Origin of the sequence: Cronobacter turicensis, assembly GCF_041222865.1 — a bacterium.
Lineage (GTDB): Bacteria > Pseudomonadota > Gammaproteobacteria > Enterobacterales > Enterobacteriaceae > Cronobacter > Cronobacter turicensis.
Genome location: NZ_CP165997.1, coordinates 115344 through 171979, shown reverse-complemented (window position 1 = coordinate 171979; position 56636 = coordinate 115344). Strand labels below are relative to the sequence as shown.

Sequence of the window (56636 nt, the reverse complement as noted above, 5' to 3'; positions counted from 1 at the left end):
ATCGACGTGGTCGAAATCGATATTAAAAGAGAGGCGCAACAGGTTATCCGGCGAGGCGTCAATCACCAGCACCGTTTCGCCCAGCTGATGCAGCGCCCAACCGAGCGCCGCCGTTAAGGAGGTGGTCCCCACGCCGCCACGTACGCCCTGTAATGCCAGAACGGTCATCCTTGCGCTCCTGCGTCACGACGCGCTAATTCCGCCAGCAGCGGCCAGCGTGCAATTGCCGTCGCGAGTTGTTCACGTTGCGATATATCGGTGTAGTCAAGATCTGGAAGTGAAAACACCCGGCTGAGCGCTTCAAAATCATTCTGGAAGGTATAGCCACGATCGGGCTGGCGTGCGGCCTTAGCGTCATTCTCAGGCATATATTCTATTTTTCCTTAGAGCAATATCACTAAAGCCAGCAAACGAAAACAGTGAACCTGCGCAATCCCGGTTTGCATGCTAATGATCATGTTCTTTAATTTCAATGTTAGGTTTATTTCCTGGCTTTCGCTAGTAAACTGACAGTCATACTCTTTATATATTGAGGGCGCCATGGCTCTTGTTTTTTCAATTGGCATTGATTCGCTCTGGGATGAACTGCGCCATATTTCGGCAGGCGGAACAGGCTGGATAAATTGCGACCGCCACAGCGATGCTATTACGTTCGTCAATCAAACGCTTCTTGCGCAAACCCCTGAGACAAAAGTGGCTGTCATTACCATGGACGCCGCGCCAGAAACCGTGATTGCGCCGCTTCCGGCCGCGCCGCAAGGCCCGAATGAAGTGCGCCTGTTTACCATGCCGAAAAGCCAGAATGCCTTTCATCGTCTGCATCACGATTTGCTTTGCAGTTTTGAACCTGAACATTATTTCATTGTGCTGCTGTGTGCGGAAAACGCCTGGCAAGGCGTAGCGCCCGCTCATATTAAAGCCTGGATAAGAAAAAGCCAAAGCTGGGCGCAGGAACATCAATGCACATTGCTGATTATTAACTCCGGCGCGCAGGCTGACCAGCAAACGTCGATGCTGATGACCGAATATCAGCAGCTCTCCGGGCTTGCCACCTTACGCTATCAGGGCGACGCCTGGCTGTATGACGTGGCGTTCTGGTTTAACGATAAAGGCGTCAGCGCGCGCCAGCAGTTGCCGGTGACATTAATTAACGATCGTCTTTCGCTGGCGCCGCGCCAGGAAGTGTCGTTACAGGCGCGCAGCGACGAACGCCGTGTGCTGAGCCATATCGCCGTGCTCGAAGGCGCGCCGCCGCTTTCCGAAAACTGGACGCTCTTTGAAAGTAACGACGCGCTGTTTAACGAGGCGCGCCAGGCGCAGGCCGCGACGGTGATTTTCTCGCTTTCGCAAAACAGTCAGATAGAGGGGCTGGCGCGTCACGTGCACGCGCTGCGCCGCCAGCGCGGCAGCGCGCTGAAAATCATCGTGCGCGAAAACAAAGCCAGCGTGCGCGCTACCGACGAACGGCTGCTGCTGGGCTGCGGCGCGAATATGGTGATCCCATGGAACGCCCCGCTCTCCCGCTGCCTGACGCTGATTGAAAGCGTGCAGAACCAGCAGTTCACCCGCTTTGTGCCGGAAGATGTGAACATGCTGCTGGAGGCGATGCAGCCGCTGAAAATGCGCGGCTATCAGCCGTGGGATATGTTCTGCAACGCCGTCGGCGCGCTGATGAACAACGTGCTTATCCCGCAGGATAATAAAGGAATTCTGGTGGCGCTGCGCCCGGTGCCGGGCATTCGCGTCGAACAGGCGCTGACGCTCTGCCGTCCGGGCCGCATGGGCGATATCGTGACGCTTGGCGAAAACCGGCTGGTGCTGTTTTTATCGTTCTGCCGTATCACCGATCTCGACACCGCGCTGAGCCATATTTTCCCGCTGCCGATAAGCGAGCTGTTTTCCAACCGTATGGTGTGGCATGAAGATAAACAGATAGCGGCAGAGATCCTGCAAATGAGCGCGATGCGCCCGGAACAGTGGGCCGCGCCGCTTGAGATGACCCGCAAGGCCCGCGAGACGGCCGCGCTGCTCGCCGACGCGCCGAAAACGCGCGCGCGCCAGGTGCCGACGCCCATTACGCTGCTTAACGACACCGCACAGGAGCGCGCGTTATGATGTCGATTAGCGATATTCTTCAGCTTATCGCCCTGTGCGCGCTGATTTTTATCCCGCTGGGATACGCGCTGTGCGTGGGCAAGCGTCGCATGATGAAAGCGCTGCGCCCGCTGCTGTTTCGCCCCCGATTTGTTAAACCCGCTGGTACGCTGCGCCGCCGCTCTACCGTCAAGGCAAATGTAAAACATGACTAATCACGTTCATTCCGCTCCCCTTGCCCGCTCGGGCTGGCAAAACTGGCGCGGTCTTTCCGGCTGGAACTACTATTTTTTGCTGAAATTCGGTCTGCTCTGGACGGGCTATCTGAATTTCCACCCGCTCGCCAACCTGGTGTTTATGGCGTTTCTGCTGTTCCCCATTCCGAACCTGCGCCTGCATCGCCTGCGCCACTGGATAGCGATTCCTGTCGGCATCGGTCTGTTCTGGCATGACACCTGGCTGCCTGGCCCTGAAAGCATTATGAGTCAGGGCTCGCAGGTGGCGGGCTTCAGCACCGATTATGTGCTGGATCTCGTGACGCGCTTTATTAACTGGCAGATGATTGGTGCCGCTTTTGTGCTGCTGGTCGCCTGGATGTTTCTCTCCCAGTGGGTGCGGGTGACGGTGTTTGTGGTGGCGATTATGGTCTGGCTCAATGTGCTGACCGTGACCGGCCCGGTCGTCTCGCTGTGGCCTGCCGGCAATACCACGGCGGCGACGGTCACCACAACCGGCGGCACCGCGGCGCCGACCGTCGCGAACGCCGCCGGTACGGTGGTGGCGGGCGATATTCCGCTGCAAACCGCGCCTGCGAACAACCAGAGCATTAACGACTGGCTGAACAGCTTCTATACCAGCGAATCCAAACGCCAGACGCCTTTCCCGGCGAGCCTGCCGGCGGATGCGCAGCCGTTCGATCTGCTGGTGATTAACATCTGTTCGCTGGCCTGGTCTGATGTAGACGCCACCGGCCTGATGTCGCACCCGCTGTGGTCGCATTTCGACATCGTGTTTAAGAACTTTAATTCCGGCACATCGTACAGCGGCCCGGCGGCAATTCGCCTGCTGCGCGCAAGCTGCGGTCAGCCGTCGCATAAAAACCTGTACCAGCCTGCCGGTGAACAGTGCTATCTGTTCGATAACCTGGCGAAGCTCGGCTTTAAGCGCCACCTGATGATGGACCATAACGGCGAGTTCGGTAACTTCCTCAAAGAAGTGCGCGAAAACGGCAATATGCAGGAGCCGCTGATGGATCAGTCCGGGCTGCCAGTGAATCTGTTGTCGTTTGACGGCTCGCCGGTATATGACGATACGGCGGTGCTCAATCGCTGGCAGCAGACCGTGAAGAGCGAGGGCAGCGATCGCAGCGCCACGTTCTTTAACCTGCTGCCGCTGCATGACGGCAACCACTATCCGGGCAACAGTAAAACCGCCGATTACAAAGCGCGCGCGCAGAAGCTGTTTGACGAGCTGGATGCGTTCCTGACGCAGCTTGAGAAAGAGAACCGCAGAGTGATGGTGGTGATGGTGCCGGAACATGGCGCGGCGCTGCAGGGCGACAGGATGCAGGTATCCGGCCTGCGCGATATCCCAAGCCCGTCCATCACCCATGTGCCGGTCGGCATTAAGTTTATCGGTATGAAAGCGCCGCATCAGGGCGCGGCTATCGATATCGACCAGCCGAGCAGCTTCCTGGCGATTTCCGAGCTGGTGGTGCGGATGCTGGATGGTAAGAACTTTGTGGCCGATAACGTGGACTGGCAGGGGCTGACCAGTAACCTGCCGCAGAGCGCGCCGGTCTCCGAAAACGCCAACGCCGTGGTAGTGCAGTACCAGGGCAAACCATGGGTGCGCTTAAGCGGCGGCGACTGGGTGCCTTACCCGCAATAAGTAGTCAGGCCGCGATAAAAAAGCCGATGCGTAAGCGTCGGCTTTTTCTTTTTCGCGCGGCGGGTGCGCAGGCTTACCCGCCCGACACAAACCTCATCCACCACCGGCCACCCGGCGGGTGCGCAGGATTGCCCGCTCTACACACCCCCTATCCCAGGGTGGATAAGCGCAGCGCATCCACCGCATTGCATCGTTACGCCCATAAAAAAGCCGACGCATGGCGTCGGCTTTTTACGTGGCGCGCGCGTTAAGGAATGCGCGGCTCGCCGGTTTCATCCTGATCGACGGCGAAACAGGCGACCAGCTGGCCGTTATATTCCTTAAGCTGCGGCTGGATCTGCGTACACGGGCCGAAGCGGCGACGGCAGCGGGCGCTAAAGGCGCACCCCGGCGGCGGATTCAGCGGGCTCGGCAGCTCGCCGGTGAGCTTAATACGCTCGCGGCGGTCGTCCGGGTTCAGGCGCGGCGTCGCGGAGAGCAGCGCCTGGGTATACGGATGACGCGGATTCGAGAAAATCTGGTCTTTCGTGCCTTTCTCCACGCAGCGGCCGAGATACATCACCATCACTTCATCGGCGATGTGCTCCACCACCGACAAGTCGTGGGAGATAAACACATACGAAAGCCCCATATCCTGCTGCAGATCCATCATCAAATTCAGCACCTGCGCGCGCACCGACACGTCCAGCGCGGAGACCGGTTCATCGGCGATCACCACGTCCGGGTCAAGCATCAGCCCGCGCGCGATGGCGATACGCTGGCGCTGGCCGCCAGAGAACATATGCGGGTAACGGTCGTAGTGCTCGGTTTTCAGCCCCACTTTCGCCATCATCGCCAGCGCTTTCTCGCGGCGCGCCTCTTTGTTGAGCGAGCTGTTAATCAGCAGCGGCTCCTCAAGGATTTGCCCCACTTTTTTGCGCGGGTTCAGCGAGCCATACGGGTTTTGAAACACAATCTGGATTTTCTGACGGCGCAGTTTCTCCGCCGTTTCATCCGGTTTCAGCAGATCCTGGCCCTGGTAGTAAAGCTCGCCGCCGGTCGGCGTTTCTATCATGGTGAGCAGGCGGCCCAGCGTGGATTTTCCACAGCCCGATTCGCCCACCACCGCCAGCGTTTTGCCGCGCTCCAGCGTAAACGAGACGCCGTCCAGCGCTTTCACCAGACGTTCCGGCGCGAAGAAGCCCTTCTTCACCGGGTAATGTTTTTTCAGGTCGATAGCCTGTAACAGCGGTTGCTGCGTGGCGGCCTCATGCGTGCTCATAATTGGTTGGCCTCCCGGCATCATCGAGGGGGTAATGGCATTTTGACTGGCGGCCGTTGTCCACCAGATTTAACGCCGGTTCTTCTGCGCGACAGCGCTCGGTCGCATAGGGGCAGCGCGGGTTGAGCAGACAGCCCGTCGGGCGGTCATATTTCCCCGGCACCACGCCCGGCAGCGACGCCAGACGGGCCTTATCCTGCGCGAATTCCGGCAGGGCGCGCAGCAGCGCCTGCGTATAAGGGTGACGCGGCGCGCGGAAGATATCCCGCGCTTCGCCGGTTTCCACCACCTGGCCTGCGTACATTACGATGATTTTGTGCGCCGCTTCGGCCACCAGCGCGAGGTCATGGGTGATAAGGATCAGCGCCATGTTCTCTTTTTGCTGAAGCTCCAGCAGCAGTTCAATAATTTGCGCCTGGATGGTGACATCGAGCGCAGTCGTCGGTTCATCGGCAATCAGCAGCTTCGGACGACAGGCGATGGCCATCGCGATCATCACGCGCTGGCTCATCCCGCCGGAGAGCTGATGCGGGTAGACATCGAGACGCGACGCCGGATCCGGAATACCCACCAGATTGAGCAGGTCAATCGCGCGCTGGCGGCGGGTCTTTTTATTGCCGCCCTGGTGCACTTTGATAGCCTCCATAATCTGGAACCCCACGGTGTAGCAGGGGTTCAGACTGGTCATCGGATCCTGGAAGATCATCGCCACTTCGGCGCCCACCAGATTACGGCGATCTTTTTCCGAAATACGCTGTAAATCCTGGCCGTTGAATTCCAGTTTGTCCGCCATCACGCGGCCCGGGTAATCGATAAGGCCCATAATCGCCAGCGAGCTGACCGATTTACCGGAACCTGATTCACCCACGATGCCGACCACTTCGCCCTGATTCACGCTGTAGCTCACGCGGTCTACGGCGCGGAACGGGGTGCCTTCGTCGCCGAAGTGCACCGATAATTTATCTACATTCAGTAACGCCATCTCGTGCCTCTTTACTGCTTGAGTTTGGGGTCGAGCGCGTCACGCAGGCCGTCACCCATCAGGTTAAATGCCAGCACCGTCAGCAGGATAGCGAGACCAGGGAAGGTCACGACCCACCAGGCACTTTGCGCGAACTGCAACACGTCGGAGAGCATGGTGCCCCACTCCGGTGTTGGCGGCTGCGCGCCCATGCCGAGAAAGCCCAGTGCGGCCATATCGAGAATGGCATTCGAGAAACCAAGCGACGCCTGGACTATCAGCGGCGCAAGGCAGTTAGGGAAAATGTTCACGAACATCTGGCGCATCGCGCCGGCGCCCGCCACGCGGGAGGCGGTGACGTAATCGCGGCTCACTTCCACCAGCACCGCCGCGCGGGTTAAGCGCACATAGTGCGGCAGCGCCACAAAGGTGAGCGCCAGCGAGGCGTTAATGATAGACGGGCCGAAAATCGCCACCAGCACCAGCGCCAGCAGCAGGCTCGGCAGCGCCAGCATGATATCGACGACACGCATGATGATGGTATCGACGATACCGCCGAAATAGCCCGCCACCAGGCCGAGCACAATGCCCATCACCAGCGACAGCACCACCACCAGACAGCCGACCAGCAGCGACAGGCGCGCGCCGTACATCAGGCGCGACATCACATCGCGGCCCACGTCATCAGTGCCGAGAATGTGCGCCCAGCTACCGCCATCCTGCCAGACCGGCGGGGCCAGCAGCGCATCACGGAACTGCTCCGCCGGGTTATGCGGCGCGACGACATTCGCGAAGACCGCAATCAGGATCATGATGACGACATACACCAGCCCGACGACCGCGCCTTTGTTACGTTTGAAGTAGTGCCAGAACTCCTGCAGCGGCGTCATCGGCACCGGTGCGGCCACCACTTTGTTTTCAGTCATTTGCGTCATGATGGCCCCTTATTTCTTATGACGAATACGCGGGTTCACCACGCCATAGAGCAGATCGACCAGCAGGTTGACGAGAATAATCATCGTCGCCACCAGCAGCACGCCGCCCTGCACGACCGGATAATCGCGGCGCTGCAGCGCGTCGATGAGCCAGCGGCCCAGGCCCGGCCAGGAGAAGATGGTTTCCGTCAGGATGGCGCCCGCCAGCAGCGTGCCCACCTGAAGACCAATCACCGTCACGACCGGCAGCATGGCGTTACGCAGCGCGTGAACAATGATGACGCGCATACGGGTCAGGCCCTTGGCGCGCGCGGTACGGATGTAATCTTCGCCGAGCACTTCCAGCATCGCCGAGCGAGTCATACGCACAATGACCGCCAGCGGGATGGTGCCGAGCACTACGGCGGGCAGGATCATATGCGCCAGCGCATCGATAAAGTTGCCCTCTTCGCCCCAGATGGCGGTGTCGATAAGCATAAAGCCGGTGAGCGGATTGGTATCGTCGAGGAACACCATATCGCTGACGCGCCCGGACACCGGCGTCAGGTTCCACTGCACCGACACCAGCATGATCAGCATCATGCCCCACCAGAAGATAGGCATGGAGTAGCCGGTCAGCGCCAGGCCTACCGCCGTGTGATCGAAGACAGAGCCGCGCTTTACAGCAGCCAGCACGCCGACCGGAATGCCGACGGCGACCGCGAAAATCATCGCGCAGATGCCCAGTTCCAGCGTCGCTTTAAAGCGCGGCACGAACTCGTCCCAGACCGGGAGGCGGCTTTTGAGCGACAGGCCTAAATCGCCATGCAGGACACCCCAGATATAGTGGAGATACTGCTCCCACATTGGCTTATCGAGACCCAGCTCGGCCAGCAGCTGCGCGTGACGCTCAGGGGAAATACCACGTTCGCCCGCCATGATCATCACCGGGTCGCCGGGGATCATATGAACGAAGGCAAAAGTGAGAAGGGTGATACCGATAAACGTCGGGATAACAAGCCCCAGACGTCGGAGGATGAACTGCAACATAACCCGGATTCTCTGTAGTGACGCACAACCAGGGGATGTGGTCTGTATTGCTCACAAATCTCATTCCCTCCCCTTTCAGCGAGGGAATAAAGCACTGCTGCCGGGTGCGCTGCGCTTGCCCGGTCTGGAAGTGTAGACCGATATAAGCGCAGCGTCGCCGGACATGGGGCGCTCACACGCCCCTGACGGTTTTAATTATTCAACGGAGACGTTTTCGAAGTGGTGTTTGCCCAGCGGATCGACCACGTAGCCTTTGACTTCTTTACGCACCGGCTCATAGACGGTGGAGTGCGCGACGATAAGCGCTGGCGCCTGATCGTGCATCACGACCTGAGCCTGTTTGTAAAGCTCGATACGTTTGTTGTGGTCATCGGTCGCACGCGCCGGTTGGATCAGATCCTCAAACGGCTTGTAGCACCAGCGGGAGTAGTTGGAGCCATCTTTCGCGGCGTCGCAGCTAAACAGGGTAGCGAAGAAGTTATCCGGATCCCCGTTGTCGCCGGTCCAGCCCATCATTACCGCCTGGTGTTCGCCCGCTTTGGCGCGTTTCAGGTACTCGCCCCACTCGTAGGTCACGATTTTCGCCTGAACGCCGATTTTCTCCCAGTCAGCCTGGATCATCTCGGCCATGCGGCGCGCGTTCGGGTTATACGGACGCTGTACCGGCATCGCCCACAGCTCAACGGTGAAGCCTTTATCCTGACCCGCTTCTTTCAGCAGCGCTTTGGCTTTCTCGACGTCGTAGGTGTAATCCTTCACGTCGTCGTTATAGCCCCACATGGTCGGCGGGATCAGGTTTTTCGCGGCAACGCCGGCGCCCTGGTAAACCGCTTTGATAATGGCCTCTTTATTCACCGCGTAGGTCAGCGCCTGGCGCACTTTCACGTCGTCAAACGGCTTCTTCTCGGTGTTGAAAGAGAGGTAGCCCACGTTCAGGCCCGCCTGCTCCATCAGGTTGATGCTCTTGTCCTGCTTCATACGCGCGATGTCCGCCGGGTTCGGGTACGGCATCACCTGGCACTCGTTTTTCTGCAGTTTGGCATAACGAACGGACGCATCCGGCGTAATGGAGAAGACCAGACGGTCAATCTTCGGTTTAGTGCCCCAGAAGCCCGGGAACGCTTTATACAGAATGCGGGAATCTTTCTGGTATTGCTGAAGCTGGAACGGCCCGGTGCCGATCGGGTTCAGGTCGACTTTCTCCGGCGTGCCCGCTTTCAGCATGTTGTCGGCGTATTCTTTGGAAAGAATCGAGGCGAAGTCCATCGCCATATCCGCGAGGAACGGCGCTTCCGGGCGCGTCAGTACGAACTGCACGGTATGGTCGTCGACTTTTTTCACTTCGCTAATCAGCGTCGGCAGGCCCATGCCTTCAAAGTATTCGTAGCTGCCGCCAGAGACTTTATGGTACGGGTTTTGCGCATTTTTCTGACGATCAAACGAGAACACAACGTCATCGGCGTTAAATTCGCGCGTCGGTTTAAATTCTTTATTGTCCTGCCATTTCACGCCTTTACGCAGATGGAAAGTATAGGTTTTGCCATCGTCGCTGACGTCCCACTTCTCCGCGAGGCCTGGAATGATTTCCGTGGTGCCGATTTTAAATTCAACCAGGCGGTTGTAGATAGGCACAGAGCTTGCGTCATAAGTGGTGCCAGAGGTGAAGAGCTGCGGGTTAAAGCCTTCAGGCGAGCCTTCTGAACAGTAAACCAGGGTTTTGGCCTGTACGCTTGCGGCGCAGGTCATAGCCACCAGGCTCAGACCAAACTTCAGCATCCCTGACTTCTTCAAGGAAATACTCATTCTTCTGCTCCAATGTGATAGGTGTTGTGTTATTCCGTCAGACCTTTTTTATTTTTTGCCCGGTCCGATCGGTAAATGTGAGGCTGGGGATTCCTTTCGCAAGGGAGACTGAGTTGCAGTACAGATTGTCCGTAAAATGACCCTCACGCCCTACAATCTGTCAACAGAACACGCAAACGTCAATACAGCTATCCGGGATTTACAACCGGGGTGAGAAACGGCAAACAAAGATTAAAAAAACCTCATGGGCATGTTTTCAGCACGGAAATTTATGCTACGCCCCCAGTCGCAGAATAATCATCTTGATATTTTGTAACATCCAGCGCTTATGTTTTATCCGCTTAATGCAAAATTTCTGGGCTTGTGGCGAACTTATGAACGGTTTATGGCGCGATTTGTTAACCCTGCAGCAAAAAATGCTGAGGCGATATATAAGCAGAGCGGAAAGTATGCGGGATGTTTCATAACTATTTTCAATGAAATATGTCACAGAATCGCGTTCGCGCGAGAAAATCGAAGCTAAATAAGACTAACGAATTAAGCTGGTGAATACGTCCGTTCAGGTATTCCCTGGAACAGAGTCTGAATGTGGGGAGTGAGATGAGCCTGGTCGCGCAGCAGAGGTATTCCAGCGCATTATGATGGCTGCTCAGTTCGCACCTTATTTAAAACAGATTATGCATATTAAAACGTTGTTGTTCCGTTGCCTGTCCTGCCTGTTGCTCTCAACCAGCTACGCGTTTACCGCGTCTGTCATTGATGGAAAAGAAGTGATTACGTGCGCTAAGCAGGTGAACGATTATGCCGCCGGAACGCGATGTCTTGAGAGGCAGCGCAAGCAAACGGAGCAGGCGCTACAACAGACGCTGGCGGCGGCGCTGAAGCAGGTACAGTCGGAAGACTGGCTAGAGGCTAATGCGGATTACGAGGATGAAGATTCACAAATCGTTGTAGATACGGCAAATGCGCTGAAAAACGATCAGGCGGCATGGGAAAAACATAAGGCCCTGTTTTGTCAGGTGGCCAGTTCCCAGATCAGTGCTAAAACCCCCAACTATTGGGTTCTATCCACCCGGTGCGAAATCAATATGAATAAGGCGCGTATCGACGAGCTGAACGCATTAATAGCGCAGGTGCAACCTTAAAGCGCGGATGCCGGAAAGCAAAAAGCCCTGCTCGTTGAGCAGGGCTTTTTTGAATTTGGTCGGTGATAGAGGATTCGAACCTCCGACCCCTTCGTCCCGAACGAAGTGCGCTACCAGGCTGCGCCAATCACCGAATGCGGGGCGCATATTACTGCGCACCCTAATCCTCGTCAATCCCTTACTTTAAAAAAGCCTGTCGATCGGCTGAAAAGCCAGCGATATGGCTATTTTGCGGCAGAAGGAACATGACACCAGTTGTTATTCTGGTTAATACCGCCGTCCGGCGACTGATAACCGAGGCAGCCCATAATGGTATCGAACAGCTCAACGTGACGATGCGGGCGCTTTTGCTGCGCCTGCAGTTTAAGCTGCGCGAACGCCTGCGCGTGCTGCGGATCCGCCAGATAACTGTCGGACATCCAGACCATCATCGGCACGCGGAACTGCTCCGGCGGCGCGATATTGCGCGGCGTGCCGTGCAGATGCTCTTTCTCGTTGATCGATTCGCCATGATCCGCCGCATAGAACACAATCGCTTTCTTATTGCGCACCTGGTCAATCACATCGGAGATAAAGCTGTCGACGTACAGTACCGAGTTATCGTACGCGTTAATCAGTTCCTGACGGCTACAGTCTGAATCGACGCCCATGCACTCCGGCTGCCAGCGCGCATAGCTTCTCGGATAACGCTGCACATAGTTATAGTGCGAGCCTTTGGTATGCAGAATGATGAGATGCTTGCCCTTATCGTGCCCCGCCAGCGAGTTTTTCATCTCCTCCACCAGCAACATGTCATCCACCTGCTTGCCGCGGTTGCGCGGCTCGGCGCCAATCTGCTCGCGGTAGGCAATATTGTCCGCCATCGTGTTGCTGTAGAACCACATTTCGCTCTGCATCGCGTACAGGTCTGAGCTAAAGCCCAGCTGTTTAAGCACCGCGAAGACGTTCTGCTCTTTCAGAGTACGCTGCGGGTTATCGTCGGCACCGCCTTCGCGCACAAACATGCAGCGCAGCGAGAGTTTGGTCGCCGTATCGCACGACTCGCCGCGGAACGCGGCCAGGTTTTTCTCCTGCGCGAGTTTCGGGGTGGTGTTGCGGTCGTAGCCGAGCAGGCCCATATGGTCCCAGCGCGTGGTTTCGCCGATGATAAACACCACGTAAGTGTCATCAATGCCCTGCGGCGCCTGCCAGGTAAACTTCTTGGCCGGGTTCAGCAGCGATTTATTATCGCTCGACTCATCCACCTGCGCCCAGGCGTACAGCCCCAGCGCGGAGAGCCAGTTAGACGGCAGATAAGAGTTCGCCACCACGCCGCCGTAGCTTGGCATATCGACGCCGGAGGTGCGCTCTTCATTCTTCTGCTGCAAATCCAGCAGTCGGATCGGCGCCCAGACCAGCAGCCCCGCCACAATCACCACCGCCGCGCTTTTCAGGCGCTGATCGCGGGTGCGAAGCTGGCGCAGCAGCGTATCGCGGCAGCGGTTGCCCCAGATAAGCGTCAGCGGCACGATGCACACCAGCACCATCCATGAGATGAACTCCCAGCCCACCACTTCTTTGGAGAGATCGATATCGGTGGTCATCACCGACGCGATAATTCCGTAGCCGATCACCACGTTCATAAACGTCATGTAATAACTGGCCGCGGCGGAGAACACCACCACCAGCGATGCCAGCACGCGCCAGACGCGTCGTCCTAACAGCGACAGTACGCGAAACAGGAAGAATGTGACGAGAACCGTGGCCACCAGTTCGACAACCATCGATACAGCGTTGACCCAGGAGAGGTTCTGCGCGTATCCGTCAAAGCGACGATATAAAACCGCGCAGTTAAAAAAGAGGCCGATGTAGACCGCCAGCAGAACGCTCAGTTTCTGCTGCGTCATCGAGAGGATGTATTTCATGCAAGCCGCCCAGGCAAAACAAGGACTAAAACCCTTTACCCACAAAAATGAAAAAAGAGTATGTACGTAGCACTACGAGGGAATCAGGAGATTCTTAACTCAGACGCGGAGTAGTAGACCACACGGATAAGAAAAAGTGCGGGCTTTTAGGGCGGTCCGGCTCGTATTTACAAAAATATGAGGCCGGTACCGCATTTTACGAAGCGGGATAACCCGTTAGTCGGTGATAACGTTCAGCTTAACGTCAATGTTGCCGCGCGTGGCGTTGGAGTACGGGCAGACGATGTGCGCTTTCTGCACCAGTTCCTCGGCCTCTGCACGGTCCATGCCCGGCAGATGGATATCCAGCTGCGCTTCAATACCAAAACCGGTCGGCAGCGGCCCAATCCCCACCTGACCTTCGATAAAGGCCTCCTGCGGCACTTTCTTTTTCTCCTGAGAGGCGACATGTTTCAGCGCACCCAGGAAGCAGGCAGAGTAGCCCGCCGCGAAGAGCTGTTCCGGGTTGGTCACCTGACCGCCCTGGCCGCCCATCTCTTTCGGCACGCCAAGTTTCACGTCCAGCACGCCGTCATCGGAAGTCGCACGGCCATCACGGCCGCCAGTCGCTTTCGCTTTTGCGCGATAAACCACTTTTTCTAAGGACATCTTGTTCTCCTTTGTGTTGGCAATCACAGCTAGTAAGCATAGAACGTCTGAGCGAACTGGGGAGAAAGTGAGAACATTCGGGGGAAAAGCGCCGCCGCAGAAAGCGGCGGCGAAGCGACAATCCGGCATCAGGCGCTGGCGTGTTCCCAGGACTCGCGGCGCGGCTGGCGAATGGTGGTGGAGATAGCCAGCGAGACAATCAGCAGCGCGAAGATAACGCAGAAGGTGACGTAAAAGCCGCCGAACAGCGAGGCGATAATCGACCCGCAGATGCTGCCGATCCCAAAGCCCAGATAAATTACGCCATAGTTTTTCGCAAGATTGTTGAGGCCGAAGAAATCGCTGACCAGGGACGGATAGACCGTAATGGTGCCGCCGAAGTTAAACGCCACGCAGGCGATGGCGGCAAAGAAGGTCATTTCATTGAGCGGCGCGAAGAGCAGCGCGGCCATGCCGACCAGCGACACCACCTGCCCGAACGTAATCACGCGGATGCGCGGCATTTTATCGGAGAGAATGCCGAGCACCAGGCGGCCCGCCAGGTTCGCGATGGAAATCACGGTGACGGCGTTGGCGGCCGTGGCGGCGTCGAGGCGCACCATGCCCTGGGCGATATCTTTCGCCACGCCAATCACATACAAACCACTCATGCAGGCGGTCAGGAACATCAGCGCCAGCATCCAGTATTGCGGTTTACGCATCGATTCGGCGAGGCTGTAATCGCCTTCGCTGGCGCTATTGCCGGTACGCGCAGGCTGATTCGGCGCGTCTTTCATCAGCAGCGCGCCGCCGATGATCATCACCATCACCATGCCGCCCCAGATAATGAATGTGCGCTCAAGCCCGACGGACGCCAGCAGATGACTGTCGATAAATTTAAAACCGAGGCTGCCAAGACCATACGCGCCGATTGAAAACGCGGAGATAAGCCCTTTGCGCTCCGGGAACCACTTCACGCAGTTAGAGAGCGTCAGCAGATAACCGGCGCCGTCCGCAAGCCCCACCAGCAGGCCAGCGCTCAGCCAGAGCATCATCAGGTTGCTGGCGTGGGACGTTAACACCAGCCCTAACCCCAGCAGCACGCCAGAGGCGATCGTCACGCGTTTAACGCCGAAACGCTCCTGCAATTTCCCGGCGACCGATGATGACAGCGCCAGTCCCAGACTCAGCAGCCCGAAGGAAAACGCCACCTGGCTTACCGGCTCGTCGAGTTTCTGCGACAGGGCGCCGTTAAACAGGCTCCAGGTATACACCGAGCCCAGCGCGAACTGGGTAACAATGGTGCCCACGAGGGTGAGCCACCGGGTACGCTGTTGAATGGAGGTATTCATGGTTGTTGTCCCACTGATAAGAAGAAAGCTTCACTACCTGCAACGATAGCGAAGCCCCTACTTTTTCGGGGGAAAACGGCATGAGATGCCGCAGCCGCGGAATGAACTGCCGCTGCGAAGGCATGGATGGCCTTGAACGGGCGCGAATGACGCGCTCTAAAACGTCGCGCTGACGCCGAGGTTATACATTTGCGCGTCGTTTTCGCTAAGCCGCCCTTCCGCCTGGGAGAACGACGCCCACGCCGCGAGATGCTTGTTAATCGGCATATCCGCGCCGAACGAGACATCCATCCACGAGCCGTACTGGCTGCCGGGCAACAGCGGCTGCATACTCCACAGCGGATCGCCGTGCTGCTGGTTATAGCTCACCTGCGCCCACGGACGGACAGCGCCGAGGCGCGAATCAATCCGCCAGCCCAGCGAGCCGACGCTCGCATGCCAGTACGCCTCGTCCGCGCTGACGCCATTCTCCTGCAAAGGGAGGACGCTTGCTTCACGCCGCCAGCCCGCCACCGGGCGCGCGACCACGGGCACCGGCCATGACAGGCTCAGGCTTGCGGGCATTGCGGACTTCGCCGCCTCGTCGCGCTGCGTCTGCGCCACGCGCTCGGCCAGGATCTCGTCATAACTCGGTGTGCGATCGCTATCCCACGTATAACGTTCAGAGGTGTTACTTTGTGGGTCAACAGCGATATATTCCTGTTGCCAGGCGTGCGCCGCCTGCGTAAAAACCAGAGACCACAACAGCACCGCCGCGCGTCGCAACGCATGGCGTCCAGAGATAGTTATCATCATCAAGCGACTCCAGAAGAGAGCCGGTTCCGGCAGTTTTTATTGACGTTATTAGCGGATGGGTGAGTAACCCTGAATTAACTATTGTCTCTTTATTCGCAACGTCAAGCCGCTTCGGAAAATCGCTATGGTGTTTATTACAATGAGGGAATGCAGGATGGAACGTTGCGGATGGGTCACCCAGGACCCGCTTTATCTCGCCTACCATGACGAAGAGTGGGGCGAACCTCAGAAAGACAACCACAAGCTGTTTGAAATGATCTGTCTCGAAGGTCAGCAGGCGGGCCTGTCATGGATAACCGTACTCAAAAAACGCGCGCACTACCGCCGCTGTTTCCACGGGTTCGATCCCCATACCGTGGCGCAGATGGGGCCGGAAGAAATCGACGCGCTGGTGCTTGAGCCGGGCATTATTCGCCATCGCGGCAAAATCGAGGCGATTATCGCCAACGCGCGGGCGTATCTCGCTATGCAGGCGCAGGGCGAAGATTTTTCAGCGTTTGTCTGGTCGTTTGTGGACGGCGAGCCGAAAGTGAATTCCCCACAGACGCTCGCGCAGGTGCCGATCACGACGCCCGAGGCGCAGGCACTCTCAAAAGCGCTGAAAAAACGGGGCTTTAAGTTTGTCGGCCCGACGATTTGTTACTCCTTCATGCAGGCCTGCGGGCTGGTGAACGATCATCTCACCGGCTGCGGCTGCCACCCGGAGAATCGCCCGTGATCCGCGCGCAGCGGCCCTCTGACCGCAAGGCTATCCTGACGCTGTGGCTTGCCAGCACCACCGCCGGGCATCCGTTCATTCAGCCTGACTACTGGCGCGCCAGCCTGCCGATAGTGCGCGATGTCTATCTGCCCGGCGCCTGGACGTGGGTGGAGGAAAAGGACGGCGCGTTGCGCGGGTTTATCAGCGTGATGCATGAAAACTTTATCGGCGCGCTGTTCGTGGCGCCTGATTGCGAGGGACAAGGCATCGGCACCGCGCTGCTGACGCAGGTGCAGTCGCAGTACGATACCCTGAATCTTGAGGTCTATCAGAAAAACACCCGGGCGGTGAATTTCTATCACGCCCGGGGTTTCCGTATTGAAGAGAGCGCGTGGCAGGAAGAGACCGGCCACCCGACCTGGATTATGCGCTGGCAGGCGGATCAAACGCCGTAACGTCCGGCGCGGGCCCGCTGTACTTCTCCACACGCACCAGCGACGAGTTCGCCGCGCAGCCGTTGCCAAGTCGGGAAGTGGGGATATCGCGCGTCAGCACGTTCACCGCGCCGTTTTTGCAAAGCCCCTGCTGGTTCCAGTCGAAATCGGGCCATGCGCCCTGATGCAGGCAAATCACGCCCGGCTTAATGCCGTCCGTCACCACGGCGCCTGCCAGCACCTGGCCGCGCGCGTTCCACACCCGCACCAGATCGCCGTGGGCGATGCCGCGTTTACGGGCATCGTCCGGGTGCAGCGTCACCGGCTCGCGCCCGGCTACCGCGTAGCGCTCGCGAAGCGTGGAATAATTAAGCTGGCTGTGCAGACGGTGCGCCGGGTGCGACGAGAGCAGTTGCAGCTCGTCCGGCTGCGCGTTGCCGAGCCACTCGTCCGGCTCAAGCCAGGTCGGGTGCGGCGGGCAGTCGGCATAGCCGAAGCGGGCAATGCGCTCTGAGTAGATCTCGATTTTACCGCTCGGCGTGCTGAGCGGGTTTGCCGCCGGATCGTCGCGAAACGCGCCAAAGCGAACAAATTCGGCGTTTTTCGGGTTCTCCGGCATCTCGATTATCTCATTCGCCGCCCAGAAATCGGCGAAATCCGGCAGCGTCACCTGCTGCGCCGCGCCGCGCTCGCGGGCGATGTTGTAGAAAGTTTCCAGCCACTCCAGCTCGCTTTTGCCTTCGGTGAAACGCGACTGTCCGCCGGTTTCCCAGCGCTCTGACAGCTCAGCGAAAATATCGAAGTCATTACGCGCTTCATACTGCGGCGGCACGACCTGTTTCATCGGCACCATATGCTGGTTGCTGTAGTCGCCGGTCATGGTCATGTCATTGCGCTCAAATGACGTGGTCACCGGCAGCACGATATCGGCGTGCCTGGCCGCCGCCGTCCAGAAGCATTCCGAAATCACCACCAGCTCTGGCTTCTGCCACGCCTTAATCAGGCGGTGCGTCTCCTGATGATGCGTAAAGTTGGCGCCGCCCGCCCACCAGATAAAACGAATATCCGGGAAAATGCGCTGCTGACCATTGTGCGGGTATTCGCCGCCAGGGTTTTCCAGCGCTTCGACAATGCGCGCCACCGGGATTTTATCGACGGCCTCAATGCCGCCTTCCACACTGCCCTGCATCGAGGCCAGCACAGCCGCGCGGCGCGTCGGGTTGCCGCCGTTGGCGAAGTGATAAGAGAGCCCGAAGCCGCCGCCCGGCAGGCCAATCTGGCCGAGCATGGCCGCGAGCGTCACCAGCATCCAGTGTTTCTGCTCGCCATACTGCTGGCGCTGCATGCCCCAGCCCGCCATCAGTATGGTGCGGTTCTGGCTGAACAGGCGGGCCAGCTCGCGGATGGTCGTCGCGTCGACGCCGCAAATCGCTGCCGCCCAGTCGGCGTCTTTCGGCGTGCCGTCGCGCTCGCCGGTCAGGTAGGCCGCAAACTGCGCATAACCGTGCGTGCAGGCGGTGAGGAAGTCGTTATCCTGCCAGCCGTTTTCCACCAGCGTATGGGCGATGCCGAGCATCAGCGCCACGTCGGTGCCCATGTGCGGGGCTATCCATTCCATGCGCTCGCCAAAGAAATCGGCGGTTTCCGGGCGCATCGGGTTGATGCAGATAAGTTTTTTGCCGCTCTCTTTGAGCTTCTCGAAATAGCCGATGCCTTGTTCGTCAGAGGCGTTCCAGGCGATTTTCAGCGTATTGAGCGGGTTGGCGCTCCACAGCACCACCACGTCGCTGTGCTCCAGCACCAGCGGCCAGCTGGTCTGCTGCTGATAGACTTCGTTGCCGCCCACCACGTAGGGCATGATCACCTGCGCGGCGCCCGTGGAGTAATCGCCCAGATGGCCGGTGTAGCCGCCCGCGAGACTCATGTAGCGTTGCAGGAGCGTGGCGGCTTTATGCAGCACGCCGTTGGAGCGCCAGCCGTAGGAGCCGGCGAAAATCGACGACGGGCCGTAGCTTTCGCGAATGCGCCGGTGCTGCTGGTCAATCAGACGCAGCGCGTCATCCCAGCTGATACGCACGAACTCATCCTGCCCGCGCACGCCCTGCGGGCGGTCCGGCGAGGCGAGAAACCCCTTACGCGCCATCGGGTAGCGCACGCGCGCTTTGCTGTGCACCTGGTCCGGGACGGCGGTTTGCAGCGAGTTCGGGTGGCGCGTCGGCAACGCGCCCTGAGAGGACAAAACGGTTTCACCGTCGGTCTCGACAACCATTGGCCCCCAGTGGGCGGCGGTAACGATGCGTTTTAAAGCAGATGGGTTAGCCAAAACGGGCTCCTGACTGGCGTTTGCAGATGAGGCGGCGTGAGTATGGCTACTTTGTCGCCGCTCGATTCGTTATGGATAAAAAATCAGAACACTTCCCGGAATTTTCATCACATTCCCCCGTCATAATCAACCTCCGCCACTCCAGGCGAACCAGAATTAAATTGAATAAGGATATGCGATGAAAAAACGCATCATTTTTGTCGCCGCTATCGTCAGCGGCGCACTGGCCCTTTCAGGCTGCACCACGAATCCCTACACCGGCGAACGCGAAGCGGGTAAATCAGGCATTGGCGCGGGCATTGGCTCACTGGTCGGCGCGGGCGTCGGCGTACTCTCTTCCTCGAAAAAGGATCGCGGCAAAGGCGCGCTGATTGGCGCGGCGGCGGGCGCGGCGCTCGGCGGCGGCGTGGGTTACTACATGGACGTGCAGGAAGCGAAACTGCGCCAGAAAATGCAGGGCACCGGCGTCAGCGTCACCCGCAGCGGCGACAACATCATCCTGAATATGCCGAATAACGTGACCTTCGACAGCAGCCAGGCGAACCTGAAACCGGCGGGCGCCAACACCCTGACCGGCGTGGCGATGGTCCTGAAAGAGTACCCGAAAACCGCAGTGAACGTGGTGGGCTACACCGACAGCACCGGCGGACAGGCGCTGAATATGAAGCTGTCGCAGCAGCGCGCGGAAAGCGTCGCCAGCGCGCTCATCACCCAGGGCGTGGCCGCTAACCGCATCCGCACCAGCGGCATGGGCCCGGCGAACCCGGTCGCCAGCAACAGCACCGAAGAGGGTAAAGCGCAGAACCGTCGCGTGGAAATCACGCTGAGCCCGTTACAGTAACGGGCGATGGCCTCATCGGGCGCAATCCCGATGAGGCAGCATCAGGCTTTAGTGATGCAACATTTCATCCACCACCTGCGCTTTGCTTAACTGGTACGGATAGTAGGTCGGCCAGTTATCCATCTCTTTCAGCAGCGCCTCATGCGAGGTATTGCCCATAAAAATGTGGTAATGCGCGGACTTGCGCGGCGCGATAGTGTGATCGCTGAACTGCACGAATTTCGGCGCTTTTGACGCGCTGTCGGTGCACTCAAACAGGTAGCGCACGCCCTTCTTGCCGGAGGCGTACTGCAAAATCTTAAAGCCGTTATATTGATACGCGCAGGCATTCACAGTTTGCCCGATGTGAAACTCCATCACGTTGTTTTCAATGCCAATCATCTCAACATCCGTGGCGTACCCTTTTTGGTAGTAGGCGCGATACTCCTCCACGGTTTTACCGGCTGCTTTCGCTTTTTTCGCCAGCACTGGATCGAGATCGCCATTCAGAAGGTACGGATAAATCGACTGCCAGACGCCGTCCCAGTCGCTAAGCTCGCGGTCTTTGACGTCGCTGTCGTTAAATACCCCTTCGCTGGCCTGCCGCTCCGCCTCGGTCAACGGCTTGCCGTGATGATGCCCGTGCGCCGCGCTTTGAGCGCTTGCCAGCAGAAGCCCCATTCCCAGTAATAAGGCTAACTTCTTCATTTCTGTCACTCTCCTGTGTACGCGTTAGTCATGAATTGATACGTTATAACATAATTAAAAACAGCGCCACACCTTGAGACAGGGAAAAGATTACGGGCGACGATAATGCCCGTCAGGCAAACGCCTGCTTTACGACAGCCACCGAAATAATCTAATAATAAAAACAGTCACCTGCCCCACCGGCGTTTTAGCCTGAGAAGGAAGCCTCATGACCATCAAAGCGTCACGCCCGACCATCAGCGACGTCGCCCGCGCCGCGAAAACCGGTAAAACCAGCGTTTCCCGCTACCTGAACGGCGAAAAACACCTGCTTTCGGGGGATCTGCTGGCGCGTATTGAGCAGGCGATAGCCCAGCTCGATTACCGTCCTAACCAGATGGCGCGCGGCCTGAAGCGGGGGCGCACCCGGTTAATCGGCCTTATCATCGCCGATATCACCAATCCCTATTCGGTCAATGTATTAAGCGGCATAGAGGCGGCCTGTCGGGAGAAAGGCTTTACGCCGCTGGTCTGTAACACCAATAACGAGCTCGACCAGGAGCTGCATTATCTGGATCTCCTGCGCAGCTATCAGGTGGAAGGCATCGTGGTGAACGCGGTCGGCATGCGCGAAGAGGGGCTGAACCGGCTGCAACAGTCGGCGCTGCCGATGGTGCTCATCGACCGTAAAATCCCCGATTTCGCCTGCGACGTGGTGGGGCTCGATAACACCCAGGCGGCCACCACCGCCACGGAGCACCTCATCGAACAGGGTTTTGAGGCGCTGCTGTTTTTAAGCGAGCCACTCGGAACGGTCAACACCCGCCGCGAGCGCCTGACCGCCTTTCGCGCCACCGCCGCCCGCTATTCCGGCGTCGTCGCCGAAAACGCCGAAACGCCGTTGCATGAGGCCGATCATCTCGATAATACCCTGCGCCACTTCCACACCCGTTTTCGCGGAATGCGCAAGGCGGTGATCTCCGCCAACGGCGCGCTGACGCTCCAGGTGGCGCGCTCGCTCAAACGCATCGGGCTTAACTGGGGCGCCGATATCGGCCTGCTCGGCTTTGACGAGCTGGAGTGGGCGGAGCTGGCGGGGGTGGGCATTACGACGCTGAAACAGCCCACCTGGCAGATTGGCTACGCCGCGCTGGAGCAAGTGGTGAAGCGCATCGAAGGCCAGTCGCAGGCGGTGCGGGAGCAGGTTTTCTCCGGTGAACTGATCGTGCGCGGCTCGACGGCGCGCTGAACGACGGTTCGTGACCCCGATCATAAATTCGCCATCCTGGACTTCTCTTTGGAACCGGTTCCATCTAGCGTATTAACTATGTTATGCAGATGTAATCACTCCGGAGAAATCAATGGAGAGAGAAATTATCGTCGTCACCGCCGCTTACGGTAACGACAAAGTAAAAGCCCTCGGCGGCCAGCAGGCCGTGCTGCCGATCATCGCCGGCGCGGGCGCCGACGGCGTAGAGATCCGCCGCGAGCTGCTCGATCCGGCAGAGATCGACGCCCTGCCCGCGCTGGCGCAGGCCATTGCAGATAATCATTTGAAAGCCTGTTACTCCGCGCCCGAGCCGCTGTTTGAACACGACGGCAAAATCAACGCCCGCCTGCCTTCGCTGCTGGCCGAAGCCCATGAACTCAATGCCCGCTGGCTGAAACTCTCGCTCGGGCACTTCAGCCATCCGCACCAGGCGGAACCGCTCGCCGGGCTGCTGGCGCTTAGCGACGTCGCGCTGGTCGTGGAAAACGATCAGACCGACTGCGGGCGTCTTGAACCGATGCGCCGTTTCCTCGCCGCCAGCAAAACGCTCAATCTCCCCATTCGTCTGACCTTCGACATGGCCAACTGGCTGTGGGTGGACGATGCGCCGGAAGAGGCCGCCCGCGCGCTTCGCACAGGCGTCAGCTATATCCATGTCAAAGCCGCCACCACGCACCACTACCACTATCGCGCCATCGCACTGGATGACGCCGGGCCGCGCTGGCGCACGCTGCTGGAGATGCTGCCGCCGGACGCGCCGCGCGGCATTGAGTTTCCGCTGGAAGGGCGCGATTTGACCGCCGTGACCCGTCATTACGTCAACCTGCTGCGCGAGGAGTGAACATGGAACAGCCACTGGATGTGATTACCATCGGCGAAGCGATGGCGATGTTTGTCGCGACCGAGCCCGGCGACCTGGCGCAGGTAGAGCATTTTTTTAAACGCGTCGCAGGGGCGGAGCTGAATGTCGCCACCGGCCTGGCGCGCCTCGGTCTCAACGTAAGCTGGGTGAGCCGCGTCGGCAACGATTCGTTTGGCCGCTTCGTGCTGAGCCAGCTTGAAAAAGAAGGCATCGCTACGCGCGGCGTGACGATCGACGACCGTTATCCAACCGGTTTTCAGATGAAATCGAAGGTTGTGGATGGAACCGATCCCAGCGTGGAGTATTTCCGCAAAGGCTCCGCCGCGAGCCATCTGAGCGGCGAAGATTTTAACGCGCCGCTGTTTTACAGCGCCCGTCACCTGCATCTGAGCGGCGTGGCGGCGGCGCTTTCCGCAACGTCGTATGAACTGCTGGATCACGCCGCGCGCGCCATGAAAACCCAGGGCAAGACTATCTCCTTCGATCCGAACCTGCGCCCGGTGCTGTGGAAAAGCGAGGCGGAGATGACAGAGAAACTCAACCAGCTTGCCTGTATGGCCGACTGGGTGCTGCCGGGCCTGAAAGAGGGCCAGATCCTGACCGGCCAGCAGAGCCCGGAAGGGATTGCCGATTTCTACCTGACGCGCGGCGTGAAAGCAGTCGTTATCAAAACGGGTGCCGATGGCGCCTGGTATCAAAGCGCCAGCGGCGAGCAAGGTACGGTGGCGGCCGTGAAAGTCGAAAACGTGGTCGATACGGTGGGTGCGGGCGATGGGTTTGCGGTAGGCGTGATAAGCGCGCTGCTGGAAGGCAAAACGCTGCACCAGGCGGCGACCCGCGGCAACAAAATCGGCGCGCTGGCGATCCAGGTTCAGGGCGACAGCGAAGGGCTACCGACCCGCGAACAACTGGGCGAGTAGTCTACCTCGCCCCGATCCTTTCCTTAAGGAAAAGGCCTGTGGATTCGGGAGATTTATAACAAGACAAGTTTTTTACGCCTTTCCCCGCCGGGAAAAGCACAGGGTGAAGGGTAAAACCTGACCCCGAACAAACAGTATGAACAGCTTCCGTCGTCCCCTACACCGACGAGACGCATCCACCTCAACCATAGAGGGAATACGATGAAAAGTCCGACTAACGCTCCAAAACGCTGGTGGTACATCATGCCGGTCGTGTTTATCACGTACAGCCTGGCGTACCTCGATCGCGCAAACTTCAGTTTCGCCTCAGCGGCCGGCATCAATGACGATCTCGGCATTACCAAAGGCATCTCGTCGCTGCTCGGCGCCCTGTTCTTTCTCGGCTACTTCTTTTTCCAGATCCCCGGCGCCATTTATGCCGAGCGCCGCAGCGTGCGTAAGCTCATTTTCATCTGCCTTATTCTGTGGGGCGGCTGCGCCTCGCTGACCGGCGTGGTCAGCAATATCCCGATGCTGGCGGCGATCCGCTTTATCCTTGGCGTGGTGGAAGCCGCCGTGATGCCCGCCATGCTGATTTACATCAGTAACTGGTTTACGAAGTCGGAGCGCTCGCGCGCCAACACGTTCCTGATCCTTGGTAATCCGGCCACTGTGCTGTGGATGTCGGTGGTTTCCGGCTATCTCATCCAGGCGTTCGGCTGGCGTGAAATGTTCATCTTCGAAGGTATTCCGGCAGTTGTCTGGGCCTTCTGCTGGTGGGCCCTGGTGAAAGATAAACCGTCGCAGGTGAAGTGGCTGGCGGATGACGAAAAAGCGGCGCTCCAGGCGCAACTGAATAAAGAGCAGGAAGGTATCAAAGCGGTACGTAATTACGGCGAAGCCTTTCGCTCGCGCAACGTTATCCTGCTGTGCGCGCAATATTTCGCATGGAGCATCGGCGTTTATGGTTTTGTACTGTGGCTGCCGTCAATCATCCGCAGCGGCAGTGAAAATATGGGGATGGTGGAAGTGGGCTGGCTCTCTGCCGTACCGTACCTGGCTGCGACCATCGCCATGATTATCGTCTCCTGGGCTTCCGATAAAATGCAGAACCGCAAACTGTTCGTCTGGCCGCTGCTGCTGATTGGCGGGCTGGCGTTTATCGGCTCCTGGGCGCTCGGCGCGAACCACTTCTGGCTCTCTTACACCCTGCTGGTGATTGCCGGCGCGGCGATGTACGCCCCGTATGGCCCGTTCTTTGCGATTATCCCGGAGATGCTGCCGAAGAACGTGGCGGGCGGCGCGATGGCGCTTATCAACAGTATGGGCGCGCTCGGCTCGTTCGTCGGTTCGTGGGTGGTCGGCTATCTCAACGGCGCGACCGGCAACCCGTCCGCCTCGTACATTTTTATGGGGGTGGCGCTTTTCGCCTCCGTGTGGCTCACTTTGATAGTCAAACCAACCACCAACCAGCAACTGCCGGTGGGGGCGCGCCACGCATAACGCCCGGCGGGCGGCGTGATGCCGTCCGCTTGTCTATTCTTTCTCTTTTGTTCAACGCTGGAGACCTGCATGAAGCCGTCCATCATTCTCTACAAATCCCTGCCCGATGATTTGCTTGCCCGCCTGGAGAGCCACTTTAACGTGACCCGCGTGTCAGATCTGAGCCCGGAGACCGTCGAAGCTCACGCCAGCGCGTTTAGCGAGGCGCAAGGGCTGCTGGGTTCGAGTGAAAAAGTGGACGCCGCGCTGCTTGAGAAAATGCCCGCGCTTCGCGCCGCCTCGACGGTTTCCGTGGGGTATGACAATTTCGACGTGGACGCGCTGAGCGCGAAAAAGATAGCGCTGATGCACACGCCTACCGTGCTGACCGAAACGGTCGCTGATACGCTGATGACGCTGGTGCTGACGACCGCGCGCCGCGCGCTGGAAGTGGCCGAGCGGGTCAAAGCGGGCGAATGGACCGGCAGCATCGGCCCGGACTGGTTCGGCTGCGACGTACACCACAAAACGCTGGGCATCGTCGGCATGGGCCGCATTGGCCTGGCGCTGGCGCAGCGCGCGCATTTCGGCTTTAACATGCCGATTCTCTACAACGCGCGTCGCCATCACAGCGAAGCGGAAGCGCGCTTCAACGCGCGCTACTGCGATCTCGATACCCTGCTCGCCGAATCCGATTTCGTCTGCATCATTCTGCCGCTGACCGACGAGACGCACCATATGATTGGCGAAGAGCAGTTCCGCAAAATGAAGAAATCTGCGATTTTCATCAACGCGGGCCGCGGCCCGGTAGTGGACGAAAATGCGCTGATCGCCGCCCTGCAAAGCGGCGAGATCCACGCGGCAGGACTGGATGTGTTTGAACAGGAGCCGCTGGAGAAAGACTCTCCGCTGTTGACGCTGAAGAACGTGGTGGCGCTGCCGCATATCGGCTCCGCCACCCACGAGACGCGCTACAACATGGCCGCCTGCGCGGTGGATAACCTTATCAACGCGCTCAATGGCGACGTGTCGCAAAACTGTGTGAATCCGCAAGCGGTCAAATAAAAAACCACCTCTTCTGGAGGTGGTTCAGGGATGACAATAAAAAACGGCTCGTCAGAGCCGTTTTTTTTCACTGCATCGCGTTGGTCGCGGCGGTGTAAGCCTGGGTGAACGCCTTGTGTTGGTCGGCGAGCGGGCCTATCAGCGCGTTATACTGGCTGGCCTGCTGCGAGGTCGGGAACTGAATGCCGTTGGCCGCAAAGCCCACCTGCGTGCCCTGCTGCGCGATAAAATCGCCCACCTGCACCAGCTGCTGCGTGAACGTCTGCGCGGCCGGGATCAGCGGTTGCAGCGCATTGGCCGGGCCGGTCACCACTTTTTCATAGGCTTTATCAAATACCGGCTTCAGATCATCCGCCTGCTTCAGCGACGAGTGGGAACTGTCCGCCTGCATTTTCGCGTTCTGCAACTGCTGGCTCATCACACCCAGCGAGCCGTTGGCCTGGCGCAGCGCTTCACGCTGGGTCATGTAATCCTGCGGTACGCGAATGCTGTTTACGCTATCCACTACCGGGCGGATACCGGCGTCCATCGCCTGGTTCACCTGCTGAGAGTAGCTGTAAAGGATGGCATAGTCGGAAACAAACGGACCGAACTGTTTTTTCTGATCGGCGGTCAGCGTTGGCAGACGTTCGCCGCTACGCATCACCGTGTTTTGCAGAAAATCGACGAACGCTTTGCGCTGGTCGCCCTCTTTATCAAAACACCCGCTCAGGCTGAATACCATTAACAACGCCGCCAGCGGCGCGAACCAGCGAGAGCAGGACTTACCTGTCGCCATTTTTTTGCTCCTTTCACTCATCAACGCGCACACCACTGCCAGTGTGCTTCAAGGCCCACAAGGATAGTTCAGACGCGTCGCGCAGGATACCCTTTATTGCGCTGCAAAAGCGATTATGCGAAAGGCGATGCGCCGTACGTAAAAAAGGGCCGCCAGCCTGCGCTGACGACCCTTAATAAAGACGCTCGCAACCCTACCAACATGCAGCCTCGCCAGGCCTGAAAAGGCGGGGTTTCCCCCGCCCTCCAGACGCTACTTACCGGATTCGTAAGCCAGAAACGCAGCGGCCTCCCGATATCTGTCCTTATAACGAATTTCGCACAGCGATTTTCGTATAAGGAGCGTGAATATTAATAGTGTGATACAGACGATTAATACGCACCAGATAAGCACATTTCGCGGTAGTTTCATCAGCTTCTTTTCCTTGTCTTGCGACGGGTAAGAGGCTAATCTGCATATGTTTGGTATGGAGACAGCCTCGTTGGTTAATGAAAATTGACCTTCGGGGCTTTCTTCTTTCTGCCATCCGCCATAGCGGTAACACTGCCGGTTGCCGGAGGCAAAAAGCCTCAAGCGCCGGGGTCATTCTACGCCGCCTTTTTAATCTGCCAGAACGTGATTCGGTGCTTTTCAGAAACCGACATGGGCGCTTTCCCAGAAGCAGCCGGGCGCCGTGTAGGCGAGCGTCAGAACAGTGCTATGCGCGTTCTGGAATGCCTGGCACATCCCGTGATCCTTCACAGGCTAAAGGCTCGCGCCGGGATCTTTTACAAAACTATACCTTCCTAAGATTAATCTTAATATCAAAGCGTTATCACGCTATATTCCACCACCGAACGGTCAACACCGGCGCTCGCCAGTCAACAAGCGCAAAATCTTTGATTACGCTGCCCGCGGTTTGGTTTTTTCCGAACTATGATTAAGAAGCTTCTTAGACGTTCACGATCCCGCTGTGTGATTAGGAGTCCAAAATGGAATCTAAAGACCCTATGTTTGAGTTGCTCAGCAGCCTCGAACAAATTGTATTAAAAAAAGATGCCTCTGAAACGGTTACCCTGGCGCAGAAACCCAGCGTGTTTACAGAATTTGAACTGTTACGCAAAAGAACGGGCCTGAAAACTGATGATTTGGCTCGTGTGATGGGTGTCAGTGTCGCAATGGTTCAGGAGTGGGAATCCCGCCGAGTGAAACCCTCCAGCACCGAACTGAAGCTGATGCGCCTGATTCAGGCGAATCCCATGCTCAGTAAACAACTCATGGAATGAAACGCTAGCCAGCAGTACACTTTTTTTCGCAAACAAAACGCCCCCGCACATGCGGGGGCGTTGCTTTTCAGAATACATTTGGGTGCGTGCAGGCCAACCCGCCCTCCTGACCAGTGGGTGGGGGATCGCTCCCCCATCCAAAGGCTACTTCCCTGGTTCGTAAGCAAGGATTGCCCGTATTTCCCGGCTTCCCTCTTTAATAGTGAATTCACATAAGCGATCACGCATTATTAAGGCGAAACACAGCGCCGTAATACAAAGCGCTACTATGCTTAAAAAAGCATATCGGGATTTTATTGGCATAATTGCCTCCTTATAAGGAAGAGGCTACAATCAGGCTGTTGGGTTCTGATTGCAGCCTCCCCCGAGGTTAAATGGAATTAACTAAGGGGGGCATTCATCTGACCAGCCTTTGCATCATGCCCAAGCCAGCCAGCCTGAGCACCCGCGCGCTATATTATCCGCAACCTGAACATTAATAATTACGTGAATAAGTAATAAGCCCGTGCTTTTTGCTTTTCATTAATAAAATAAGAATTCAACGTAGCGAAATCCGCTATAAAAAAACCCGCCAGCGGCGGGTTTTTATTATTAACGGAACACGTTACTGGAGCAGGGAAATATCCGCGACTTGCAGGAACAGCTCACGTAATTTAGACAGCAGCGTCAGACGATTAATACGCACCTGCGCATCGTCCGCGTTAACCATGACTTTCTCGAAGAACTCATCCACCGGCTCGCGCAGTTGCGCCAGCTCGACCAGCGCTTCCTGGTAGCGGCCTTCCGCAAACAGCGGTTGCAGCTTGTCGCGCATCACGGCAACCTGCAGCGCCAGACGAATTTCCGGATCTTCTTTCAGCACCGATGCATGAACTTCATCGTTCAGCGGCTCGTTGGCCTTCGCAAGAATATTGGAAACGCGTTTGTTCGCCGCGGCCAGCGCTACTGCTTCATCCAGCGTACGGAAGTGCGATACCGCCTTCATGCGGGCATCGAAATCCGCCGGGCGGGTCGGACGATTCGCCAGTACCGCCTGAATGGTGTCGACGCTGTAACCTTCGTCCTGATACCAGGCGCGGAAGCGGCCCAGCATGAAGTCCACGACATCATCCACCACTTTGGCGTTGGTCAGCTTGCTGCCGTAGAGGCGCACAGCTTCTTCCGTCAGGGTTTGCAGATCGAGAGGCAGGTTTTTCTCAACGATAATACGCAGCGCGCCAAGCGCGGCACGGCGCAGCGCGAACGGGTCTTTATCGCCTTTCGGATGCTGACCGATGCCGAAAATCCCGGCAAGGGTATCCATCTTATCGGCAATCGCCACGGCGCAGGCCACCAGGCTTGATGGCAGCGCATCGCCCGCAAAACGCGGCATGTACTGCTCGTTCAGCGCAACCGCAACGTCTTCAGATTCGCCGTCATGACGCGCGTAGTGCATCCCCATGACGCCCTGGGTGTCGGTGAACTCAAACACCATGTTAGTCATCAGATCGCATTTGGAGAGCAGGCCCGCGCGCGTCGCGTGGTTCACATCCGCTCCGATCTGGTTCGCAATCCAGCCGGAGAGCGCCTGAATGCGGTCGGTTTTGTCGCGCAGCGTGCCGAGCTGCTGCTGGAACAGCACGGTTTCAAGACGCGGCAGATGATCTTCCAGACGTTTTTTACGGTCGGTGTTAAAGAAGAACTCCGCATCCGCCAGACGCGGTCGCACGACTTTTTCGTTACCGGAGATAATCTGGTGCGGATCTCTGGACTCGATATTCGCCACAAAGATAAAGTTCGGCAGCAGCTTGCCGTCGGTGCCGTAAACCGGGAAATATTTCTGGTCGCCTTTCATGGTGTAGACCAGCGCTTCTGCCGGCACCGCCAGGAATTTCTCTTCGAATTTCGCGGTCAATACCACCGGCCATTCCACCAGCGAGGTGACTTCTTCGAGCAGGCTGTCGCTCAGATCGGCGTTGCCGCCAATTTTAGCCGCTGCCGCTTCGGCGTCTTGCTGAATTTTGGCTTTACGCGCGTTGTAGTCAGCGATGACTTTGCCGCGCTCCAGCAGGATCTGCGGGTACTGATCGGCATGATCGATAGTGAATTCCGGCTCGCCCATAAAACGGTGGCCGCGGATCACGCGATCGGACTGGATGCCGAGAATGGTGGCCGGGAGCACTTCATCATCCAGCAGCAGCGTCACGGTATGAACCGGGCGCACAAACTGCACGTCAGACGCGCCCCAGCGCATCAGTTTCGGAATAGGCAATTTAGACAGCGCGGTGCTCACCATATTCGGCAGCAGCGCCTGCGCGCTTTCGCCTTTCACATGGGCGCGATACATCAGCCACTCGCCTTTATCAGTCACCAGACGCTCCGCCTGATCGACCGTAATGCCGCAGCCGCGCGCCCAGCCTTCCGCCGCTTTGCTCGGGTTGCCCTCGGCGTCAAACGCTGCAGAGACCGCCGGGCCGCGTTTTTCAACTTCGCGATCCGGCTGGGAAGCCGCGAGGCTCGCCACTTTCAGCGCCAGACGGCGCGGCGCCGCAAACCAGCTCACCACGCCGTGGGTCAGGCCCGCAGCGTCCAGTTCAGCGGTAAAGTTCGCAGCGAAGGATTCCGCCAGGCTGCGCAGGGCTTTTGGTGGCAGCTCTTCAGTGCCAATCTCCACCAGAAAAGTTTTCTCAGACATGGCAGCCTCTTATTTATTTCTGTTGCACATCGGGAAGCCCAGCGCCTCGCGGGAGGCGTAGTAGGCTTCGGCCACGGCTTTGGTCAGCGTGCGGATACGCAGAATGTAGCGCTGGCGCTCGGTTACCGAGATAGCCTTGCGCGCGTCCAGCAGGTTGAAGCTGTGGGCGGCCTTCAGAATACGTTCATAAGCAGGCAGCGGCAGCGGGTTTTCCAGCGCCAGCAGCTGTTGAGCTTCTTTTTCGTACTGCTCAAAGCAGGTAAACAGGAAATCCACATCGGCGTATTCGAAGTTATAGGTGGATTGCTCCACTTCGTTCTGGTGGAACACGTCGCCGTAAGTGGTTTTGCCAAGCGGGCCATCGCTCCAGACCAGGTCGTAAACGCTGTCCACGCCCTGAATGTACATGGCGAGACGCTCAAGACCGTAAGTGATTTCACCGGTCACCGGTTTGCACTCCAGGCCGCCGACCTGCTGGAAGTAAGTGAACTGCGTCACTTCCATGCCGTTCAGCCACACTTCCCAGCCGAGACCCCAGGCGCCGAGCGTCGGGTTTTCCCAGTTGTCTTCGACGAAGCGAATATCATGAATGGTCGGGTCCATACCCAGCTCTTTAAGCGACCCCAGGTACAGCTCCTGAATATTGTCCGGCGACGGCTTGATGATCACCTGGAACTGGTAATAGTGCTGTAAACGGTTGGGGTTTTCGCCGTAGCGGCCATCGGTCGGGCGGCGGGAAGGCTGAACATAGGCGGCCGCGATCGGCTCCGGGCCCAGCGCCCGCAGGCAAGTCATCGGGTGGGAGGTGCCGGCGCCGACTTCCATGTCCAGAGGTTGAACGATGGTGCAGCCCTGACGAGCCCAGTAATCCTGTAAGGTCAGGATCAGGCCCTGAAAGGTCCTGGTATCAAACTTTTGCATATGATTTCGCACGCGATACGAGTGGGTTTATTTGGAAGCGGTCAGTATACCCGTTGACCGCCAGATATACAGCCTCAATCCACGACCAAAAGCGGGCGGTTGACGCGTGGTTGCGCCATTAGCGCATTGAAAGGTGTAAAAATCGACCATCCGCGTCGAAAGAACAGGTAAAGCCTTCTTCGCGCGCCGTATAGCCGCGCATTTCATAACTTCCCTGAAACGCGTCGAAACTGTTGACGGTGATTTTCTGCGCGGCGGTATTGTAGCGGCGGGCGGCATTCTCTTTACAACGCTGCTCCATTTCCAGTGAATAGGGCGCGCTGACGCGGCCTTTTTGCGCATACTGCGGGTGCGTGTCTTCGTGACTGCAACCCGCGAGCGCGCCTGCGAAAAGCCCCAGCCAAAGCGTGTGCGGCAACAGCCTCGTCATAGTCTGTTATCTCCATGTTAAAATGACGACCAAAGCGCGGGTGACCGCCGCGGAAAACGGGCGTGCATTCTGCGAAACCATCCCCTGAATGACAACAGACCGCCCTGAAACTCAGATTGTTCCGTGGTGCAGGATCCAGAATCAGGAAGTCACACTGCTGAGAATTAAAGATGGTACAGAGGAACCGATGCAGCAAAAAATTCACTGGATAGACAATCTGCGCGCGATAGCCTGTCTGATGGTCATCATGATCCACACGACGACCTGGTACATTACCAACCCTTCGCTGGTCAGCCCGGTTAACTGGGAGTTGGCTAATCTGCTCAACTCCGCATCACGCGTCAGCGTGCCGCTGTTTTTTATGATTTCAGGGTATCTGTTTTTCGGCGAACGCAGCGCCGGACAGCGGCATTTCCTGCGCATCGCGCTCTGCCTCCTCTTTTACAGCGCCGTGGCGCTTGTCTACATCACGCTGCTGACGCCGATCAATGAGAAACTCTCGCTTAAGCTGTTGTTACAGAAGCCAGTTTTCTACCATTTATGGTTTTTCTTCGCCATTATCGTCATTTACCTGCTGTCGCCGTTAATTAGCGTTAAGCGCATCGATGGCCGGACGGCGCTGGCGCTCATCGTGCTGCTGGGCGTGGTGGCGAACCCCAATACCGTGGCGCAAAAATTTCACGGCGTGCAGTGGCTGCCGGTGAATCTCTATATTAACGGCGATACGTTTTATTACGTGTTGTACGGGCTGATGGGCCGCGCGATCGGAATGATGGAGACAGAGCAGCGCCCGGCGAGCCTGGTGGCGGGCATTGTGCTGGCGGTCAGCACCGTATCGATCGCGAGCGGCACCCACCAGGCGCTGGAGAGCCACGGCAACTTCGCTGATACCTTTTATCTTTACTGCGGCCCGCTGGTGCTGATTGCCGCCTTAAGCCTGCTGGTGCTGGCGAAAAACCTGCTCAACCGCAAGCTTGCGCCGCTCGCGTTTATTGCGCGTTATTCGCTCGGGATTTACGGCTTCCATGCGCTAATCATCCACTTTTTGCGCACGCGGCATCTGGAATTTACGGCATGGCCGGTGCTGGATATCGCCTGGATTTTCAGTATGACGCTGGCGGGCAGCCTGGCGCTGGCCGCGCTGTTGCAACGCGTCGACCGGCGTCGTCTGGTCAGTTAACGGCGCGCGTGCGGGCGCGCTGGAGCTGCCGGGCCGACGAAAACCCGGCGGCCAGCGCCGCCTGCTCCGCGCCCTGCCCCTGCAATAAACACTGGCTGGCGAACGCCACGCGTAGTTGTTCAAGATAATCGCGAACGCTTATTCCCAGGTGTTCCTTAAAAAGCCGCGTGAGATGGCGCGGGCTGACATGAACTCGCCCGGCAATCTCCGTCAGACTCCATGCCGCCTGTGGGTTGGCGGCCAGTAAATCCTGAGCGCGATGCACGGCGGGGTGTAAATGATTCCGGTAACGCAGCCAGGGCGAGAGCTGCGGATCGTCGCCGGAGCGACGAAACCAGACCACCATTTCGCGCGCCACGTCGAGCGCCACGCGCGGTCCGCAGAGACGATGGATCAGATACAGGCTTAAATCGATGCCGGAAGTAATGCCCGCGCTGGTCCAGATGCCGCGATCTTCCACAAAAATGCGGTTATCGCGTACCAGCGCGCCGGGGGCGGCGGCTTTAAGGCGGGCCAGCACATCATGGTGTGTAGTGCACTCAACGCCATGCAGCAGACCCGCTTTCGCCGCCAGTAGCGAGCCTGAACAGACGCAGATAAGCGTGAGTTGCTGGCTGTGGATCAGCGGCTGAAGCCGCATCAGCCAGTTGCGGGCGGCCAGCGCCTGTGGCGTATTAAACCAGCGGCTGGAATCCGCGACACCTGGCAGGACGAGCAGGCTGCCTGGCGGCAGTGTTTCCGGCAACGGCGCGATACCTGCCACCTGTAAGCCGGTCGACATCATGACACGCGCTTCAGGCCCGATATAGTTCAGGCTGAAGGCGTCGCCCGCGAGCGCGAACGTCTCCGCCGGGCCCGTTAAATCGAGCGCCATGACGCCAGGCAACACCACAAACCAGACAGGAATGGTCATCCCAAAGACTCCAGACATTGCGCCACGCTGCTAATCACCGCAAAACGCCCAGCCAGTACCGTTTCGGTACGGTGGCGCAACGCGTCCACATCCAGCGTCACGCCTTTCCAGGTCATCGGGAACGTCAGCGTCGCTTCACTGACAAACGTCACCCGATACCCCAGGTCAGAGGCGACCCGCGTTGTGGTTTCGCAGCACTGCTCGGTACGGATACCGCAGATAATGAGGTGGTTAATATCTCGTTGACGCAGCCATAAATCCAGCCCGGTATCGGTAAACGCGTTATGGACATGTTTGTGGAACGTGGCCGCAGCGCGATGGCGCAGGAAAGGCATCGGCGCCACAAAGCCGGACGCAAGCGTAAACATCTCGTCTTCATCGACATGAAAAACATCGACAATCGGGACGTTGCGCGCTTCGCAGCCAGCGATAAGCGTATTGATAGCCTCGCAAAACGCCGGAAAATCATCTTCACGCCAGTAGCTACGGTGAAAGAAGGATTGCTGAGTATCGATATTGATAAGGGCGGTACGCGTCATTTCAGGACACCTGTCTGAGTGGGGGTGAACCCTATTCTTACAGGCATGCGTGACGCCGGGCAGACCAGAAAAGGACAAAAACCGGGTGTTTCAGGACGGCTTTCTGATCACCCGGTTTTCTGGTTACGACATCAGCGGCAGCAACTGCTGGTAGAGCGTGCGGAAGGTTTTTCGCTGCTCGCTATAGCGTTCATTGCGCGCCGCATCCGGCTGGTGTTGCTGCTCCAGCGCCAGCGGCGGCAGTAAGTCATTAAGAGGGCGATCTGGCGCAAGCGCGATTTGCGCAAGCCTTGCCGCGCCAAGCGCCGGGCCAACGTCGCCGCCGGTGCGGTAATCCAGCGGCACGCCGCTGATATCCGCCAGCATCTGCCGCCAGTATGCGCTGCGCGCGCCGCCGCCAATCAGCGTAACGCTTTGCGGCGTCACGCCGCAGTCATGCACCACGTCCATACCGTCCGCCAGCGCATAACCCACGCCTTCCAGCACCGCGCGCGCCAGTTCGGCGGGCCCATGCTCGTGCGTCAGCCCAAAAAATACGCCTTTCGCCAGCGGATTGTTGTGGGGCGTGCGCTCACCGGAGAGATACGGCAAGAACCAGACAGTACCGGCGTCGTCACGCGCGCTTTCCGCAGCCGTAAGCAACGCTGGAACGCTTCCCGCGCCGGTAAGCCGCGCGGCCCAGTCAAGGCATGACGCGGCGCTCAGCATCACCGACATCAAATGCCAGCGCGCCGGTAAGGCATGGCAGAAGCTGTGCACCGCGCTTTCAGGCTTGGCCCGAAAGCCATCGCTGACGGCAAAGTAAACGCCGGACGTACCAAGCGACAGCATCGCCTGGCCCGGATCGGCAAGACCAACGCCCACGGCGCCCGCAGCATTATCGCCGCCGCCCGCCACCACCGGCACCGCATTCATACCCCATGCCCGCGCAACGTCATCTTTCAGCTCGCCCGTGATCTCGCTGCCTTCAAACAGCGCAGGCATATGCTCGCGTTGCAAGTGACAAGCCGCCAGCATTTTGTCGCTCCAGTCGCGCTGCGCCACGTCCAGCCACATCGTGCCTGCCGCATCGGACATATCACTGGCAAAAGCACCGGTCATGCGTAACCGCAGGTAATCTTTGGGCAGCAGCACTTTATCGGTTTGCTTAAAAATTTCCGGCTCGTGGCGTTCAACCCACAGCAGCTTCGGCGCGGTAAATCCGGGCATCATGAGATTGCCGGTAATCGCGCGCGAATCAGGGACGTTTTCTTCGAGGAGGGCGCACTCCTGCGCGCTTCGTCCGTCATTCCAGAGGATCGCGGGACGCAGCGCCCGCTGATGTTTGTCAAGGAGCGTGGCGCCATGCATCTGTCCGCTTAAGCCTATCGCTTTCACGTCTCGCAGGTTGTGCTGCGCGCCCAGCGCCTGCATGGCGCGGTCAGTCGCCTGCCACCAGCTTTCGGGATCTTGCTCCGACCACAACGGATGCGGACGGGAGACCTGCAACGCTTCGCTGTGCGAGGCCACAAGCGCGCCCTGCTCATCCAGCAGAATAACTTTTACCCCTGAAGTCCCAAGATCGATCCCAATGTACATAACCGCCGCTCCTGTGCAGAGCGCCGCCCACAGGCGGCGCAACGCATTTTACTTATCAAACAGATAATAATTAACCAGGTTTTCCAGCTGTTCCTGGTGTCCGCTCTGATGCTGCGGCGCCAGATTATGTTGCTCCGCGTACTGCGCCAGTTCGGCAAGCGTCATCTGGCCTTTGAGGATCTGCTGGCCAAGCTCGCCGTTCCAGCCGGCGTAACGGCGGGCGACGCGTTTATCCAGCTCGCCCTCTTCGAGCATTTTCGCCGCCACTTTCAGCGACAGCGCCATCGTATCCATCGCGCCGATATGGCCGTAGAACAGGTCATATTTATCGGTACTCTGACGGCGTACTTTGGCATCGAAATTAAGCCCGCCGGTGGTGAAACCGCCCGCTTTGAGAATCTCATACATCACCAGAGCATTCTCTTCGACGCTGTTCGGGAACTGGTCGGTATCCCAGCCGAGCTGTGGGTCGCCGCGGTTCGCATCCACCGAGCCGAACAGGCCGAGCGCGATAGCGCTGGCGATCTCATGGTGGAAAGAATGGCCCGCAAGCGTGGCGTGGTTCGCCTCGATATTAAGCTTAATCTCTTTCTCAAGGCCGAACTGTTTCAGGAAGCCATAGACGGTCGCGGCGTCGTAGTCGTACTGATGTTTGGTCGGTTCCTGCGGTTTCGGCTCAATGAGCAGCGTCCCGCGAAAGCCGGTTTTATGCTTATGCTCCACGACCATCTGCATAAAGCGGCCAAGCTGTTCACGCTCCTGGCGCAGATCGGTATTGAGCAGCGTTTCATAGCCTTCGCGTCCGCCCCATAGCACATAGTTTTCGCCGCCCAGCTGATGGGTCGCGTTCATGGCGGTGACCACCTGCGTGGCCGCCCAGGAGAAGACTTCCGGGTCAGGGTTGGTGGCGGCGCCTGCGCCATAGCGCGGGTGCGTAAAGCAGTTGGCGGTGCCCCACAGCAGCTTCACGCCGCTCTCCTGTTGCTTCTGCGCCAGCACCTCTACCATCTGGGCGAAGTTATTCAGGTACTCTTTCAGCGACGCGCCTTCCGGCGACACGTCGACATCATGGAAGCAGTAGTAAGGCACGTTGAGCTTATGGAAAAACTCGAATGCCACGTCGGCTTTGCGTTTCGCGAGGTTCAGCGCGTCGCCTGCCTGTTGCCACGGGCGTTCAAACGCGCCAACACCAAACATATCCGAGCCGTTCCAGCAGAACGTATGCCAGTAGCAGGCGGCGAAACGCAGATGATCTTCCATACGTTTACCGGCAACCAACTCGTCGGGATTGTAATGGCGGAATGCCAGGGGGTTGGTGGTTTTCGGGCCTTCATAACGCACACGTTCAAGTTGGTCGAAATAAGTCGGCATAATTGACTCCGTAATCAGGGCTGTTCCAGCGAGAATAAATTAATCCTGGAATTTCCTTTCCCTTTGCTCAATTACGTTATTTCACACTGCGATTAAGAGAATGCGCAAATGTGCGCTGGCTCGCAAAAAACAGGTTAGTTCCACTCAATATTGCATTGCGCGATAAATTCCATTTTATTTGTGAAACTTTTGGATTTAACATTAGAAATCCGATCGGCGTCATAAAATCAGAAATAAACAAAAAAACGTAATCCGAAGATTAAAATCTGTAATTGATCGCCAGCCTTTCCGCGCTAAAAATTCCTGCGTCCGTAAGTATGAATGTCCGTTTCGTCCCCGATGAATTAAGCCCATTCGTAACACTGGAACAGGTATAAAAATCATGAAAATAAAGCAGCTTATTCTTACCCTGTGCGCGTCGCTGGTGTTAACCAGCTTCAGCGGCATCGCAAAAGACGTCAAAATCGGCATGGCGATCGATGATCTGCGGCTTGAGCGCTGGCAGAAAGATCGCGACATTTTCGTCAGCAAAGCGGAATCACTGGGCGCCAAAGTCTTTGTGCAGTCGGCGAACGGCAATGAAGAAACGCAAATGTCGCAAATTGAAAACATGATCAACCGCGGCGTGGATGTGCTGGTGATTATTCCCTATAACGGGCAGGTATTAAGCAACGTCGTCGCCGAGGCAAAACGCGAAGGAATTAAAGTGCTGGCGTATGACCGTATGATCAATAACGCCGATATCGATTTCTATATTTCGTTCGATAACGAGAAAGTCGGTGAAATTCAGGCGCAAAGCCTGGTCGACAAGGTGCCGCAAGGGAATTATTTCCTGATGGGCGGTTCGCCAGTCGATAATAACGCGCGCCTGTTTCGCGATGGACAAATGAAAGTCCTGAAGCCCTTTGTCGATAGCGGGAAAATAAAAGTCGTCGGCGATCAGTGGGTGGATGGATGGCTGCCGGAAAATGCGTTGAAAATCATGGAAAACGCGCTGACCGCTAACAACAATAAAATCGACGCTGTCGTCGCCTCTAACGACGCGACCGCAGGCGGTGCCATTCAGGCGTTAAGCGCGCAGGGCCTCGCCGGTAAAGTCGCGATTTCTGGACAGGATGCGGACCTTGCCGGAATCAAGCGCATCATGGCTGGTACGCAGACCATGACGGTCTATAAACCGATCACTCAGCTTGCCAATACGGCCGCCGAAGTCGCGGTTGAGCTTGGCAATGACAAACAACCGAAATCTGACGCCACGCTCAATAACGGGCTGAAAGAAGTGCCCTCGCGCCTGTTAACCCCCATCAAGGTGGATAAATCCAACATTGAATCCACCGTCATTAAAGACGGCTTCCATAAGAAAAGCGATCTGTAATCCCACGGCGTTTGCGGCGCGCCGCAAACGCCAGTAACGCCCTCCGACCAGTGCAGGCGGAATTGTTATGCCTTATTTACTCGAAATGAAAAATATCACCAAAGCCTTCGGCGCCGTTAAAGCGGTCGATAACGTGTCGCTCGCGCTTGCGCCAGGCGAGGTGATGTCGCTGTGCGGTGAAAACGGCTCCGGCAAATCGACGCTGATGAAAGTGCTGTGTGGGATCTACCCCTGGGGCAGCTATGAAGGCGAAATCATGTTTGCCGGCGAGCCGCTCACGCCAGCCCATATCCGCGATACGGAGCGCAAAGGGATTGCGATCATTCACCAGGAACTGGCGCTGGTAAAAAACCTGACGGTGCTGGAAAACATCTTTCTCGGCGCGGAAATTACGCGCCATGGCGTGCTGGATTACGATGCCATGACGGTGCGCTGCGAAAAACTGCTGGCACAGGTGAGCCTGTTCGTTTCTCCGCATACCCGAACGGGCGATCTGGGCCTTGGGCAGCAGCAACTGGTGGAAATCGCCAAGGCGCTCAACAAACAGGTGCGCCTGCTGGTGCTTGATGAGCCCACGGCCTCGCTCACCGAACAGGAAACCGCGCTGTTGCTGGATATCATCCGTGATCTGCAACAGCACGGCATCGCCTGTATTTACATCTCCCACAAGCTGAACGAAGTAAAAGCGATATCCGACACCATTTGCGTGATCAGGGATGGCAAACCGGTTGGCACGCGGCCCGCCGCGCAAATGAGTGAAGAGGAGATCATCGCCATGATGGTTGGTCGTGAATTGACGGCCCTCTACCCGAGCGAGCCTCATACTCCCGGCGATGAAATTCTGCGTGTGGAAAACCTGACGGCCTGGCATCCGGTGAATCGCCATATTCAGCGCGTCAGCGATCTCTCGTTTTCGCTGCGCCGCGGTGAAATCCTCGGCATCGCCGGGCTGGTGGGCGCCGGGCGTACCGAGGCGATGCAATGTCTGTTCGGCGTCTGGCCGGGGCGCTGGCAGGGCAACGTTTTTATCGACGCTAAGCCGGTGACGCTGCGCAACTGTCAGCAGGCCATCGCCCACGGCATCGCCATGGTGCCGGAGGATCGCAAAAAGGATGGCATTGTGCCGGTGATGGCGGTTGGGCAGAACATTACGCTCGCCGCGCTGGATGAATTTAGCGGGCCGCTCAGCGCGCTTGATGCGGCGGCGGAACAGCAGTGCATTCTTGATTCGCTACAGCGCCTGAAAGTGAAAACCGCGTCGCCGATGCTGGCGATAGGCCGCCTGAGCGGCGGCAATCAACAAAAAGCGATTCTCGCGCGCTGCCTGCTGCTTAATCCACGCATTCTTATCCTCGATGAACCGACGCGCGGCATTGATATCGGTGCCAAATATGAAATCTACAAACTCATTCACCAGCTGGTGCAGCAAGGTATCGCCGTCATTGTTATTTCATCGGAACTGCCGGAAGTGCTCGGTCTGAGCGATCGGGTACTGGTGATGCATGAAGGCCGACTAAAAGCCAATCTCGTTAACCGCCATCTGACACAAGAACAGGTGATGGAAGCCGCCCTGAGGAGCGATCGCCATGTCGAAAAGCAACCCGTCTGAAATCAAGCTGACCGCGCCGTCGGCCTCTTCGCCGGTCTCGTTCGGCGTACTGAATAAAATCAACGTTCAGGTCTTTGTGATGATCGCGGCCATTGTGGTCATCATGCTGTTTTTCACTTTCATGACCGACGGCGCGTACCTGAGCGCCCGTAACATCTCTAACCTGCTGCGCCAGACCGCGATTACCGGCATTCTGGCGGTAGGGATGGTGTTCGTCATTATTTCGGCGGAGATCGATCTTTCCGTCGGCTCGATGATGGGGCTTTTGGGCGGCGCGGCGGCGATTTTCGACGTCTGGCTGGGCTGGCCGTTGCCGCTGACGATTGTCGTCACGCTGCTGCTCGGTTTGCTGCTGGGCGCATGGAACGGCTGGTGGGTCGCCTACCGGAAGGTCCCGTCGTTTATCGTCACCCTGGCGGGGATGCTGGCGTTTCGCGGCGTGCTGATAGGCATCACCAACGGCACGACGGTATCGCCCACCAGCCCTGCAATGTCGCAGATAGGCCAGAGCTACCTGCCGGGCGGCGTCGGTTTCGCTATCGGCGCGCTGGGGCTGGCGTTATTTGTTTTCTGGCAGTGGCGCGGGCGGATGCGTCGTCAGGCGCTCGGGCTGACCTCAACGCCTTCAAGCGCCGTTGCCGGCAAGCAGGCGCTGACAGCGGTGATTGTGCTGGGCGCCATCTGGCTGCTGAACGATTATCGCGGCGTGCCTACGCCAGTGCTGATCCTGACGTTCCTTCTGCTGGCAGGCATGTTTATGGCTCTGCATACCGCGTTTGGCCGCCGCATCTACGCCATCGGCGGGAATATCGACGCCGCGAGGCTTTCCGGCATTAACGTGGAACGCACTAAGCTTGCGGTATTTGCGATAAACGGCGTGATGGTGGCGATTGCCGGGCTGATTTTAAGCTCGCGCCTCGGGGCGGGCTCACCCTCCGCGGGTAATATCGCTGAGCTGGACGCCATCGCGGCCTGCGTTATCGGCGGCACCAGCCTTGCCGGCGGCGTCGGGAGCGTGGCGGGGGCGGTCATGGGCGCCTTTATTATGGCGTCGCTCGATAACGGCATGAGCATGATGGATGTGCCCACCTTCTGGCAATACATTGTCAAAGGCGCCATTTTGCTGCTGGCGGTCTGGATGGATTCCGCGACGCGCCGACGCGCCTGAACATAACCTGCAATGGATCACATTGCAGGCGCGCGGTTATCCCGCCTGGCGGGATATGTGTTATTCAAACAACAGGTTCAAGGCCGGATACTGACACTATGTTTGAAAAGCGTCATCGCATTACGCTGCTGTTCAATGCCAACAAAGCTTATGACCGTCAGGTGGTTGAAGGCGTTGGTGAGTACTTACAGGCTTCTCAGTCAGAGTGGGATATCTTCATGGAAGAGGACTTTCGCACTCGGATTGAGAACATTAAAGAGTGGCTTGGCGATGGGGTGATCGCCGATTTTGACGATCCGGAAATCGAGCAGCTTCTGAAAGATGTGCAGGTGCCGATTGTCGGCATCGGCGGCTCTTATCACCGGCCTGAGCACTACCCGCCGGTACATTACATTGCGACAGACAATTACGCGCTGGTCGAAAGCGCGTTTTTGCATCTGAAAGAGAAAGGCGTCCACCGCTTCGCCTTCTACGGGCTCCCTTCTTCCAGCGGTAAGCGCTGGGCTGCCGAGCGCGAGCACGCCTTTAGCGAACTGGTCGCGCGCGAAAAGTACCGCGGCGTGATCTATCAGGGGCTGGAGACCGCGCCGGAGAACTGGCAGCACGCCCAGAACCGGCTTTCTGACTGGCTTCAGACGTTGCCGCCGCAGACCGGCATTATTGCCGTGACGGATGCGCGCGCGCGGCACCTGCTCCAGGTGTGCGAGCATTTACATATTCCGGTGCCGGAGAAACTCTGCGTCATCGGCATTGATAACGAAGAGCTGACGCGCTATCTCTCTCGCGTGGCGCTCTCCTCGGTGGCGCAGGGCACGCGCCAGATGGGGTATCAGGCCGCGAAACTACTGCATCGCCTGCTGGCTAATGAAAACCTGCCGCTCCAGCGTGTGCTGGTGCCACCTGCGCGGGTAGTGGAAAGGCGCTCCACCGATTACCGCTCGCTGCACGATCCGGCCGTTATTCAGGCGATGCACTACATTCGCAATCACGCCTGCAAAGGGATCAAAGTAGAACAGGTGCTGGATGCCGTCGGGATTTCCCGCTCCAACCTGGAAAAGCGCTTTAAAGAAGAAGTCGGCGAAACCATTCACGCCGTAATTCATTCAGAAAAGCTGGAAAAAGCGCGCAGCCTGCTGATTTCTACCTCGCTAAGCATTAACGAGATTTCTCAGATGTGCGGCTATCCTTCACTGCAATATTTCTATTCAGTATTTAAGAAAGAGTACGACACCACGCCGAAGGAGTATCGCGACAGATTCAGCGAAGTGATGATATAGGACACAGACTCGAACCGATTAAAACGTTAAGCAGCGCTAATGCTGGCAGGCGTTAATAACATGCGCGCGTGGCGGAGCAAGAAACAATAAAAAAACGCCTTCCAAAGAAGACGTTTTTTGTATCCGGGCCAGGAGAGCCGCTAATTAATTAGTTGCCAGCAGGTGCTGATTATCCTGATACATGGCAAACAGATAATTGTTATAGCTTTTCCCTTTGGTGGAATAGCCCTGCAGCTTATGGATCATATTGCTGGCCGTCACTTCCTGATCCGCTTTACGCAGTTGCAGGCGGGATTTGCGGAAAGAAGCATAAGCCGGATGCGTATTGAGATTCACCGCATACGCATTAACGGATTCTTTAACAGAGTTAAAGTGAGAATATCCTTTCACTTTGCCTGGTTCGTTATTACAACGCTTGCTGGCGCATTTCATGCCGAACAAGTTGTTGTTATTACGGGCAAGTTTCGAGGTTCCCCAGCCGCTTTCCGCCGCTGCCATGGTCGCAACCATGCTGGCCGGAATAATATCGACACGTTCAAACAGCGTATTCCACGGTACGCGGCGCGTATTGCCGTTCCATTTTACCTTGTAACGCTTCGCGATATCTTTCAGGCGCGCGCGCTCGGACGGCGACCACTGGGCGTCGTACTGCTTTGAGATAAGCCAGTTACGCTCAGCCGAAATCGCTGCATTCTGGCTGGTAATGTAAGGCATGACGGTCCGGAGAAACGCTTTTTTCCGTGGTGTTCCGGAAGGGTATTTTCGCAAATCAGGCAGTGAACCACTTATTACACTATTGCGAGAATACTCTTTTTTACTGCTTGCCTTTTTAACGCTTGCCTTTTTAACGTGTACTGTGTGGCTCTTTTTGGTTGTGTGCTGCGTTGCCAGCACTTCACCCGAAAATGCCAGGGCGGCTAACATACACAGCGCCGCCCCTAATCGTCGAATTGAAGTCGATATCATCAGGTCTCCTGGTCGGATTTCAGCATTCCAACACCTTATTATTTAATTGGATTTAAGAAAGTAATCTTAAATCGTATCAAAAATACCGTTTTGGATCATCAAAAGAAATAAGTCGATTCTGAATTCGCGCCGCTTAACAGCAGTTTAACTCACTGAAAAAGAAGATTAAAAAACAGTATTTTTAGCATTTAATGCTGGCGATGAAGCGGTGCGGCTCATCCTCCCGTTTCCGCCCCGTTCACTGCCGCTTAAGGATGAGGAATTCCTTAGATTGCCATGCGACACTGAACAGAAATCGCACAGGATGCCTATAATGAACCTCTCCCCTCTCGCACTCTTATTGCTGCCGGGCATCGCGCTTGCGCAGTGGTCCGCTCCCGATCTGCCTGCGTTTCAGGAAAAGACACCCGGCGTGTTTGTCAGCCAGGGGCCGCTGGTTAAAGGCGTTCAGCCGTTGCGGCTGACGCAGGACAACGCCTGCTGGCAACCTGCCGGGCCTGTTAAACTCAACCAGATGCTCTCCCTGACGCCATGCGTTGACCCGGCGCCCGAGTGGCGACGCTTTCGCGATGGCAATTATCAGGTGCAGATAGACACACGATCCGGCACCCCGACGCTGATGCTGAGCATCGAGCAGGAAGCGCAAAAAGCGGTGGCGGAAGTCACACGCCAGTGTCCGAAGTGGGACGGTAAACCGCTTACGGTTTCCGTAAAAGAGACATTCCCGGAAGGCAGCGTGGTGCGCGATTTTTACAGCGGCAGTATCGCCACGGTCACGCAGGGGCAAATCACGCTGACGCCCGCGCCCGGCAGCAACGGGCTTCTGCTGCTGGAACGCGCTGAGTCCCCTGCCCAGGCCGCGTTCAACTGGCACAACGCCACCGTCTATTTCGTCCTGACCGATCGCTTTGTAAACGGTGACCCGACCAATGACAACAGCTATGGCCGCTATAAAGATGGCCTGCAGGAGATAGGCACTTTTCACGGCGGCGATCTCAAAGGGCTGACCAGCAAGCTGGATTATCTGCAAACGCTCGGCGTCAACGCGCTATGGATAAGCTCGCCGCTGGAACAGATCCACGGCTGGGTCGGCGGCGGCGCCAAAGGCGATTTTCCGCACTATGCCTACCACGGCTATTATCCGCAGGACTGGACGAAACTGGATGCCAACATAGGGACACCGGAGGATTTACGCCAGCTGGTCGATGAAGCGCACCGGCGCGGCATTCGGGTATTGTTCGACGTGGTCATGAACCACACGGGCTACGCAACGCTCGCCGATATGCAGCAGTTCCAGTTCGGCGCGCTCTACCTGAAAGGCGATGAACTGAAAAAGACGCTTGGCGAACACTGGACCGACTGGCGCCCTGGGCCGGGCCAGAACTGGCACAGCTTTAATGACTATATTAATTTCAGCGATAAAGCCGCCTGGGAAAAATGGTGGGGCAAAAAGTGGATCCGCACGGATATCGGCGACTACGACAGCCCTGGCTTTGACGATCTCACGCTGTCGCTCACCTTTTTACCGGATCTGAAAACGGAATCGACGCAGCCTTCCGGCCTGCCGAACTTTTACCAGCACAAACCGGATAGCGCGGCACAGCGTATCGACGGCGCCACGCCGCGCGATTACCTGACCCGCTGGCTCAGCCAGTGGGTGCGCGATTACGGTATCGATGGCTTCCGTGTAGATACGGCGAAACACGTTGAGCTGGCCGCCTGGCAGCAGCTGAAAAACGAAGCCAGCGCAGCGCTCGTCGAATGGAAAGCCAAAAACCCGGATAAAAAGCTTGATGACGCGCCGTTCTGGATGACCGGCGAGTCCTGGGGTCACGGCGTAATGCAGAGCGATTACTACCGTCACGGTTTCGACGCGATGATTAACTTCGATTACCAGGAACAGGCCGCGAAAGCCGCGGACTGTTTCGCGAATATCGATACGGTCTGGCAGCAGATGGCGGAAAAACTTCAGAGTTACAACGCGCTGAGCTACCTCTCCTCCCATGATACCCGGCTGTTCCGCGAAGGCGGGCCGCGGGCGGCAGAGCTGCTTTTGCTCACGCCCGGCGCGGTGCAGATTTTTTACGGCGACGAGAGTGAACGGCCTTTCGGGCCGACAGGCTCCGATCCGCTCCAGGGTACGCGATCGGATATGAACTGGCAGGCTCTTGACGGCAAAAGCGCGGCGACGCTGGCGCACTGGCAAAAGCTCGGGCAGTTCCGCGCGCGTCATCCGGCCATCGGCAGCGGCAAGCAGACGACGCTTTCATTGAAAGAGGGCTATGGGTTTGTCCGCCAGCAGGATGACGATACCGTTATGGTTATCTGGGCGGGCCAGCAGTAATCGCCAGGCGGCGCGCATTCCCTCGCGCCGCCCGGTTATCCAGCATTAAATGCTGCATGTTATGAATATAGAAACATTTTGCATCAGAAAAGCCCCCGCCCACGGATTTGCACCCGCCATCCTGTAGCGCTATGGTTAGCCTCTTTTTAAAAGAATGCGACAGACAGACCGCTATGACGTTTTCACTTTTCGGCGACAAATTTACCCGCCATGCAGGCATTACGCGCCTCATGGAGGATCTCAACGACGGATTACGCACCCCCGGGCTATTATGCTGGGCGGCGGAAACCCGGCGCAAATCCCGGCGATGAACCACTATTTTCAGGAGCTGCTGGCCTCAATGCTGGAAAGCGGCAAAGTGACTGATGCGCTTTGTAATTATGACGGTCCGCGCGGAAAAAGTGAGCTACTGGTAGCCCTGGCGGGCATGTTGCGAAAAGAGTTTGGCTGGGATGTCGAACCACAGAATATTGCACTGACAAACGGCAGTCAGAGCGCATTTTTCTACTTGTTTAACCTGTTTGCCGGTCGTCAGGCGGACGGGACGTCGAAAAAAGTGCTGTTCCCGCTGGCCCCCGAATACATCGGTTATGCGGATTCCGGGCTGGAGGAGGACTTGTTCGTCTCCGCGCGTCCGAACATCGAACTGCTGCCGGAAGGCCAGTTTAAATATCATGTCGATTTCGAGCATCTGCATATCGGCCCGGAAACCGGCATGATCTGCGTATCGCGACCGACTAACCCCACCGGCAACGTGATCACCGACAACGAGCTGATTAAGCTCGACGCGCTGGCCCATCAGCACAACATTCCGCTGGTGATTGATAACGCCTATGGTCTGCCGTTCCCGGGCATCATCTTCAGCGAGGCGCGCCCGCTCTGGAACCCGAATATCATTCTGTGCATGAGCCTCTCCAAGCTCGGCCTGCCAGGCAGCCGCTGCGGCATTATCATCGGCAATGAAAAAGTGATCTCGGCTATCAGCAACATGAACGGGATCATCAGCCTGGCGCCGGGCGGCATCGGGCCTGCGATGGCCTGCGAAATGATTAAGCGCAACGATCTGCTGCGTCTGTCGCAGGAGGTGATCAAGCCTTTCTACCAGCAGCGCGTTCAGGAGACGATCGCCACGCTTCGTCGTTATCTGTCACCGGAACGCTGCCTCATTCACAAGCCAGAAGGCGCGATTTTCCTGTGGCTGTGGTTTAAAGATTTGCCGATCACCACCGAGCTGCTCTACCAGCGCCTGAAAAAACGCGGCGTGCTGATGGTGCCGGGCGATTTCTTCTTCCCGGGGCTCGATAAGCCGTGGCCGCATACGCATCAGTGTATGCGCATGAACTATGTGCCGGAGCCGGAGAAAATCGAGGCGGGCGTGAAAATTCTGGCGGAAGAGATTGAGCGCGCCTGGCAGGAAGCGGGCCAGTAACGTCTCAGCCTCAGACAAACGCCGCCTGCGAGCGGCGTTTTTGTTCCTCAGAGCGTGATGATAAGCGCTCGCGCGCCGTGCTCTGGCGTCACCACGATGCCCCTTTCGTGGCCCGCGCTACTGCCGCCTTCAATGCCCGTCACCTGCTGAATGTTACGCAGGCAAAGTGTCCAGCCAGTCGCGTGGCCGCTCCCTTCGACCGTCAACCGCTCGCCCTCGCGCTTCACACACAGCGTAAATACCGTCTCGCCATTTGCCGCAGGCACCTCGCAGCGCGCTTCAGCGCCGTCCGCCAGGCTAAACAGCTGGAACGCCGTGCCCTCATGCCACGCGTAATCGGGCTTCTGATCGTTATTACCGAGCGCCAGCAACGTATTGTCGCGCACATAAACCGGCAGGCTCAGAAAATCGTGACGCTGCTTATGCCAGCGGCCGCCGTCCAGCTCATCGTTATGCCACAGATGCGTCCAGCGCCCTGGCGGCAGATAAAACGCCACGTCGCCCGCCTCGCTGAAGACCGGCGCGACCAGTACGCTGTCGCCGAGCATATACTGGCGGTCCAGGTAGTCGCAGGCCGGATCGTCTGGAAACTCCAGCATCATGGCGCGCATGACGGGCGTGCCGCGCTCATGCGCTAATGCCGACTGGCGATACAGATAAGGCATCAGGCGGCACTTCAGCTGTGTAAAGTGGCGCACCACATCGCAGGCTTCGTCGTCATACGCCCACGGCACGCGGTACGATTTGCTGCCATGCAGGCGGCTGTGGCTGGAGAGCAGCCCAAACGCGCACCAGCGTTTATAGACATGCGCGGGCGCGGTATTTTCAAAGCCGCCGATGTCGTGGCTCCAGAATCCAAAGCCGGAAAGGCCGATGGAAAGGCCGCCGCGCAGGCTTTCCGCCATCGATTCATAGTTGGCGTAACAGTCGCCGCCCCAGTGCACCGGGAACTGCTGCGCGCCGACAGACGCCGAGCGGGCGAACAGCACCGCCTCTTCCTCACCCACGGTGTCTTTCAGCACGTTCCAGACCAGCTCGTTATAAATGAACGCATAATGGTTGTGCATTTTTTGCGGATCAGAACCGTCATACCACACCACATCGGTGGGAATGCGCTCGCCGAAATCGGTTTTAAAGCAGTCGACGCCCATCCCGACCAGCCGTTTCAGGTGGCCTGAATACCAGTCGCACGCCGCCGGGTTGGTGAAATCAACAATTCCCTGCCCCGGCTGCCACTTATCCCACTGCCACACGGCGCCGTTTGGCCGCTTCAGTAAATAGCCCTTTTCCCTTCCTTCGCGGAACAGCGGTGATTTCTGGCCAATGTAAGGGTTAATCCAGACGCAGATCTTCAGGCCGCGCGCCTTCAGGCGTTTGAGCATGCCTTCCGGATCCGGGAAGGTCGCCGGATCCCACTCAAAATCGCACCACTGGAAGGCTTTCATCCAGAAGCAGTCGAAGTGAAAAACATGCAGCGGCAGTTGGCGCTCCGCCATGCCGTCGATAAACCGGTTTACGGTCTCTTCGTCATAGTTAGTGGTAAACGAGGTCGTGAGCCACAGCCCGAACGACCAGGCGGGCGGCAGCGCCGGACGCCCCGTAAAGCGGGTATAACGGTCCAGCACCGCTTTAGGCGTTGGCCCGTCGATAACGAAATACTCCAGATATTCGCCTGCCACGCTGAACTGCACTTTCGAGACTTTCTCTGAGGCGACTTCAAAAGAGACGCACTCCGGGTGGTTCACCAGCACGCCGTAACCGCGGTTGGTGAGATAAAAAGGAATATTTTTATAGGCCTGCTCCGTGCTGGTGCCGCCGTCGCGGTTCCAGGTCTCCACCGTCTGGCCGTTTTTCACCAGTGCGGTAAACCGCTCGCCAAGACCATAAACCGTTTCGCCGACGCCGAGATCTAATCGCTCAAACACGTAGCTGCCGCCGGTGTTGCTATCCTGCACATAGCCGTTGTTCTTCACCTGGCTGCCGGTAATACGCTCGCCATCGCGTAGAAAATCAAGCGCCCAGTTTTCGCCTTTGGTCACCCGCACGCTGAGCGCGCCGCTTTTCAGCTCGGCGTAGCGGTCCGTCTCGCGCAGCTCAACCGGCACATGCGCTTGCGCATTGAGCGGATAGTGCGGGCCGTGGTCTGGCACACCCTGAAAATGTTCGATACGTACGCCGACTATTCCCTCCTGCGGCGAGAAAAAGCGCAGGGTGAAAAGTGGAATATCGAGTTGTCCGGCGCGTTCGCGCACGTCGCGCGGCGCGGCATAAACCACCATTTCGCCGTCGCGCTGCTCAACATCGAATACCTGCACAGGATGCAGGAGGCTCAAACCCGGCTGGATCAGCCAGTTTCCGTCACTGATTTTCATGGCTTACCCCTTAGACTTCTGGAAGGTCTCACTGACCGGCAGCGTTTCAAATTCACGCTGGTTATGGCGCGCGCTCTGCGCCAGCTCCGCCAGAATGTTTTTCAAAAACGGCGTTTTCAGCGTGTAGTAACGCTTCGCGATAATGGCGCTCAGCACGTAACAGATACCCGGCGCCAGCGTGAAGAGCGAAATAATGATGGTGAGCGTGGCGCCGTTCTGGGTTTTCGCGGCGGCGTCATACCCGCCGCCTGCCAGCATCCAGCCGATCAGCGCGCCGCCCAGCGCCAGGCCGAGCTTCAGCACAAACAGCGTGCCCGCGAAGCTAATCCCGGTGAGACGTTTACCGTTGCGCCATTCGCCGTAATCGACCGTATCGGACATCATGACCCACTGAATAGGCGTCACCAGCTGGTGCAGCACGCCGATGACAAAGATAAAAATGAACATGACGACAGTAGCGCTCATCGGCACGAAGAACATCGCGACGCTCAGCACAGCCAGCGCGGCGTTGGTCCACCAGAAGACGCTGACTTTGCACTTCCAGTCCGTCAGCGGTTTGGCGAGCGCGCTGCCGAAGAGATTACCGACGCAGTAAAGGCCGAGGAACCAGGAGAACAGCGCGGCGTCGCCCATAATCCAGGTGACGTAATACATCATCGCCCCGCCACGTACGCAGACCGCGAGGATGTTGAGAATGGTCAGTACACCCACGACGCGCCACTGATCGTTTTGCAGGATGTCGCGCAGGTCTTCACGCATAGTGGAGGTATTCGGCGGCGCCTCGACACGTTCTTTCGTCGTGAAGAAGCAAAACGCGAGCATCAGACACGCCACAACGGCCAGCACCGCAATTCCTGCCTGAAAGCCAAACGCCTTATCCTCGCCGCCGAAAAAATTCACCAGCGGCATCATCAGTACCGTAGAGAGCATGCCGCCCGCCGTGGCCAGCACAAAGCGCCAGGACTGCAACGAAATACGCTGCTGCGGATCGCTGGTAATTACTCCGCCCAGCGCGCAATAAGGAATATTCACGACCGTATACATCAGCGTGAGCAGCGTATAGGTGACGGCGGCGTAAAGCATTTTGCCGCTAAGGCTGAGTTCCGGCGTGCTGTAGGCGAACACGCACACCACACCGAACGGCAGCGCGCCGAGCAGCACCCACGGGCGGAATTTGCCCCAGCGGCTGCGGGTGCGGTCGGCGATAAGCCCCATCGCCGGGTCAGAGATGGCGTCGAGCGCGCGGGCCAACAGGAACATCGTGCCGACAAACCCTGCGGGAATGCCAAAGATGTCGGTGTAAAAAAACATCATGTAAAGCATGACGTTATCAAAGACGATATGGCTTGCGGCATCTCCCATGCCGTAGCCAATCTTCTCCTTCACGGAAAGCACTTGCTCACTCATTCGGTGGTCCTCCGGCAATACGCGAAATTTCGCTTAAGTTTTTTAGCGCCGTTCAGAACCGCCAGATATTCTGTTTTCTGGTTATTTACTTATGATTCTTGATTTCTGTGATCGCGATAACTTGCTGATGCAACGAGTGAATAAATTTTATGACCGGTAATGGCGAAAAAACACTTAAGCAAAACCGGACAACGGGGGTCTGAAGGGCGAAAAAAGAGTGTGACGGGGGTATTGGTAAGCGTCTGAAACGCGCCTATAATGCGCCGGCCTCCATGTAGCAATGCAGGCGCGGAAGATCGTCGTCTCCGGTGAGGCGGCTGGACTTCAAATCCAGTTGGGGCCGCCAGCGGTCCCGGGCAGGTTCGACTCCTGTGATCTTCCGCCAAAATGCCTTCCCGCTTTGTGATTAGTCGCTTCTTAACTTCCTTCTGATGGCTTGTCTTTTATTTATGATTTTACCCGCCGCAGCAATAAGCGTCACTGAGACGATTAACGCCATAACCGTTGCTGAGCCGATAAAAAACAATCCCTCTAAAAAATCGATCTGACTTTCAATTTCTGTAAACCTTTCCGCGGAAGAATGATGGTTTACAAGGTACCAGGCCAGATACTCAGAATAATATCCAACATCAGAAAAAATAATTATAGCCAGAAAACAAGCATAATAAACTCCACCTCTGATGAGTTTACTCCAGGACCATAAACCCACTAGCCTTATCGTTACCCCCCACAAAAAAAGATTAAAGAAAAGCAGTGAAAGCGTTACAAAGAACGGAGGTAGTCCTCCACCATAGGCTCGTGCTCCCATAAAAATCATATTTACCGGGGGAATAAAAATTAATATCAATAATTGCAATATTTTTTTTAAAAAACATTTAAAACGTATTGGCATAAGGCATCCCTATAACGTTAATATCGCCATAGGCCTCAAGCCCGTTACAGTAAACAACATATTTCATTGTATTCAACAATGCGGCTCTCAAAATATAAAAATCAGTTCTGTTATAAAAAGTTATGCACCCATCAGAAACACCAGTCCCGTCCTTTCTTAAGGGATGAAGCCTAAAACTTTTACGGGACGTTCCTCCAACAACAGTTGTGTCGTCAAGGAACCCGTCTTGCCTAAATAACGCAAACCATTCATCGTAGATATTACCTGTGGATCTTTCTTTTTGCCATGTCCGAAATCTCGAATACGGCCCACCTCGTGGTCGATCGACTATCCAGTATTTTCCCAAGGGAATAGGCCCGTTACGTCTGTCAGAAAATTCAAGCACATTTTTGTAACTGCCCAGCCCAGAAAATACAGGGAAAACGCCTATACCAGCGCAACGCAATAACAGTTTACCGTCTGCGGTTTTCTCGTTGTAGTTAAGTTCACAATTGATCATAGCGCTATCCTAAGCATACATTTGGCTGTTCCATGCATCCGTGTATTGGATATTCCCGTTCAGGTATTTCCAGGTTATTTTGTTGTAAATCAACCCTACGGATTCCATCGGCGTGGAAAGCAATCCCTCCGGGTGTTTAAAATTTTGCATATTGGGATGAATGCCAGTAATTCTTACGTCTTCGAGTATCATCTGGAAAAACTCTTCTTCCATACCCGCATGGTTAATTCGATACCAGCGAATTATCGTGCGCTGTAGCTTTTCACTGGTAGCGACTGCGCGATAAAGATAAGGAGATGATTTATCAAATTCCTTTTCTATATTCATCAGATTATGAACACGTGTTGCTGTTAGTTTCCCGGTATTCCCGTCATAAGGTACAGACAAACCATGACCAAAGCTCTGAATCTCTATACTCCCCTCGCGGCCCGCCACCTCTGAGCCACCGCTAATTAACGCGCCCGAAGCGTCATAAAGCTATAAATGTGCCGGGACAGCCATAATGAACTCCTTTATTAAGTTATGTCGATAATATTAGCTTTTTCATTGCCTCATTGAACAGATCAAGTCAGCGATAACGGTTATTTACCGTTATACGACATAAGAAGTAAAAAGAAGTTGGAATTTAATCGCCTGCTTTTTGATAAAGATTAAAAAACGCAGTAAATATTGACAAGCATGATGTTATTTTTAATTTTATCTTATTTCATAATTAATGATTCCTGTTACCCTTTCAAATAATCCCCCAGCAGACGGGATAAATGCGTCTGGAATTGATCGGTATAGTCGTGCGGAATAAACCCTTCGAGAAACGATTTCGTCGGCCCGGTAATGACGCCCAGCGCCATATGGGCGGTAAATACCGGGTCGGGGAACGTATTGTTCGGCGCAGTGACAAGCGTTTGCGCAATATCATTCACCATTCGCTGGTACATCACGCCCATCAGTCGCGCGCCGTCGCGCTCTGCCGCGACGCCATACAACGCTTTTGATTCATCAGGATTGGCTAATTTCAGGCTCAGAAAAGCCTGCACCATCGCACAGGCCATTTCCCCGACGGGTTTGCCGCGCACGGAAATACAGGCGGCCTCAAGCGCGTCGGCGATTTTGGTTAAGTGCAATTCCAGCACGCCGGAAAGCAGCGCGTCGCGGTTAGGGTAATACTGATAAAGGCTACCGACCGACATTCCGGCGCGGCTGGCCACGCGCGTGGTGGTGCAGCGGCTGAGTCCTTCGGCCACTAAAACCTGAATGGTCGCCGTATGAAGCGCCTCCACCGTCGCCACGGAACGGCGTTGGATCGGGGCTTTACGCGGGCTGAGCGGTGCTGCGGTCGTCTTCATGGAATGCGAATTCTTAAACTGAAGGATGCTTCATATACTAATACTTCCTTCACACCGATACAGCAAGCAGGTCGTCATGAACAGTATTGAAAAAAGCGGTACCTATAAACTCGGCAGCCGTGAAGTCAGACGGTTTGGTTACGGCGCGATGCAGCTCGCAGGCCCCGGCGTATTTGGCCCGCCAAAAGATAAAAACGCGGCGCTCAGCGTATTACGTGCGGCCGTTGAGGCGGGCGTCAATCATATTGATACCAGCGATTTTTACGGGCCGCATATTACGAATCAACTGATTTGCGAAGCGTTATATCCTTACCGTGACGACCTGACTATTGTGACTAAAGTCGGCGCGACACGCGGGAATGATGCCTCGTGGAATCCGGCGCTTTCGGCTGATGAATTAACCCAGGCCGTACACGATAATTTGCGCAATCTGAAACTCGACGCGCTGGATGTAGTGAATTTGCGCGTGATGTTTGATGTTCATGGCCCGGCGGAAGGATCTATCGAAGCGCCGCTCATGGCGCTGGTGAAATTAAAAGAACAAGGGCTGGTTAAACATATCGGCCTGAGTAACGTCACGCAAAATCAGGTTACGCAAGCGCGGCAGATAACGCCGATAAGCTGCGTGCAAAACATGTATAACATCGTTCACCGGGGCGATGAGGCGTTAATTGATGAACTGGCCGCCGCCGGGATTGCTTATGTGCCGTTTTTCCCGCTAGGCGGATTCTCACCGTTACAGTCTTCAACGCTTGAGACTATCGCAACGCAATTATCAGCGACGCCGATGCAGGTAGCGCTCGCCTGGCTGTTAAACCGCTCGGCGAATATTTTGTTAATTCCGGGTACGTCGTCAGTCGCGCATTTCCATGAAAACAGCAAGGCCACGGAATTAACGCTCTCTCAGGAAACCCTGGACGCGTTAAATAACCTGGCGGCGTAAGAGAGAAACGCCGTCAGATTTTACGCATTTGACCGACATGTTCGTAAAGTCTGCACGGCGTTAATTGTGATGTGGTTCCGCCGCCAGTAAATCCGCAGGCACGTCGATATCCTGCACGATGCCCGCGTCGTTTAACGCAAGCGTCAATACGTCTGCGCGCGCCCGCGCCGCCCGCACAATGGCTTTGGCGCCCTCATCGCCAGAAAGCGCGGCAAGCGCGTCGAAATATTCACGCCGGAAGCCGACCGGGTGTCCGTGACGTTGCTGGTAGTGCGGCACCACGACGGGCTTTTCATTCAGCGCCGTAGCCACCTGTCGCAGCGACGCGGCCGTTATCAGCGGCAGATCCCCCGGCAGGATCAGCCAGCCTGCGGCGGCTGGCGTCGCTTTCACGCCGAGCGCGATAGAACCGCCCATGCCGTCAGTGCCGCCTTCCGGCCTGACCAGATGCCACGGCAGACCCGACGCCTGCGCCGCCGCCAGCACGTGTTGCAACACCGGTTTGCCCGCCAGCAGCGCCTCCAGCTTGTGCGTTGTCCCGCCACCCGCGCGAAAGCGCTCGCCCTTTCCGGCAGCGAGAATAATGATGACCGGCTGGGCTTCGGGCATCAGCCTGCGGCCTCACGGTTGAGGCGCGCCGCCGCAACATCGGCAAGAATCGACAGCGCCAGCGACTGCGCGTCGCGGGCTTGCGGGAAAATACCGATCGGCGCTTTGATGCGGGCGATGTCCTGCTCGCCAAAGCCCCGCTCGCGTAACGCCGTTGTGCGTGCGGCATGGGTGCGCTGGCTGCCGAGCGCGCCGATATAAAATGGCGCATCAGCAAGCGCCGCCTCAAGCACCGGTAACTCGCGGTCAGGATCGTGAAAAAGCACAATCACGGCGGTATCGCTGTCTATCTGCGCGCAGATTTCCTGCGGGTGAGTACCGTCATTCACCTGCACCTCGTAGCCTGCCGCCCGCGCGATACTGGCGGTGGCTTCCGCCTCCACGGAGCGGCCAAAAATGATGACCTGCGTGCAGGG

At 57.1% G+C, this 56636-nt stretch carries 52 protein-coding genes, 2 tRNA genes and 2 pseudogenes (2 of these 56 cut by a window edge); 22 read left to right on the top strand and 34 right to left on the bottom strand.

Annotated features, from left to right (window positions below):
• A protein-coding gene (gene bcsQ, locus AB8W27_RS00825) for a cellulose biosynthesis protein BcsQ (RefSeq protein WP_015742858.1) crosses the window boundary here: on the bottom strand, positions 1 to 168 show its beginning. Its footprint begins 561 nt before the window's first position; 168 of the gene's 729 nt are visible here — the first part of the coding sequence; its start codon is at positions 166 to 168; the stop codon falls past the left edge of the window.
• Entirely contained in the window at positions 165 to 368 is a 204-nt protein-coding gene (bcsR, locus tag AB8W27_RS00820) for a cellulose biosynthesis protein BcsR (protein WP_004387626.1), read from the bottom strand. Before bcsR ends, bcsQ begins: the two co-directional genes overlap by 4 nt.
• 172 nt (positions 369 to 540) lie before the next feature.
• Here bcsR and bcsE point away from each other — a divergent pair, with 172 nt between their 5' ends.
• Genes bcsE through bcsG form a run of 3 tightly spaced genes read left to right on the top strand, consistent with a single transcriptional unit; the run spans position 541 to position 3984 of the window.
• A complete protein-coding gene (gene bcsE / locus AB8W27_RS00815; RefSeq protein ID WP_041924037.1) occupies positions 541 to 2115 on the top strand; it encodes a cellulose biosynthesis protein BcsE in 1575 nt (524 codons plus the stop codon).
• Positions 2112 to 2309, top strand: a complete 198-nt coding sequence (gene bcsF, locus AB8W27_RS00810; RefSeq protein WP_007765306.1) for a cellulose biosynthesis protein BcsF — start codon at positions 2112 to 2114, stop codon at positions 2307 to 2309. The genes bcsE and bcsF overlap by 4 nt, the downstream gene beginning before the upstream one ends.
• The gene (gene bcsG, locus AB8W27_RS00805) at positions 2302 to 3984 is read left to right on the top strand and encodes a cellulose biosynthesis protein BcsG (RefSeq protein ID WP_015742861.1); all 1683 of its coding nucleotides are present in this window, start codon (positions 2302 to 2304) and stop codon (positions 3982 to 3984) included. Before bcsF ends, bcsG begins: the two co-directional genes overlap by 8 nt.
• Before the next feature lie 247 nt (positions 3985 to 4231).
• Here the strand turns inward: bcsG and dppF are convergent, their stop codons facing one another.
• The 5 genes from dppF to dppA all read right to left on the bottom strand — a co-directional run bounded on the left by dppF (position 4232) and on the right by dppA (position 9973).
• Positions 4232 to 5245, bottom strand: a complete 1014-nt coding sequence (dppF, locus tag AB8W27_RS00800; RefSeq protein ID WP_041924038.1) for a dipeptide ABC transporter ATP-binding subunit DppF — start codon at positions 5243 to 5245, stop codon at positions 4232 to 4234.
• Positions 5232 to 6227 carry a dipeptide ABC transporter ATP-binding protein gene (gene dppD / locus AB8W27_RS00795; RefSeq protein WP_007765313.1) on the bottom strand — a complete coding sequence of 332 codons (996 nt, stop codon included), beginning with the start codon at positions 6225 to 6227 and terminating at the stop codon, positions 5232 to 5234. Before dppD ends, dppF begins: the two co-directional genes overlap by 14 nt.
• Positions 6228 to 6238: 11 nt before the next feature.
• On the bottom strand, positions 6239 to 7141 hold the full coding sequence (gene dppC, locus AB8W27_RS00790; RefSeq protein WP_015742864.1) for a dipeptide ABC transporter permease DppC: 903 nt from the start codon (positions 7139 to 7141) through the stop codon (positions 6239 to 6241).
• Between the two features lie 9 nt (positions 7142 to 7150).
• Entirely contained in the window at positions 7151 to 8170 is a 1020-nt protein-coding gene (gene dppB, locus AB8W27_RS00785) for a dipeptide ABC transporter permease DppB (protein ID WP_015742865.1), read from the bottom strand.
• Positions 8171 to 8365: 195 nt separating this feature from the next.
• Positions 8366 to 9973 carry a dipeptide ABC transporter periplasmic-binding protein DppA gene (gene dppA / locus AB8W27_RS00780; protein WP_041924039.1) on the bottom strand — a complete coding sequence of 536 codons (1608 nt, stop codon included), beginning with the start codon at positions 9971 to 9973 and terminating at the stop codon, positions 8366 to 8368.
• A gap of 677 nt (positions 9974 to 10650) precedes the next feature.
• Here dppA and AB8W27_RS00775 point away from each other — a divergent pair.
• Positions 10651 to 11118: a lysozyme inhibitor LprI family protein gene (locus AB8W27_RS00775; protein WP_041924221.1), complete on the top strand. Its 468-nt coding sequence runs from the start codon at positions 10651 to 10653 to the stop codon at positions 11116 to 11118.
• A gap of 56 nt (positions 11119 to 11174) precedes the next feature.
• Here AB8W27_RS00775 and AB8W27_RS00770 read toward each other — a convergent pair.
• The 5 genes from AB8W27_RS00770 to AB8W27_RS00750 all read right to left on the bottom strand — a co-directional run bounded on the left by AB8W27_RS00770 (position 11175) and on the right by AB8W27_RS00750 (position 15796).
• Positions 11175 to 11251 (bottom strand) — tRNA-Pro (locus AB8W27_RS00770).
• Positions 11252 to 11342: 91 nt separating this feature from the next.
• Positions 11343 to 13022 (bottom strand): kdo(2)-lipid A phosphoethanolamine 7''-transferase, encoded by a 1680-nt coding sequence (gene eptB, locus AB8W27_RS00765; RefSeq protein ID WP_015742868.1) that lies wholly within the window; start codon positions 13020 to 13022, stop codon positions 11343 to 11345.
• 216 nt (positions 13023 to 13238) lie between these two features.
• The gene (locus AB8W27_RS00760) at positions 13239 to 13670 is read right to left on the bottom strand and encodes an organic hydroperoxide resistance protein (RefSeq protein WP_007703048.1); all 432 of its coding nucleotides are present in this window, start codon (positions 13668 to 13670) and stop codon (positions 13239 to 13241) included.
• A 128-nt stretch (positions 13671 to 13798) separates the two neighbouring features.
• Positions 13799 to 15001 (bottom strand): MFS transporter, encoded by a 1203-nt coding sequence (locus AB8W27_RS00755; protein ID WP_041924040.1) that lies wholly within the window; start codon positions 14999 to 15001, stop codon positions 13799 to 13801.
• Between the two features lie 156 nt (positions 15002 to 15157).
• On the bottom strand, positions 15158 to 15796 hold the full coding sequence (locus tag AB8W27_RS00750; RefSeq protein WP_015742870.1) for a hypothetical protein: 639 nt from the start codon (positions 15794 to 15796) through the stop codon (positions 15158 to 15160).
• Positions 15797 to 15950: 154 nt separating this feature from the next.
• Between AB8W27_RS00750 and AB8W27_RS00745 the strand changes: the two genes are divergently transcribed.
• Together AB8W27_RS00745 and AB8W27_RS00740 are read left to right on the top strand one after the other, a co-directional pair.
• Entirely contained in the window at positions 15951 to 16514 is a 564-nt protein-coding gene (locus AB8W27_RS00745) for a DNA-3-methyladenine glycosylase I (protein WP_041924041.1), read from the top strand.
• Positions 16511 to 16951 carry an N-acetyltransferase gene (locus AB8W27_RS00740; protein ID WP_015742872.1) on the top strand — a complete coding sequence of 147 codons (441 nt, stop codon included), beginning with the start codon at positions 16511 to 16513 and terminating at the stop codon, positions 16949 to 16951. Before AB8W27_RS00745 ends, AB8W27_RS00740 begins: the two co-directional genes overlap by 4 nt.
• On the opposite strand, the gene AB8W27_RS00735 is transcribed toward AB8W27_RS00740, so the two are convergent.
• Positions 16920 to 19253, bottom strand: coding sequence for a molybdopterin guanine dinucleotide-containing S/N-oxide reductase (locus tag AB8W27_RS00735; RefSeq protein WP_015742873.1), 2334 nt, complete (start codon positions 19251 to 19253; stop codon positions 16920 to 16922). The two genes, AB8W27_RS00740 and AB8W27_RS00735, sit on opposite strands and share 32 nt — an antisense overlap.
• Before the next feature lie 178 nt (positions 19254 to 19431).
• Here AB8W27_RS00735 and AB8W27_RS00730 point away from each other — a divergent pair, with 178 nt between their 5' ends.
• On the top strand, positions 19432 to 20094 hold the full coding sequence (locus tag AB8W27_RS00730) for an OmpA family lipoprotein (protein WP_015742874.1): 663 nt from the start codon (positions 19432 to 19434) through the stop codon (positions 20092 to 20094).
• A gap of 48 nt (positions 20095 to 20142) precedes the next feature.
• Here AB8W27_RS00730 and zinT read toward each other — a convergent pair whose 3' ends face one another.
• Complete coding sequence (gene zinT / locus AB8W27_RS00725; protein WP_041924042.1) at positions 20143 to 20781, bottom strand: metal-binding protein ZinT; 639 nt, start codon at positions 20779 to 20781, stop codon at positions 20143 to 20145.
• A 208-nt stretch (positions 20782 to 20989) separates the two neighbouring features.
• Between zinT and AB8W27_RS00720 the strand changes: the two genes are divergently transcribed.
• The 5 genes from AB8W27_RS00720 to ghrB all read left to right on the top strand — a co-directional run bounded on the left by AB8W27_RS00720 (position 20990) and on the right by ghrB (position 26338).
• Positions 20990 to 22009 (top strand): LacI family DNA-binding transcriptional regulator, encoded by a 1020-nt coding sequence (locus tag AB8W27_RS00720; protein WP_015742876.1) that lies wholly within the window; start codon positions 20990 to 20992, stop codon positions 22007 to 22009.
• A gap of 112 nt (positions 22010 to 22121) precedes the next feature.
• A complete protein-coding gene (locus AB8W27_RS00715) occupies positions 22122 to 22871 on the top strand; it encodes a sugar phosphate isomerase/epimerase (protein ID WP_041924043.1) in 750 nt (249 codons plus the stop codon).
• 2 nt (positions 22872 to 22873) lie between these two features.
• A complete protein-coding gene (locus AB8W27_RS00710; protein ID WP_041924044.1) occupies positions 22874 to 23812 on the top strand; it encodes a sugar kinase in 939 nt (312 codons plus the stop codon).
• Between the two features lie 201 nt (positions 23813 to 24013).
• Positions 24014 to 25294, top strand: coding sequence for an MFS transporter (locus AB8W27_RS00705; RefSeq protein WP_015742879.1), 1281 nt, complete (start codon positions 24014 to 24016; stop codon positions 25292 to 25294).
• Between the two features lie 69 nt (positions 25295 to 25363).
• Positions 25364 to 26338: a glyoxylate/hydroxypyruvate reductase GhrB gene (gene ghrB, locus AB8W27_RS00700; RefSeq protein WP_015742880.1), complete on the top strand. Its 975-nt coding sequence runs from the start codon at positions 25364 to 25366 to the stop codon at positions 26336 to 26338.
• 67 nt (positions 26339 to 26405) lie between these two features.
• Here the strand turns inward: ghrB and AB8W27_RS00695 are convergent, their stop codons facing one another.
• From AB8W27_RS00695 to AB8W27_RS00685, 3 genes and pseudogenes are all read right to left on the bottom strand, one after another.
• Positions 26406 to 27116: a DUF3053 domain-containing protein gene (locus AB8W27_RS00695; protein ID WP_015742881.1), complete on the bottom strand. Its 711-nt coding sequence runs from the start codon at positions 27114 to 27116 to the stop codon at positions 26406 to 26408.
• 252 nt (positions 27117 to 27368) lie between these two features.
• A complete protein-coding gene (locus AB8W27_RS00690; RefSeq protein WP_015742883.1) occupies positions 27369 to 27527 on the bottom strand; it encodes a type I toxin-antitoxin system Hok family toxin in 159 nt (52 codons plus the stop codon).
• Positions 27487 to 27573, bottom strand: a pseudogene (locus AB8W27_RS00685) (DUF5431 family protein); the annotation flags it as partial. The gene AB8W27_RS00690 and the pseudogene AB8W27_RS00685, both read right to left, overlap by 41 nt.
• Positions 27574 to 28087: 514 nt before the next feature.
• Between AB8W27_RS00685 and AB8W27_RS00680 the strand changes: the two are divergent.
• Entirely contained in the window at positions 28088 to 28381 is a 294-nt protein-coding gene (locus AB8W27_RS00680) for an HTH-type transcriptional regulator (RefSeq protein ID WP_015742884.1), read from the top strand.
• A 144-nt stretch (positions 28382 to 28525) separates the two neighbouring features.
• On the opposite strand, the gene AB8W27_RS00675 is transcribed toward AB8W27_RS00680, so the two are convergent.
• From AB8W27_RS00675 to AB8W27_RS00660, 4 genes are all read right to left on the bottom strand, one after another.
• A complete protein-coding gene (locus tag AB8W27_RS00675; protein WP_105538198.1) occupies positions 28526 to 28684 on the bottom strand; it encodes a Hok/Gef family protein in 159 nt (52 codons plus the stop codon).
• A gap of 301 nt (positions 28685 to 28985) precedes the next feature.
• A complete protein-coding gene (gene glyS / locus AB8W27_RS00670) occupies positions 28986 to 31055 on the bottom strand; it encodes a glycine--tRNA ligase subunit beta (protein ID WP_015742885.1) in 2070 nt (689 codons plus the stop codon).
• A 9-nt stretch (positions 31056 to 31064) separates the two neighbouring features.
• Positions 31065 to 31976, bottom strand: a complete 912-nt coding sequence (gene glyQ / locus AB8W27_RS00665) for a glycine--tRNA ligase subunit alpha (RefSeq protein WP_004387598.1) — start codon at positions 31974 to 31976, stop codon at positions 31065 to 31067.
• A gap of 118 nt (positions 31977 to 32094) precedes the next feature.
• Positions 32095 to 32406 carry a YsaB family lipoprotein gene (locus AB8W27_RS00660; RefSeq protein ID WP_015742886.1) on the bottom strand — a complete coding sequence of 104 codons (312 nt, stop codon included), beginning with the start codon at positions 32404 to 32406 and terminating at the stop codon, positions 32095 to 32097.
• A 187-nt stretch (positions 32407 to 32593) separates the two neighbouring features.
• Between AB8W27_RS00660 and AB8W27_RS00655 the strand changes: the two genes are divergently transcribed.
• Positions 32594 to 33586: an acyltransferase gene (locus AB8W27_RS00655; RefSeq protein WP_041924045.1), complete on the top strand. Its 993-nt coding sequence runs from the start codon at positions 32594 to 32596 to the stop codon at positions 33584 to 33586.
• Here AB8W27_RS00655 and AB8W27_RS00650 read toward each other — a convergent pair.
• The 4 genes from AB8W27_RS00650 to xylA all read right to left on the bottom strand — a co-directional run bounded on the left by AB8W27_RS00650 (position 33579) and on the right by xylA (position 37987).
• On the bottom strand, positions 33579 to 34499 hold the full coding sequence (locus AB8W27_RS00650) for a GlxA family transcriptional regulator (protein ID WP_041924046.1): 921 nt from the start codon (positions 34497 to 34499) through the stop codon (positions 33579 to 33581). The two genes, AB8W27_RS00655 and AB8W27_RS00650, sit on opposite strands and share 8 nt — an antisense overlap.
• Positions 34496 to 35038 carry an isochorismatase family protein gene (locus AB8W27_RS00645; protein ID WP_015742889.1) on the bottom strand — a complete coding sequence of 181 codons (543 nt, stop codon included), beginning with the start codon at positions 35036 to 35038 and terminating at the stop codon, positions 34496 to 34498. Before AB8W27_RS00645 ends, AB8W27_RS00650 begins: the two co-directional genes overlap by 4 nt.
• A 123-nt stretch (positions 35039 to 35161) precedes the next feature.
• On the bottom strand, positions 35162 to 36616 hold the full coding sequence (xylB, locus tag AB8W27_RS00640; RefSeq protein ID WP_015742890.1) for a xylulokinase: 1455 nt from the start codon (positions 36614 to 36616) through the stop codon (positions 35162 to 35164).
• A 48-nt stretch (positions 36617 to 36664) separates the two neighbouring features.
• Positions 36665 to 37987, bottom strand: a complete 1323-nt coding sequence (gene xylA / locus AB8W27_RS00635; RefSeq protein ID WP_007765382.1) for a xylose isomerase — start codon at positions 37985 to 37987, stop codon at positions 36665 to 36667.
• A gap of 382 nt (positions 37988 to 38369) precedes the next feature.
• On the opposite strand from xylA, the gene xylF reads away from it, so the two are divergent.
• From xylF to xylR, 4 genes are all read left to right on the top strand, one after another.
• Positions 38370 to 39362 (top strand): D-xylose ABC transporter substrate-binding protein, encoded by a 993-nt coding sequence (xylF, locus tag AB8W27_RS00630; RefSeq protein ID WP_007765383.1) that lies wholly within the window; start codon positions 38370 to 38372, stop codon positions 39360 to 39362.
• Positions 39363 to 39429: 67 nt separating this feature from the next.
• On the top strand, positions 39430 to 40971 hold the full coding sequence (locus AB8W27_RS00625; RefSeq protein ID WP_041924047.1) for a xylose ABC transporter ATP-binding protein: 1542 nt from the start codon (positions 39430 to 39432) through the stop codon (positions 40969 to 40971).
• Positions 40949 to 42139: a xylose ABC transporter permease XylH gene (gene xylH, locus AB8W27_RS00620; protein ID WP_041924048.1), complete on the top strand. Its 1191-nt coding sequence runs from the start codon at positions 40949 to 40951 to the stop codon at positions 42137 to 42139. The genes AB8W27_RS00625 and xylH overlap by 23 nt, the downstream gene beginning before the upstream one ends.
• Positions 42140 to 42237: 98 nt before the next feature.
• Positions 42238 to 43416, top strand: a complete 1179-nt coding sequence (gene xylR, locus AB8W27_RS00615) for a D-xylose utilization transcriptional activator XylR (RefSeq protein ID WP_015742895.1) — start codon at positions 42238 to 42240, stop codon at positions 43414 to 43416.
• Positions 43417 to 43560: 144 nt separating this feature from the next.
• On the opposite strand, the gene AB8W27_RS00610 is transcribed toward xylR, so the two are convergent.
• Positions 43561 to 44382 carry a protein bax gene (locus tag AB8W27_RS00610; protein WP_071820334.1) on the bottom strand — a complete coding sequence of 274 codons (822 nt, stop codon included), beginning with the start codon at positions 44380 to 44382 and terminating at the stop codon, positions 43561 to 43563.
• Positions 44383 to 44695: 313 nt separating this feature from the next.
• Between AB8W27_RS00610 and AB8W27_RS00605 the strand changes: the two genes are divergently transcribed.
• Together AB8W27_RS00605 and avtA are read left to right on the top strand one after the other, a co-directional pair.
• Positions 44696 to 46726 carry an alpha-amylase gene (locus tag AB8W27_RS00605; RefSeq protein WP_041924050.1) on the top strand — a complete coding sequence of 677 codons (2031 nt, stop codon included), beginning with the start codon at positions 44696 to 44698 and terminating at the stop codon, positions 46724 to 46726.
• A 173-nt stretch (positions 46727 to 46899) separates the two neighbouring features.
• A pseudogene (avtA, locus tag AB8W27_RS00600) lies at positions 46900 to 48155 on the top strand (valine--pyruvate transaminase).
• Positions 48156 to 48202: 47 nt separating this feature from the next.
• Here avtA and yicI read toward each other — a convergent pair.
• Positions 48203 to 50527 carry an alpha-xylosidase gene (gene yicI, locus AB8W27_RS00595; RefSeq protein ID WP_015742899.1) on the bottom strand — a complete coding sequence of 775 codons (2325 nt, stop codon included), beginning with the start codon at positions 50525 to 50527 and terminating at the stop codon, positions 48203 to 48205.
• Between the two features lie 3 nt (positions 50528 to 50530).
• Complete coding sequence (locus AB8W27_RS00590; RefSeq protein WP_041924051.1) at positions 50531 to 51934, bottom strand: glycoside-pentoside-hexuronide family transporter; 1404 nt, start codon at positions 51932 to 51934, stop codon at positions 50531 to 50533.
• Positions 51935 to 52224: 290 nt separating this feature from the next.
• Between AB8W27_RS00590 and AB8W27_RS00585 the strand changes: the two genes are divergently transcribed.
• A tRNA-Sec gene (locus AB8W27_RS00585) sits at positions 52225 to 52319 on the top strand.
• A gap of 21 nt (positions 52320 to 52340) precedes the next feature.
• On the opposite strand, the gene AB8W27_RS00580 is transcribed toward AB8W27_RS00585, so the two are convergent.
• From AB8W27_RS00580 to AB8W27_RS00565, 4 genes are all read right to left on the bottom strand, one after another.
• A complete protein-coding gene (locus AB8W27_RS00580) occupies positions 52341 to 52826 on the bottom strand; it encodes a hypothetical protein (protein ID WP_015742901.1) in 486 nt (161 codons plus the stop codon).
• Entirely contained in the window at positions 52810 to 53325 is a 516-nt protein-coding gene (locus tag AB8W27_RS00575) for a DUF2778 domain-containing protein (protein WP_015742902.1), read from the bottom strand. Before AB8W27_RS00575 ends, AB8W27_RS00580 begins: the two co-directional genes overlap by 17 nt.
• A 9-nt stretch (positions 53326 to 53334) precedes the next feature.
• Positions 53335 to 53778, bottom strand: coding sequence for a type VI secretion system tube protein TssD (locus AB8W27_RS00570; RefSeq protein ID WP_015742903.1), 444 nt, complete (start codon positions 53776 to 53778; stop codon positions 53335 to 53337).
• Between the two features lie 272 nt (positions 53779 to 54050).
• Positions 54051 to 54668, bottom strand: coding sequence for a TetR/AcrR family transcriptional regulator (locus AB8W27_RS00565; RefSeq protein ID WP_041924052.1), 618 nt, complete (start codon positions 54666 to 54668; stop codon positions 54051 to 54053).
• A 76-nt stretch (positions 54669 to 54744) separates the two neighbouring features.
• Here AB8W27_RS00565 and AB8W27_RS00560 point away from each other — a divergent pair, with 76 nt between their 5' ends.
• Positions 54745 to 55611 (top strand): aldo/keto reductase family oxidoreductase, encoded by an 867-nt coding sequence (locus tag AB8W27_RS00560; RefSeq protein ID WP_015742905.1) that lies wholly within the window; start codon positions 54745 to 54747, stop codon positions 55609 to 55611.
• 60 nt (positions 55612 to 55671) lie between these two features.
• On the opposite strand, the gene AB8W27_RS00555 is transcribed toward AB8W27_RS00560, so the two are convergent.
• Both AB8W27_RS00555 and AB8W27_RS00550 read right to left on the bottom strand, forming a co-directional pair.
• Positions 55672 to 56220, bottom strand: a complete 549-nt coding sequence (locus tag AB8W27_RS00555; RefSeq protein WP_015742906.1) for an NTP transferase domain-containing protein — start codon at positions 56218 to 56220, stop codon at positions 55672 to 55674.
• Positions 56220 to 56636: the final stretch of an XdhC family protein gene (locus AB8W27_RS00550; protein ID WP_015742907.1), read on the bottom strand. It continues 519 nt past the right edge of the window; 417 of the gene's 936 nt are visible here — the last part of the coding sequence; its start codon lies off the right edge, out of view — the gene reads right to left on this strand; it ends in the stop codon at positions 56220 to 56222. The genes AB8W27_RS00555 and AB8W27_RS00550 overlap by 1 nt, the downstream gene beginning before the upstream one ends.

Coding starts and splice junctions, on each gene's coding strand:
- bcsR (WP_004387626.1), bottom strand. CDS start 368: ATGCCTGAGAATGACGCTAAGGCCGCACGCCAGCCCGATCGTGGCTAT.
- bcsE (WP_041924037.1), top strand. CDS start 541: ATGGCTCTTGTTTTTTCAATTGGCATTGATTCGCTCTGGGATGAACTG.
- bcsF (WP_007765306.1), top strand. CDS start 2,112: ATGATGTCGATTAGCGATATTCTTCAGCTTATCGCCCTGTGCGCGCTG.
- bcsG (WP_015742861.1), top strand. CDS start 2,302: ATGACTAATCACGTTCATTCCGCTCCCCTTGCCCGCTCGGGCTGGCAA.
- dppF (WP_041924038.1), bottom strand. CDS start 5,245: ATGAGCACGCATGAGGCCGCCACGCAGCAACCGCTGTTACAGGCTATC.
- dppD (WP_007765313.1), bottom strand. CDS start 6,227: ATGGCGTTACTGAATGTAGATAAATTATCGGTGCACTTCGGCGACGAA.
- dppC (WP_015742864.1), bottom strand. CDS start 7,141: ATGACGCAAATGACTGAAAACAAAGTGGTGGCCGCACCGGTGCCGATG.
- dppB (WP_015742865.1), bottom strand. CDS start 8,170: ATGTTGCAGTTCATCCTCCGACGTCTGGGGCTTGTTATCCCGACGTTT.
- dppA (WP_041924039.1), bottom strand. CDS start 9,973: ATGAGTATTTCCTTGAAGAAGTCAGGGATGCTGAAGTTTGGTCTGAGC.
- AB8W27_RS00775 (WP_041924221.1), top strand. CDS start 10,651: ATGCATATTAAAACGTTGTTGTTCCGTTGCCTGTCCTGCCTGTTGCTC.
- eptB (WP_015742868.1), bottom strand. CDS start 13,022: ATGAAATACATCCTCTCGATGACGCAGCAGAAACTGAGCGTTCTGCTG.
- AB8W27_RS00760 (WP_007703048.1), bottom strand. CDS start 13,670: ATGTCCTTAGAAAAAGTGGTTTATCGCGCAAAAGCGAAAGCGACTGGC.
- AB8W27_RS00755 (WP_041924040.1), bottom strand. CDS start 15,001: ATGAATACCTCCATTCAACAGCGTACCCGGTGGCTCACCCTCGTGGGC.
- AB8W27_RS00750 (WP_015742870.1), bottom strand. CDS start 15,796: ATGATGATAACTATCTCTGGACGCCATGCGTTGCGACGCGCGGCGGTG.
- AB8W27_RS00745 (WP_041924041.1), top strand. CDS start 15,951: ATGGAACGTTGCGGATGGGTCACCCAGGACCCGCTTTATCTCGCCTAC.
- AB8W27_RS00730 (WP_015742874.1), top strand. CDS start 19,432: ATGAAAAAACGCATCATTTTTGTCGCCGCTATCGTCAGCGGCGCACTG.
- zinT (WP_041924042.1), bottom strand. CDS start 20,781: ATGAAGAAGTTAGCCTTATTACTGGGAATGGGGCTTCTGCTGGCAAGC.
- AB8W27_RS00720 (WP_015742876.1), top strand. CDS start 20,990: ATGACCATCAAAGCGTCACGCCCGACCATCAGCGACGTCGCCCGCGCC.
- AB8W27_RS00715 (WP_041924043.1), top strand. CDS start 22,122: ATGGAGAGAGAAATTATCGTCGTCACCGCCGCTTACGGTAACGACAAA.
- AB8W27_RS00710 (WP_041924044.1), top strand. CDS start 22,874: ATGGAACAGCCACTGGATGTGATTACCATCGGCGAAGCGATGGCGATG.
- AB8W27_RS00705 (WP_015742879.1), top strand. CDS start 24,014: ATGAAAAGTCCGACTAACGCTCCAAAACGCTGGTGGTACATCATGCCG.
- ghrB (WP_015742880.1), top strand. CDS start 25,364: ATGAAGCCGTCCATCATTCTCTACAAATCCCTGCCCGATGATTTGCTT.
- AB8W27_RS00695 (WP_015742881.1), bottom strand. CDS start 27,116: ATGGCGACAGGTAAGTCCTGCTCTCGCTGGTTCGCGCCGCTGGCGGCG.
- AB8W27_RS00690 (WP_015742883.1), bottom strand. CDS start 27,527: ATGAAACTACCGCGAAATGTGCTTATCTGGTGCGTATTAATCGTCTGT.
- AB8W27_RS00680 (WP_015742884.1), top strand. CDS start 28,088: ATGGAATCTAAAGACCCTATGTTTGAGTTGCTCAGCAGCCTCGAACAA.
- AB8W27_RS00675 (WP_105538198.1), bottom strand. CDS start 28,684: ATGCCAATAAAATCCCGATATGCTTTTTTAAGCATAGTAGCGCTTTGT.
- glyS (WP_015742885.1), bottom strand. CDS start 31,055: ATGTCTGAGAAAACTTTTCTGGTGGAGATTGGCACTGAAGAGCTGCCA.
- glyQ (WP_004387598.1), bottom strand. CDS start 31,976: ATGCAAAAGTTTGATACCAGGACCTTTCAGGGCCTGATCCTGACCTTA.
- AB8W27_RS00660 (WP_015742886.1), bottom strand. CDS start 32,406: ATGACGAGGCTGTTGCCGCACACGCTTTGGCTGGGGCTTTTCGCAGGC.
- AB8W27_RS00655 (WP_041924045.1), top strand. CDS start 32,594: ATGCAGCAAAAAATTCACTGGATAGACAATCTGCGCGCGATAGCCTGT.
- AB8W27_RS00650 (WP_041924046.1), bottom strand. CDS start 34,499: ATGACCATTCCTGTCTGGTTTGTGGTGTTGCCTGGCGTCATGGCGCTC.
- AB8W27_RS00645 (WP_015742889.1), bottom strand. CDS start 35,038: ATGACGCGTACCGCCCTTATCAATATCGATACTCAGCAATCCTTCTTT.
- xylB (WP_015742890.1), bottom strand. CDS start 36,616: ATGTACATTGGGATCGATCTTGGGACTTCAGGGGTAAAAGTTATTCTG.
- xylA (WP_007765382.1), bottom strand. CDS start 37,987: ATGCCGACTTATTTCGACCAACTTGAACGTGTGCGTTATGAAGGCCCG.
- xylF (WP_007765383.1), top strand. CDS start 38,370: ATGAAAATAAAGCAGCTTATTCTTACCCTGTGCGCGTCGCTGGTGTTA.
- AB8W27_RS00625 (WP_041924047.1), top strand. CDS start 39,430: ATGCCTTATTTACTCGAAATGAAAAATATCACCAAAGCCTTCGGCGCC.
- xylH (WP_041924048.1), top strand. CDS start 40,949: ATGTCGAAAAGCAACCCGTCTGAAATCAAGCTGACCGCGCCGTCGGCC.
- xylR (WP_015742895.1), top strand. CDS start 42,238: ATGTTTGAAAAGCGTCATCGCATTACGCTGCTGTTCAATGCCAACAAA.
- AB8W27_RS00610 (WP_071820334.1), bottom strand. CDS start 44,382: ATGATATCGACTTCAATTCGACGATTAGGGGCGGCGCTGTGTATGTTA.
- AB8W27_RS00605 (WP_041924050.1), top strand. CDS start 44,696: ATGAACCTCTCCCCTCTCGCACTCTTATTGCTGCCGGGCATCGCGCTT.
- yicI (WP_015742899.1), bottom strand. CDS start 50,527: ATGAAAATCAGTGACGGAAACTGGCTGATCCAGCCGGGTTTGAGCCTC.
- AB8W27_RS00590 (WP_041924051.1), bottom strand. CDS start 51,934: ATGAGTGAGCAAGTGCTTTCCGTGAAGGAGAAGATTGGCTACGGCATG.
- AB8W27_RS00580 (WP_015742901.1), bottom strand. CDS start 52,826: ATGCCAATACGTTTTAAATGTTTTTTAAAAAAAATATTGCAATTATTG.
- AB8W27_RS00575 (WP_015742902.1), bottom strand. CDS start 53,325: ATGATCAATTGTGAACTTAACTACAACGAGAAAACCGCAGACGGTAAA.
- AB8W27_RS00565 (WP_041924052.1), bottom strand. CDS start 54,668: ATGAAGACGACCGCAGCACCGCTCAGCCCGCGTAAAGCCCCGATCCAA.
- AB8W27_RS00560 (WP_015742905.1), top strand. CDS start 54,745: ATGAACAGTATTGAAAAAAGCGGTACCTATAAACTCGGCAGCCGTGAA.
- AB8W27_RS00555 (WP_015742906.1), bottom strand. CDS start 56,220: ATGCCCGAAGCCCAGCCGGTCATCATTATTCTCGCTGCCGGAAAGGGC.